Source organism: Pseudomonas sp. TWI628 (assembly GCF_039673865.1).
Taxonomy (GTDB): Bacteria; Pseudomonadota; Gammaproteobacteria; order Pseudomonadales; family Pseudomonadaceae; genus Aquipseudomonas.
The window spans coordinates 1-55,568 of record NZ_JBDJMM010000033.1 but is presented as its reverse complement, the minus strand read 5'-3'; the positions used below and the strand labels follow the sequence as shown (position 1 = coordinate 55,568).

General features: G+C 62.9%; 53 protein-coding genes, 2 pseudogenes and 1 riboswitch. Of the genes and pseudogenes, 23 read left to right on the top strand and 32 right to left on the bottom strand.

What is annotated here, in order from left to right:
- Nucleotides 1–102 precede the first annotated feature (102 nt).
- Nucleotides 103–1,098, top strand: a complete 996-nt coding sequence (cra, locus tag ABE528_RS22875; RefSeq protein ID WP_346654131.1) for a catabolite repressor/activator — start codon at nt 103–105, stop codon at nt 1,096–1,098.
- Between the two features lie 2 nt (nt 1,099–1,100).
- On the top strand, nt 1,101–1,877 hold the full coding sequence (locus tag ABE528_RS22870) for a TatD family hydrolase (RefSeq protein WP_346654130.1): 777 nt from the start codon (nt 1,101–1,103) through the stop codon (nt 1,875–1,877).
- Nucleotides 1,878–1,885: 8 nt separating this feature from the next.
- Here ABE528_RS22870 and ABE528_RS22865 read toward each other — a convergent pair whose 3' ends face one another.
- From ABE528_RS22865 to ABE528_RS22850, 4 genes are all read right to left on the bottom strand, one after another.
- Complete coding sequence (locus ABE528_RS22865) at nt 1,886–3,898, bottom strand: methyl-accepting chemotaxis protein (protein ID WP_346654129.1); 2,013 nt, start codon at nt 3,896–3,898, stop codon at nt 1,886–1,888.
- 112 nt (nt 3,899–4,010) lie between these two features.
- Nucleotides 4,011–4,841, bottom strand: coding sequence for a regulatory signaling modulator protein AmpE (ampE, locus tag ABE528_RS22860; protein WP_152956588.1), 831 nt, complete (start codon nt 4,839–4,841; stop codon nt 4,011–4,013).
- Complete coding sequence (gene ampD, locus ABE528_RS22855) at nt 4,838–5,410, bottom strand: 1,6-anhydro-N-acetylmuramyl-L-alanine amidase AmpD (protein WP_346654128.1); 573 nt, start codon at nt 5,408–5,410, stop codon at nt 4,838–4,840. Before ampD ends, ampE begins: the two co-directional genes overlap by 4 nt.
- Before the next feature lie 89 nt (nt 5,411–5,499).
- On the bottom strand, nt 5,500–7,644 hold the full coding sequence (locus ABE528_RS22850; protein ID WP_346654127.1) for a DUF1631 domain-containing protein: 2,145 nt from the start codon (nt 7,642–7,644) through the stop codon (nt 5,500–5,502).
- A gap of 244 nt (nt 7,645–7,888) precedes the next feature.
- Between ABE528_RS22850 and nadC the strand changes: the two genes are divergently transcribed.
- Nucleotides 7,889–8,737: a carboxylating nicotinate-nucleotide diphosphorylase gene (gene nadC, locus ABE528_RS22845; RefSeq protein ID WP_152956585.1), complete on the top strand. Its 849-nt coding sequence runs from the start codon at nt 7,889–7,891 to the stop codon at nt 8,735–8,737.
- A 55-nt stretch (nt 8,738–8,792) separates the two neighbouring features.
- On the opposite strand, the gene trxB is transcribed toward nadC, so the two are convergent.
- A complete protein-coding gene (gene trxB, locus ABE528_RS22840; protein ID WP_016484911.1) occupies nt 8,793–9,755 on the bottom strand; it encodes a thioredoxin-disulfide reductase in 963 nt (320 codons plus the stop codon).
- A gap of 311 nt (nt 9,756–10,066) precedes the next feature.
- Here trxB and cysZ point away from each other — a divergent pair, with 311 nt between their 5' ends.
- Nucleotides 10,067–10,795: a sulfate transporter CysZ gene (gene cysZ / locus ABE528_RS22835; protein WP_152956584.1), complete on the top strand. Its 729-nt coding sequence runs from the start codon at nt 10,067–10,069 to the stop codon at nt 10,793–10,795.
- Nucleotides 10,796–10,840: 45 nt separating this feature from the next.
- On the opposite strand, the pseudogene ABE528_RS22830 reads toward cysZ, so the two are convergent.
- Nucleotides 10,841–11,458: pseudogene (locus ABE528_RS22830) on the bottom strand (GAD-like domain-containing protein).
- Between the two features lie 19 nt (nt 11,459–11,477).
- Nucleotides 11,478–11,732 (bottom strand): annotated as a pseudogene (locus tag ABE528_RS22825) (polymorphic toxin type 15 domain-containing protein); the annotation flags it as partial.
- Between the two features lie 276 nt (nt 11,733–12,008).
- Here ABE528_RS22825 and ABE528_RS22820 point away from each other — a divergent pair.
- Both ABE528_RS22820 and ABE528_RS22815 read left to right on the top strand, forming a co-directional pair.
- A complete protein-coding gene (locus ABE528_RS22820; protein ID WP_346654126.1) occupies nt 12,009–12,512 on the top strand; it encodes a hypothetical protein in 504 nt (167 codons plus the stop codon).
- 126 nt (nt 12,513–12,638) lie between these two features.
- Nucleotides 12,639–13,028 carry a hypothetical protein gene (locus ABE528_RS22815; RefSeq protein WP_152956582.1) on the top strand — a complete coding sequence of 130 codons (390 nt, stop codon included), beginning with the start codon at nt 12,639–12,641 and terminating at the stop codon, nt 13,026–13,028.
- Nucleotides 13,029–13,087: 59 nt separating this feature from the next.
- Here the strand turns inward: ABE528_RS22815 and ABE528_RS22810 are convergent, their stop codons facing one another.
- Complete coding sequence (locus ABE528_RS22810) at nt 13,088–14,404, bottom strand: PAS domain-containing methyl-accepting chemotaxis protein (RefSeq protein WP_346654125.1); 1,317 nt, start codon at nt 14,402–14,404, stop codon at nt 13,088–13,090.
- Between the two features lie 179 nt (nt 14,405–14,583).
- On the opposite strand from ABE528_RS22810, the gene ABE528_RS22805 reads away from it, so the two are divergent.
- Nucleotides 14,584–15,798, top strand: coding sequence for a glycosyltransferase family 1 protein (locus ABE528_RS22805; RefSeq protein ID WP_346654124.1), 1,215 nt, complete (start codon nt 14,584–14,586; stop codon nt 15,796–15,798).
- Here the strand turns inward: ABE528_RS22805 and ABE528_RS22800 are convergent.
- The 3 genes from ABE528_RS22800 to ABE528_RS22790 form a co-directional block, all read right to left on the bottom strand.
- Nucleotides 15,767–16,870, bottom strand: coding sequence for an NADH:flavin oxidoreductase (locus ABE528_RS22800; RefSeq protein ID WP_152956579.1), 1,104 nt, complete (start codon nt 16,868–16,870; stop codon nt 15,767–15,769). The genes ABE528_RS22805 and ABE528_RS22800 overlap by 32 nt on opposite strands.
- Before the next feature lie 125 nt (nt 16,871–16,995).
- Nucleotides 16,996–17,478 carry a glutathione peroxidase gene (locus ABE528_RS22795; protein WP_152956578.1) on the bottom strand — a complete coding sequence of 161 codons (483 nt, stop codon included), beginning with the start codon at nt 17,476–17,478 and terminating at the stop codon, nt 16,996–16,998.
- A gap of 146 nt (nt 17,479–17,624) precedes the next feature.
- Nucleotides 17,625–18,110 carry a peptidylprolyl isomerase gene (locus ABE528_RS22790; protein WP_054887500.1) on the bottom strand — a complete coding sequence of 162 codons (486 nt, stop codon included), beginning with the start codon at nt 18,108–18,110 and terminating at the stop codon, nt 17,625–17,627.
- Here ABE528_RS22790 and ABE528_RS22785 point away from each other — a divergent pair.
- Together ABE528_RS22785 and pta are read left to right on the top strand one after the other, a co-directional pair.
- Complete coding sequence (locus ABE528_RS22785; RefSeq protein WP_346654123.1) at nt 18,109–18,411, top strand: DUF3565 domain-containing protein; 303 nt, start codon at nt 18,109–18,111, stop codon at nt 18,409–18,411. The two genes, ABE528_RS22790 and ABE528_RS22785, sit on opposite strands and share 2 nt — an antisense overlap.
- A 31-nt stretch (nt 18,412–18,442) precedes the next feature.
- Nucleotides 18,443–20,530, top strand: a complete 2,088-nt coding sequence (gene pta, locus ABE528_RS22780; protein ID WP_346654122.1) for a phosphate acetyltransferase — start codon at nt 18,443–18,445, stop codon at nt 20,528–20,530.
- A 59-nt stretch (nt 20,531–20,589) separates the two neighbouring features.
- On the opposite strand, the gene ABE528_RS22775 is transcribed toward pta, so the two are convergent.
- From ABE528_RS22775 to ABE528_RS22735, 9 genes are all read right to left on the bottom strand, one after another.
- Nucleotides 20,590–21,315, bottom strand: coding sequence for an OmpA family protein (locus ABE528_RS22775; RefSeq protein WP_085673827.1), 726 nt, complete (start codon nt 21,313–21,315; stop codon nt 20,590–20,592).
- A 109-nt stretch (nt 21,316–21,424) separates the two neighbouring features.
- Nucleotides 21,425–22,069, bottom strand: a complete 645-nt coding sequence (locus ABE528_RS22770; RefSeq protein WP_346654121.1) for an MBL fold metallo-hydrolase — start codon at nt 22,067–22,069, stop codon at nt 21,425–21,427.
- Nucleotides 22,070–22,113: 44 nt separating this feature from the next.
- Nucleotides 22,114–22,284: a hypothetical protein gene (locus tag ABE528_RS22765; RefSeq protein ID WP_178120081.1), complete on the bottom strand. Its 171-nt coding sequence runs from the start codon at nt 22,282–22,284 to the stop codon at nt 22,114–22,116.
- A 960-nt stretch (nt 22,285–23,244) separates the two neighbouring features.
- Nucleotides 23,245–23,937, bottom strand: coding sequence for a HAMP domain-containing sensor histidine kinase (locus tag ABE528_RS22760; RefSeq protein WP_346654120.1), 693 nt, complete (start codon nt 23,935–23,937; stop codon nt 23,245–23,247).
- Nucleotides 23,934–25,541 (bottom strand): tetratricopeptide repeat-containing response regulator, encoded by a 1,608-nt coding sequence (locus tag ABE528_RS22755; RefSeq protein WP_152956573.1) that lies wholly within the window; start codon nt 25,539–25,541, stop codon nt 23,934–23,936. The genes ABE528_RS22760 and ABE528_RS22755 overlap by 4 nt, the downstream gene beginning before the upstream one ends.
- Nucleotides 25,542–25,716: 175 nt before the next feature.
- On the bottom strand, nt 25,717–28,434 hold the full coding sequence (locus ABE528_RS22750) for a LuxR C-terminal-related transcriptional regulator (protein WP_346654119.1): 2,718 nt from the start codon (nt 28,432–28,434) through the stop codon (nt 25,717–25,719).
- A 252-nt stretch (nt 28,435–28,686) separates the two neighbouring features.
- Entirely contained in the window at nt 28,687–30,051 is a 1,365-nt protein-coding gene (locus tag ABE528_RS22745; protein ID WP_346654118.1) for a DUF1329 domain-containing protein, read from the bottom strand.
- A 25-nt stretch (nt 30,052–30,076) separates the two neighbouring features.
- Nucleotides 30,077–31,996 carry a DUF1302 domain-containing protein gene (locus tag ABE528_RS22740; protein WP_152956570.1) on the bottom strand — a complete coding sequence of 640 codons (1,920 nt, stop codon included), beginning with the start codon at nt 31,994–31,996 and terminating at the stop codon, nt 30,077–30,079.
- A gap of 329 nt (nt 31,997–32,325) precedes the next feature.
- The gene (locus ABE528_RS22735) at nt 32,326–34,008 is read right to left on the bottom strand and encodes a fatty acid--CoA ligase (protein WP_346654117.1); all 1,683 of its coding nucleotides are present in this window, start codon (nt 34,006–34,008) and stop codon (nt 32,326–32,328) included.
- A gap of 163 nt (nt 34,009–34,171) precedes the next feature.
- Here ABE528_RS22735 and ABE528_RS22730 point away from each other — a divergent pair, with 163 nt between their 5' ends.
- The 3 genes from ABE528_RS22730 to ABE528_RS22720 all read left to right on the top strand — a co-directional run bounded on the left by ABE528_RS22730 (nt 34,172) and on the right by ABE528_RS22720 (nt 37,032).
- Nucleotides 34,172–35,137, top strand: a complete 966-nt coding sequence (locus tag ABE528_RS22730) for a 2-hydroxyacid dehydrogenase (protein ID WP_346654116.1) — start codon at nt 34,172–34,174, stop codon at nt 35,135–35,137.
- 63 nt (nt 35,138–35,200) lie between these two features.
- Entirely contained in the window at nt 35,201–36,199 is a 999-nt protein-coding gene (locus ABE528_RS22725) for a class I SAM-dependent methyltransferase (RefSeq protein ID WP_346654115.1), read from the top strand.
- A 39-nt stretch (nt 36,200–36,238) separates the two neighbouring features.
- A riboswitch (yybP-ykoY riboswitch) is annotated at nt 36,239–36,427 on the top strand.
- A gap of 23 nt (nt 36,428–36,450) precedes the next feature.
- The gene (locus ABE528_RS22720) at nt 36,451–37,032 is read left to right on the top strand and encodes a TMEM165/GDT1 family protein (RefSeq protein WP_178120082.1); all 582 of its coding nucleotides are present in this window, start codon (nt 36,451–36,453) and stop codon (nt 37,030–37,032) included.
- A 112-nt stretch (nt 37,033–37,144) separates the two neighbouring features.
- Here ABE528_RS22720 and ABE528_RS22715 read toward each other — a convergent pair whose 3' ends face one another.
- The 4 genes from ABE528_RS22715 to ABE528_RS22700 form a co-directional block, all read right to left on the bottom strand.
- Entirely contained in the window at nt 37,145–37,960 is an 816-nt protein-coding gene (locus ABE528_RS22715; RefSeq protein ID WP_152956565.1) for a M48 family metallopeptidase, read from the bottom strand.
- Nucleotides 37,961–38,039: 79 nt separating this feature from the next.
- Nucleotides 38,040–38,660, bottom strand: coding sequence for an SOS response-associated peptidase (locus ABE528_RS22710; RefSeq protein WP_346654114.1), 621 nt, complete (start codon nt 38,658–38,660; stop codon nt 38,040–38,042).
- 15 nt (nt 38,661–38,675) lie between these two features.
- Nucleotides 38,676–38,936 carry a DUF2007 domain-containing protein gene (locus ABE528_RS22705; RefSeq protein WP_152956563.1) on the bottom strand — a complete coding sequence of 87 codons (261 nt, stop codon included), beginning with the start codon at nt 38,934–38,936 and terminating at the stop codon, nt 38,676–38,678.
- Nucleotides 38,936–39,118, bottom strand: coding sequence for a CPXCG motif-containing cysteine-rich protein (locus tag ABE528_RS22700; RefSeq protein WP_027918329.1), 183 nt, complete (start codon nt 39,116–39,118; stop codon nt 38,936–38,938). The genes ABE528_RS22705 and ABE528_RS22700 overlap by 1 nt, the downstream gene beginning before the upstream one ends.
- 123 nt (nt 39,119–39,241) lie before the next feature.
- Between ABE528_RS22700 and ABE528_RS22695 the strand changes: the two genes are divergently transcribed.
- A complete protein-coding gene (locus ABE528_RS22695) occupies nt 39,242–40,411 on the top strand; it encodes a 1-acyl-sn-glycerol-3-phosphate acyltransferase (protein ID WP_152956562.1) in 1,170 nt (389 codons plus the stop codon).
- 33 nt (nt 40,412–40,444) lie between these two features.
- On the opposite strand, the gene ABE528_RS22690 is transcribed toward ABE528_RS22695, so the two are convergent.
- Nucleotides 40,445–40,705 carry a hypothetical protein gene (locus ABE528_RS22690; RefSeq protein WP_346654113.1) on the bottom strand — a complete coding sequence of 87 codons (261 nt, stop codon included), beginning with the start codon at nt 40,703–40,705 and terminating at the stop codon, nt 40,445–40,447.
- Between the two features lie 160 nt (nt 40,706–40,865).
- On the opposite strand from ABE528_RS22690, the gene ABE528_RS22685 reads away from it, so the two are divergent.
- Nucleotides 40,866–41,072 carry a hypothetical protein gene (locus ABE528_RS22685; RefSeq protein WP_152956560.1) on the top strand — a complete coding sequence of 69 codons (207 nt, stop codon included), beginning with the start codon at nt 40,866–40,868 and terminating at the stop codon, nt 41,070–41,072.
- Nucleotides 41,073–41,142: 70 nt separating this feature from the next.
- Here the strand turns inward: ABE528_RS22685 and ABE528_RS22680 are convergent, their stop codons facing one another.
- Nucleotides 41,143–41,727 (bottom strand): YajG family lipoprotein, encoded by a 585-nt coding sequence (locus tag ABE528_RS22680; protein ID WP_054887481.1) that lies wholly within the window; start codon nt 41,725–41,727, stop codon nt 41,143–41,145.
- A gap of 145 nt (nt 41,728–41,872) precedes the next feature.
- Here ABE528_RS22680 and ABE528_RS22675 point away from each other — a divergent pair, with 145 nt between their 5' ends.
- Together ABE528_RS22675 and mqo are read left to right on the top strand one after the other, a co-directional pair.
- Nucleotides 41,873–42,106, top strand: coding sequence for a hypothetical protein (locus ABE528_RS22675; protein WP_152956559.1), 234 nt, complete (start codon nt 41,873–41,875; stop codon nt 42,104–42,106).
- Nucleotides 42,107–42,711: 605 nt separating this feature from the next.
- The gene (gene mqo / locus ABE528_RS22670) at nt 42,712–44,217 is read left to right on the top strand and encodes a malate dehydrogenase (quinone) (protein ID WP_152956558.1); all 1,506 of its coding nucleotides are present in this window, start codon (nt 42,712–42,714) and stop codon (nt 44,215–44,217) included.
- 55 nt (nt 44,218–44,272) lie between these two features.
- On the opposite strand, the gene ABE528_RS22665 is transcribed toward mqo, so the two are convergent.
- The 4 genes from ABE528_RS22665 to ABE528_RS22650 form a co-directional block, all read right to left on the bottom strand.
- The gene (locus ABE528_RS22665; protein ID WP_027918322.1) at nt 44,273–44,563 is read right to left on the bottom strand and encodes a PA4642 family protein; all 291 of its coding nucleotides are present in this window, start codon (nt 44,561–44,563) and stop codon (nt 44,273–44,275) included.
- Between the two features lie 67 nt (nt 44,564–44,630).
- Nucleotides 44,631–45,101, bottom strand: a complete 471-nt coding sequence (locus ABE528_RS22660) for a hypothetical protein (protein ID WP_346654112.1) — start codon at nt 45,099–45,101, stop codon at nt 44,631–44,633.
- A gap of 52 nt (nt 45,102–45,153) precedes the next feature.
- The gene (locus ABE528_RS22655) at nt 45,154–45,627 is read right to left on the bottom strand and encodes a WbuC family cupin fold metalloprotein (protein ID WP_152956556.1); all 474 of its coding nucleotides are present in this window, start codon (nt 45,625–45,627) and stop codon (nt 45,154–45,156) included.
- A 2-nt stretch (nt 45,628–45,629) separates the two neighbouring features.
- Nucleotides 45,630–46,187: a hypoxanthine-guanine phosphoribosyltransferase gene (locus ABE528_RS22650; protein ID WP_152956555.1), complete on the bottom strand. Its 558-nt coding sequence runs from the start codon at nt 46,185–46,187 to the stop codon at nt 45,630–45,632.
- Between the two features lie 160 nt (nt 46,188–46,347).
- Here ABE528_RS22650 and upp point away from each other — a divergent pair, with 160 nt between their 5' ends.
- The gene (gene upp / locus ABE528_RS22645) at nt 46,348–46,986 is read left to right on the top strand and encodes a uracil phosphoribosyltransferase (protein ID WP_152956554.1); all 639 of its coding nucleotides are present in this window, start codon (nt 46,348–46,350) and stop codon (nt 46,984–46,986) included.
- Between the two features lie 2 nt (nt 46,987–46,988).
- Nucleotides 46,989–48,254, top strand: a complete 1,266-nt coding sequence (locus ABE528_RS22640) for a uracil-xanthine permease family protein (protein WP_152956553.1) — start codon at nt 46,989–46,991, stop codon at nt 48,252–48,254.
- Between the two features lie 45 nt (nt 48,255–48,299).
- Here ABE528_RS22640 and hemH read toward each other — a convergent pair whose 3' ends face one another.
- Together hemH and ABE528_RS22630 are read right to left on the bottom strand one after the other, a co-directional pair.
- The gene (gene hemH, locus ABE528_RS22635) at nt 48,300–49,313 is read right to left on the bottom strand and encodes a ferrochelatase (RefSeq protein ID WP_346654111.1); all 1,014 of its coding nucleotides are present in this window, start codon (nt 49,311–49,313) and stop codon (nt 48,300–48,302) included.
- A 13-nt stretch (nt 49,314–49,326) separates the two neighbouring features.
- Nucleotides 49,327–50,232: a TIGR01777 family oxidoreductase gene (locus ABE528_RS22630; RefSeq protein ID WP_152956551.1), complete on the bottom strand. Its 906-nt coding sequence runs from the start codon at nt 50,230–50,232 to the stop codon at nt 49,327–49,329.
- Nucleotides 50,233–50,419: 187 nt separating this feature from the next.
- On the opposite strand from ABE528_RS22630, the gene ABE528_RS22625 reads away from it, so the two are divergent.
- From ABE528_RS22625 to ABE528_RS22605, 5 genes are all read left to right on the top strand, one after another.
- Nucleotides 50,420–51,406, top strand: a complete 987-nt coding sequence (locus tag ABE528_RS22625; RefSeq protein ID WP_110638420.1) for an NAD(P)/FAD-dependent oxidoreductase — start codon at nt 50,420–50,422, stop codon at nt 51,404–51,406.
- A 108-nt stretch (nt 51,407–51,514) separates the two neighbouring features.
- Complete coding sequence (locus ABE528_RS22620) at nt 51,515–52,483, top strand: DUF523 and DUF1722 domain-containing protein (protein ID WP_152956550.1); 969 nt, start codon at nt 51,515–51,517, stop codon at nt 52,481–52,483.
- On the top strand, nt 52,473–53,372 hold the full coding sequence (locus tag ABE528_RS22615; protein WP_152956549.1) for a MerR family transcriptional regulator: 900 nt from the start codon (nt 52,473–52,475) through the stop codon (nt 53,370–53,372). Before ABE528_RS22620 ends, ABE528_RS22615 begins: the two co-directional genes overlap by 11 nt.
- A complete protein-coding gene (gene phrB / locus ABE528_RS22610) occupies nt 53,363–54,805 on the top strand; it encodes a deoxyribodipyrimidine photo-lyase (protein ID WP_346654110.1) in 1,443 nt (480 codons plus the stop codon). The genes ABE528_RS22615 and phrB overlap by 10 nt, the downstream gene beginning before the upstream one ends.
- Nucleotides 54,802–55,500: an SDR family NAD(P)-dependent oxidoreductase gene (locus tag ABE528_RS22605; RefSeq protein ID WP_346654109.1), complete on the top strand. Its 699-nt coding sequence runs from the start codon at nt 54,802–54,804 to the stop codon at nt 55,498–55,500. Before phrB ends, ABE528_RS22605 begins: the two co-directional genes overlap by 4 nt.
- Nucleotides 55,501–55,568 lie beyond the last annotated feature (68 nt).

Sequence of the window (55,568 nt, the reverse complement as noted above, 5' to 3'; positions counted from 1 at the left end):
CGGACAATTGCGACAATGGTCGCCTGCGCGTGGCGGCCAACCCGGGTCAAACTACCCGGTCCTGGTTCCGTAGCCAGTCCCGGTAATAACAAGGAAAATTCGGTGAAACTCAGCGATATCGCCCGTCTGGCCGGTGTGTCAGTGACCACTGCCAGTTATGTCATCAATGGCAAGGCCGAACAGCAGCGCATCAGCAACAGCACTGTCGAGCGGGTGCGCGCGGTGGTCGAAGCCCATGGCTTCACCCCCAACCCGCAAGCAGCCGGCCTGCGCAGCCGGCACACCCGTACCTTGGGCTTCATTCTCCCGGATCTGGAGAACCCCAGCTATGCCCGCATCGCCAAGCAGCTGGAGCAAGGCGCCCGCGCCCGTGGCTACCAGTTGCTGATTGCCAGCAGCGACGACCAGCCCGACAGTGAGCGCCAGTTGCAACAGCTGTTCCGTGCCCGCCGTTGCGATGCCCTGTTCGTCGCCAGCTGCCTGCCGCCGGAGGACGACAGCTACCGTGAGCTGCAGGACAAAGGCCTGCCGGTGATCGCCATCGACCGGCGCCTGGACCCGGCACACTTCTGTTCGGTGATCAGCGACGACCGCGACGCCAGCCGCCAGCTGGCCGAGAGCCTGCTGGCCACCGCGCCGAAAAGCATCGCACTGATCGGTGCCCGCCCGGAGCTGTCGGTCAGCCAGGCCCGCGCCGGTGGTTTCGACGAAGCCATGCAAGGTTTTGCCGGTGTGGTGCGCCGCTACCAGGGCGAGGGCTTCAGCCGTGAATGCGGGCAACGCCTGATGCAGCAGCTGATCGACGAACAAGGCGGCCTGCCGGATGCCCTGGTGACCACCTCCTACGTGCTGCTGCAAGGGGTGTTCGATACCTTGCAGGCGCGCCCGGCCGATTCGCGCCAGCTGCACCTAGGTACCTTCGGTGACAACCAGCTGCTCGATTTCCTGCCACTGCCGGTCAACGCCATGGCCCAGCAGCACGGCCTGATCGCTGCCACTGCGCTGGAACTGGCCCTGGCCGCCATCGAAGAAAAGCGCTACGAGCCCGGTGTGCACGCCATTGGCCGGACCTTCAAGCAACGCATCAGCGCGGCCTGAGCATGCGCCTGATCGACACCCATACCCACCTGGACTTCCCCGACTTCGACGCCGACCGCTCGCGCCTGCTGGCCAACGCGGCGGCCCGCGGGGTGGAGCGCATGGTGGTGCTGGGGGTGTACCAGGCGAATTTCCAGCGGGTGTGGGACCTGGCCTGCGCCGAAGGCAGCGTGCATGCGGCGCTGGGGCTGCACCCGGTCTACCTGGAGCAGCACCAGCCGGAGCACCTGACGCAATTGCGCGAATGGCTTGAGCGCCTGCAGGGCGACCCTCGGCTGTGCGCGGTTGGCGAATTCGGCCTGGACTACTACCTCGAAGCGCTGGACAAGGCACGCCAACAGGCGCTGTTTGAAGCCCAGCTGCAGATGGCCTGCGACTTCGCGCTGCCTGCCCTGTTGCATGTGCGCCGCAGCCACGCCCAGGTGATTGCCACGCTCAAGCGCTACAAGCCGGCGCGGGCGGGGGTGATCCATGCCTTTGCCGGCAGTTACGAAGAGGCGCGCGAGTACATCAAGCTGGGCTTCCGGCTCGGCCTGGGCGGTGCAGCGACCTGGCCACAGGCGTTGCGCCTGCGCAAGACCGTGGCGCGCCTGCCGCTTGAAAGCATCGTGCTGGAGACCGATTCGCCAGACATGGCTCCGGCGATGTTCGCCGGCGAGCGCAACAGCCCGGAGCACCTGCCGGAGATTGCCCAAGCGCTGGCCGAACTGATGGGCATCGAGGCTGAGGTACTGGCTGAGGCCAGCAGCCGCAATGCCTGTGAGCTTTTTGGCTGGTAGTACCGGCCTTAGACCCTGAACGCCCCGATCAGTCGCTTCAACTCCACCACCTGCATCGACAACGCCCGGCTGGCATCCTCGGTCTGGCGAGCGCCTTGGGTGGTATCCTGCGCCGCCCGGTTGATCGCGACGATGTTGCGGTCGATGTCATGGGCCACTGCCGTCTGCTGCTCCACCGCCGCGGCAATCTGCTGGTTCTGCTCGACGATGCCCCCCACCGCCCCGAGGATATTGCCCAGCGCCTGCTGCACCTGGCGCGCTTCATCGACAGTGCCCGCTGCCATCTGATGGCTGCTGCCCATCGCCCGCACCGCCTGCTCCACGCCGTCGCGCAGGCGCTGGATCATCTGCGCAATCTGTGCGGTGGAATCCTGGGTACGCCGGGCCAGGGTACGCACTTCATCGGCCACCACGGCAAACCCTCGTCCCTGCTCACCGGCCCGCGCCGCTTCAATGGCCGCATTCAACGCCAGTAGATTGGTCTGCTCGGCAATGCTGCGAATCACCTCCAGCACCTGGCCGATGGCCTGGCTGTCATCGGCCAGCCGGTTGATCGCCAGTACGGTCTGGTCGATTTCCTCGGCGAGGCGACCGATGCTGTGTTGCTGGCTGGCCACCAGGGTACGGCCGTTGGCGCTTTCCAGGTTGACCTGCTGCGCGCCGTTGGCCGCCAGTGCGGCACTGCGCGCCACCTCTTGCGCGGTGGCGCTCATCTGGTTCATCGCCGTGGCCACCTGTTCGATCTGTTCACGCTGGCCACTGACCGCCTGATTGCTCCGCGCCGACACCGCCAGCACCTGCCCGGCCTGCTCTTCGACGGTTACCACAGTGTGCCCGACCTGGTCGATCAGGCTGCGAATACGCCGTACGGTTTCGCTGAAGCCCTGGCCCAGTTCCCCCAGTTCATCACGGCTATGCGCCTGGAAGCTGACCGTCATGTCACCGGCGGCCACTTTGGCCATGGCACCGCCCAGCCGGCGCAAGGTTGACCGGGTCGAGACATAGAAGCCGCCGTACAGGTAGAGGATCAGCACGAAGACACTGGCCAGCAGCGTGCCCAGGGCGAGCATGCGCAGGCGCTGCTCGGCCAGGCGCTCCTGCAACTGCCCCTGCAGGTGCGCAAGCACGGCGTCGTTGAAGCGATAGGTCTGCGCCATCAGGTCGCTGACCTGCTGATAGAACGCCGGCCAAGGGGCATCGAGCGTTTCGGCAACCACCACCTGCTCCTCGAACAACGACGCGGCCTGCCTGAGCGTCGCCTGGCTGGTCGCTGCCGCGCCCGTGAGGCTGGCCTTGGCAGCCCGGTCCGTGGCCAGGGCATCGTCCAACCGCAGGGCATAATCAGCACCCAGGCGATCGAGGCGTTGCAGCAGGTCTTCGAAACGGGCACTGCCCGAGGAGTCGATGAACCCTCGCCCCAGGGCCACGGCGCCCATGGCCCGGCCCTCACCCAGGGCCTGGGTAACCTGCGCCGTGGCAACCCCTAGCAGTTCGCTCAACTGCCGCACCGAAGCCTGGCTGTCCTGGCTCAGGCCGGACTGGCTGACCACCTGCTTGCCCAGTATCTGGGCCTGGGCCAGCAGCTTGTCGAACAATGCGGCCTTGTTCTGCAACGACGATTCCGCGCGGGCACTGGCAAATGCGCTGGCCAGTTCCTCAAGTCTGCCTTGGGGGACTGCTTCATCCCCTTGCAGCGTGCGCAACTGCGCCTGGACCTTGTCCTGCAACGCAGCGATACGCGCCTCCACGTCCCCGGCCTGGCCCGACTGGCCGAGCACGGCATTGATCTGCAACAGGTTGCCAAGCGCCTCAAGATCGGCGCGCAAGACCAGGCTGTCCGCCAGCGGAGCAATGCCCTGCAACTCGGCGCGGGTGGCATGGAACTGCTGATAGGCATCGCGCACCAGATAAAAGCTGGTGGCCAGCATGGGCAGGAAGAACAGGACGCTGATGAGGCTGAACTTCTGACCGAAGCTCAGCCGATTCATCAATGCGATGGCCGGGTAGAGCAGACGCTTCACGGGCACCTCCATGGATTCTTGTTGTTCTGCAGAGATAGCACTAGGCCACTTGTATAACGCAGATCGAATCGGAGGTTTGTAACTTAAGGTTAACCGCTGCCCGCCAAGCTACTCACACCAGGACTGTCCACAGGGCGAACCCTGCATACCACAACACCGCACAGCGCAGCAGCAGCTCCCACAGGCTGTCCAGCCGCCCGAGCCCGCGTTGTGGGTCTTCTTCTTCGGGAATGTCATCGGCAATGCGCCCGACCCTGGCCACCAGGTGCCCGGCGCTGATGTGCCAGTTGAGCAGCTCGTGCAGCATCACCCGCATCACCGCAACGAAATTGCCGACCAGCGCGAAGCTCAGGGCGAGCATGCGCACCGGCAGCCAGTCCATGATATGCCGCAGCTGTTCGGCACGGGCCTTGAGCGCAGGCTGGCGGCTATGCTCGCCCGTCAGCGCCAGCAGGCGGTAGGCCAGCGCCGCGCCTGGGCCAAGCAGGAAGTACCAGAAGATCACCGCGAAGAAGCTCTGGTAGGCTTGCCACAACAAGTAACCCTGCACACGTACCAGCAGGCTGTGTGGCTCGTCGGCCGCCAGGCCCAGGTCGCGTTCGGCCACATGCAGCGCGGCCTGGTCGTCACCGCGCCGCCAGGCATCGCGAAATGGCCCGAGGGAACCCTTGGCATCGCCGCGCCCCAAGCTGTAGATCAACACCAGCAAGTGCACCGGCAAGGCCAGCAAACCGTAGGCCACCGGGTCCAGCACGTGCAGCAACAGCACCAGTACCGCCACCGGTGCCAGCACCAGGATCGCCAGCGTCCACCAGGGGTGCACTTTACCGCTGCGTTCCAGGCGCACCAGCTCGCCCAGGAAGAAACCGTCCCGTTGTACCTGATGGCGCAGCGCAGAAAACTTCTCTACCCACAGCGCCAGTAACAGCACCAGAAAACTCATGCGTTGTCCTCGTTGTCCTGCACCGCCTTGCGGTAACGCGCCCAGTCGAACGCCGGGCCGGGGTCGGTCTTGCGCACCGGGGCAATGTCGCTGTGGCCCTGGATGCGCTCAAGGTCGATCAGCGGCCAGGCGGCCTGGATCTGCCGGGTCAGTTGCTTCAGCACGGCGTACTGGGCATCGGTATAGGGCAGATCGTCGGTACCTTCCAGTTCGATGCCGATGGAAAAGTCGTTGCAGCCTTCACGCCCGTCGAAACTCGACACGCCGGCATGCCAGGCACGGTCGAGCAGCGACACGAACTGGGTCACCGCACCGTCACGCTCGACGAACAGGTGCGCCGAGACAGTCAGGTGGCTGATGCTGGCAAAGTAAGGGTGTTCGTTCGGGTCCAGGCGGTTCTGGAAGAACTGCTGCACCTTGCCGCTGCCGAAGCAGGCCGGCGGCAGGCTGATGTTGTGGATCACCAGCAGGGAAATCGCTTCACCCTGCGGGCGGGCGTTGAAGTTCGGCGAAGGGCAGTGGGTGATTCCGTTTCCGTGGAACCAGCCAGTGGCACGGTCCAATTGCATGGGGCAGATCCTGAAAAGCACCGGTACAGAGCTGCAGTATGCCCTGCGCGCGGGCCGCAGTGCATGTGAATGATTGTAATGCCGGTGGCTCAACGCACCTGTTGCTGGCGCAGGCCTTCAAGCACGGTTTCCAGTGCCCGCTCGAACAGCAGGCCATCATCCAGCAACCGCGCCTCGCCTCGGCGCAGGGCCTGCGCCAGGCCGACCGTGTTCCATTCGCGCACCTTCATCCCGGTGCGGTTGGCGAACACCAGCCGGTCGCTGCTGTCGATACGCGCCACCAGCTTGCAGCGCAGTGGCTCGTCGTCATCGAGCATTTCCACCCAGCTACCGATCCGCAGGCGCTGCACCAGGCGCAGCTCTGCCGCTTGCTCATCGAGTTGAAGCAGCGGTACGCAGGCGGACTCGTCGGCAATGGCCAGCACGATATCGTCGGCCACCAGCACTTCAGCCAATTCACCGCTGCCAGCTGGCTGTTCGGCCCCCGCACACGCGCGCAAGTGCAGCTGCTCCAGCTGCTGGAAGAACTCGCGGGTGGCCGCCGAGTCCAGCGCCACGCTGGCCAGGCCCTCACGCAGGGCCTTGAGCAAGCCTGGCACCTGTTGCAGCAACACCTGCGGTTGTTGATGCGGGGCAATGCTGGAGAGCAAGGCATCCATGGTCGCCAGTGCCTGCTGCCAGGCTGGGGATGCCTCGCCCTGCTTGAGCCAGGCCATCAGCAGCACCTGGCTCCAGGCCTGCACGAGCAAGTGCACCACCGCCTGCGGCAAGGTGCGCCCACGTAGACGCTGATTGAGCGCCTGCTGCACCTGTTGCCGGGCCTGCAGCGCACGGGCGCGCCCTTCTTCGGCATCACGCGTGCGCTGCTCCAGCAGCTCGTTGCGCCGGCGCTCGTCCAGGCTGAAGGCGAGAAAATCCTCCAGCAGCTCGGCGAACAGCGTGGTGTCTTCGGTGAAATCATTGAGCAGGCGCTGGACGATGCGCTCCACGCGCAGGTGCAGGCTGTCGCGCAGGCCTTCGCTGCCGGTTTCCCAGCCGATCGCGGCAGCGGCGATCTCGTTGAGCAGGCGCCGGGCCGGGTGGCTGGCACGGCTGAACAGGCTTTTGTCCAGCAGCGCCACCTTGAGCAGCGGAATGTGCAGGCGAACGATCAGTGCGCGCAGGCTCAGCGGCAGGTTGTCGTCGGCGGCGATGCAGGCGAACAGCAGGCCGACCAGGTTGATCATGTCCTCATCGGCGCAGGCGATGCGCCGGCGCGTTCCACTGCGCACGCTGACCCGCAGCAGCAGCTGTTCAAGCTGCTGGTCCAGGTCGAAGTCATCATCGTCGATCGTGGCCGGCACGTAGTGCTGCAGGTGCGAAAGCAGGCGCAGCAGGTCGGCAGTGCTGATCGGCTGGGCGGCGGCAGCGGCATGCAGGCGCGGTGCGACACGGCCCCTGCATGGCGCCAGCAGGCCTTCCAGCGAGCGCATGAAGGCATGCCCGGCACTGCCTGGGCCCATGGCATCGGACTCGAGGTTGGCCGACACGCGTCGCGCACTCAGGCGGCGGTCCTCGGCACGCCGCCGCGGCGCCGGTTGAAGTTCGGGCAGCACCCCCGCAGCGGCCAGCAACTGGTTGGCATCGACATACAGCACGTCGATGTCACGCAGCACATAGCGCTCGAACAGTTTCAGCAGGATCAGCTTGACCCGCAGGCCAACGCCTAGGTTGCGCCCGGCATCGAGGAAGTAACCACACAGCGCAGCCGGCCCGAACGGGTTCTGCTGTTCGTCGAAGCTGCGCGCGAGCAGGCATTGCAAGCGCAGGCCCAATTGCTCAAGGGCGACGCCATCGCGCGACAGCACCCGGGCGACCATGCCGTCGACGGCGGCGGTACGCTCCATTTGCCCTTTGTTCTTCGCCCCCATCTGGCCCAGCGGGTCGAACTGGCCGATGCGGGCGAAGGTGTCGTAGAAGATGTCGAGAAAGCCGCGCTCGATGTGCTTGCGCTTCAGGCGCAGGTCGCGCATGGCTTCGAAGTACAGGTTCTGATCGAAGCGGTCAGCCGCCCGGTCGGCCATTTCGAACAGCGTATCGTCGGCATTGTCGAACAGCGCCTGCAGGCCCTGACGCAATTGCAGGGCGGCCTTGTCACGGACCTGCAGGAGCAACACCGGAAGGCAAGGCAAAGGCGTACGTGCGCCCCGATCGATGGCGGCCGCCAAGGGCACCACCTTGCCTTCTTTATGCATCCCGGACTCCTTGCTGGGTGACGTATTCGATACGGCGAGTAATCGTCAAAGCTATGACGCCAAATGTTGGGCGCCATTATCGGTAAAAATGCCGACAGCTGCCAGCACTCTTCACTGGCTGACGAGTGACCGTGCTTTCAGGCAAAAGCTCATCCGGCCTGACCAAAGGTCGCCTGCAAGGCCGCTGTACACGGCGCCGCCCCCCTGCCCTATAATCGCCGGCATCTAGCTTGTGGAGCCGACCATGCCGAACCTACGCCTTGCCGACCTGACCGCCGAGATCGAAGCCAATGTGCGCCGCGCACTGCTGGAGGACATCGGCAGTGGCGACATCACCGCGCAGTTGATCCCGGCCGAGCGCCTGGCCAAGGCCACCATCATCACCCGCGAAGACTGCGTGATCGCCGGCACTGCCTGGGTCGATGCCGTGTTCCGTCAGCTCGACCCGCGCGTGGCCGTGCACTGGCAGGTGGCCGATGGCGAGCGCGCCACCGCCAATCAGCCGCTGTTCCACCTCGAAGGCCCGGCGCGTTCGCTGCTCAGCGGTGAGCGCAGCGCACTGAACTTCCTGCAGATGCTGTCGGGTGTGGCCACCCGTGCGCGGTTCCTCGCCGACTTGGTCGAAGGCACCCAGGTGCAGCTGCTCGACACCCGCAAAACCCTGCCGGGGCTGCGCCTGGCGCAGAAATACGCAGTCACCTGCGGCGGTTGCCACAACCACCGCATCGGCCTGTATGACGCCTTCCTGATCAAGGAAAACCACATTGCCGCCAGCGGTGGCGTGGCCGAAGCCGTGGCGGCGGCGCACCGCATCGCCCCCGGCAAGCCGGTGGAAATCGAAGTGGAAAGCCTGGATGAACTGCGCCAGGCGCTGAATGCTGGCGCGGACATCATCATGCTCGACGAACTGACCCTGGATGAGATGCGCGAAGCAGTGCGTATCACTGCGGGCAAGGCCAAGCTGGAAGCCAGTGGCGGGGTCAACGAAACCACCCTGCGAGTGATTGCCGAGACAGGCGTCGACTACATCTCGATTGGCGCCATGACCAAGGATGTGAAAGCGGTGGACCTGTCGATGCGACTTAGCCTGTGAGCGAATCGCAGGCATGAAAAAACCGGCCAAGTGGCCGGTTTTTTTATTGCCTGAATCAGAACGAGGCGTTGGCCAGGCCGTCCAGGTAACGCTCGACGTCCAATGCCGCCATGCAGCCGGCGCCAGCCGAGGTGATGGCCTGACGGTAAACGTGGTCAGCCACGTCGCCCGCCGCGAACACACCTTCAACGTTGGTGGCGGTGGCGTTGCCTTCACGGCCGCCATTGACCACCAGGTAGCCGTCCTTGAGGGTCAGCTGGCCTTCGAACAACGAGGTGTTCGGGGTGTGGCCGATGGCGATGAACACGCCGTCGACCTTGATTTCGTCGCTGCTGCCATCGTTGTTCTTCAGGCGCGCACCGGTCACGCCCATGTTGTCACCCAGCACTTCGTCCAGGGTGGCATTGAGCTTGAGCTCGATCTTGCCTTCGGCAACTCGGGCATTGAGCTTGTCGACCAGGATCTTCTCGGCGCGGAAGGTTTCGCGGCGGTGCACCAGGGTTACCTTGCTGGCGATGTTGGCCAGGTACAGCGCTTCTTCCACGGCAGTGTTGCCACCGCCGACCACGGCGACCGGCTTGTTGCGGTAGAAGAAACCGTCGCAGGTAGCGCAGGCCGAAACGCCCTTGCCCATGAACGCTTCTTCCGACGGCAGGCCCAGGTAACGGGCGCTGGCGCCAGTGGCGATGATCAGCGCGTCGCAGGTGTACTTGCCGCTGTCACCCTGCAGGGTGAACGGCTTGTTGGCCAGGTCGACGGCATTGATGTGGTCGAAGACGATCTCGGTCTCGAAACGCTCGGCGTGTTCCTGCATGCGCTGCATCAGGGCCGGGCCGGTCAGGCCGTGGGGGTCGCCCGGCCAGTTGTCGACTTCGGTGGTGGTGGTCAGCTGGCCACCCGCCTGCATGCCGGTGATCAGCAGTGGCTTGAGGTTGGCGCGGGCGGCGTAGACCGCCGCGCTGTAACCGGCAGGGCCGGAACCGAGGATGATGACGCGCGAATGACGTACTTCAGACATGTCGAACTCCTGTCGAGCGGGCCGCAGGGGCCGCCAGCTGGAAATTAAAAAGGACCCACGCAGCACTTGGGGAAGGCTACAACGCGCAGGCCCAGAAAGCGGAAAGTTGAACGCACTGTAGCGAGGTGGCAGAGATTAAGGAAATATCCTTCGACAATCCACCTCATAGGCATCCTCTATCTGCGAATTTCACTTGGGCAAACGGCCCTGGCACATTTGTTACAGCCGGTTTCTTCATGTGTGCCTGCCTTTCGTCGGCGCGGCAAACTCGGTAAGGTCAGCGCGTTTTCCCTTCTCTGCGGAGTGTCCCGATGCAAGCCCCTGTCCTCTCCGGCCCCCAGTACCTGCGCGAAGGCCTGAAACTGGTGCTGAGCCCCAACCTGCGGATGTTCGTGCTGCTGCCGCTGGCGATCAACCTGCTGCTGTTCGGCGGCCTGATCTACTTCGCCGGCCACGAGTTCAGCCTGTGGCTCGACGCGCTGATGCCGACCCTGCCCAGCTGGCTGAGCTTCCTTTCCTACATTCTTTGGCCACTGTTCGTCGCCTTGCTGGTGCTGATGGTGTTCTTCACCTTCACCCTGGTGGCCAACGTCATCGCCGCGCCGTTCAACGGCTTTCTCGCGGAAAAGGTCGAGGTGGTGGTGCGTGGCCAGGACCCGTTCCCGGCGTTCAGCTGGGGCGAGCTGGTGGCCATGGTGCCGCGCACCTTCGGCCGCGAAATGCGCAAGCTTGGCTACTTCCTGCCACGGGCCATCGGTCTGTTCATCCTGTCGCTGATCCCGGTGGTCAACGTGATCGCCGCGCCGCTGTGGCTGATCTTCGGGGTGTGGATGATGGCCATCCAGTACATCGACTACCCGGCGGACAACAACAAGATGAGCTGGCAGGACATGCTCGCCTGGCTGCGCCAGAAGCGCTGGCAGTCGCTGGGATTTGGCGGGATTACCTACCTGGCGCTGATGGTGCCGCTGGTGAACGTGTTGATGATGCCGGCGGCGGTGGCCGGGGCAACGCTGTTTTGGGTGCGGGAGCGAAATTGAATTGGGCGAGGGGCTGCTGAGCAGCCCCTTTCGCAGCGTGATCTATCAAAAATCCGAGAAGCTGTAGGGTTTGAGAGGCGACAACTGAGAGAGCAGTATCAAATGCTCCACTGCGCTTACCTTTTGTAGATTCTCAAGTTTGCTTAACCCGCCAAACGCTAGCGCCGGAACAAACCCGTACATCTCATCACACCCAAGCACACCTAAATTTTTCTTTGCAGGCTCAAAAAAGTCCCCAAAATCATTAGACTCCCGCTCCATCAAAAGAAAGAAACCCTGCACTTCCCCATCCGTATTATCTGCATCAAACTCATGAACCGTACCGCAATAACTCGACGTAAACGCCGCGATATTTAATGAGAACCCGGAATTCTCACCATACAGATAGAGGTCACCAAAAGCGTCCCGAGCAATGATGTGATATCTATCCCGCCCTTCTAGCGGTGTGCCTTCTATGAATGAAGCGGCTACGGCCTCGTAGTCTTGAGGATTGAATGCCCAAAATATCCCATCACCATATCCGCACCAACCGTGCTCGGCCCAATACTCCAACAGTTTCTTTGGCAACTTACCTCTTTAGCGCTCGATACTAGAGAGGGGTACCTCCTGCCTGAACATGGGCTCGCCCATTTCCTCTAAGAAAAGTGAGTAAATTTCGTCCATTGTCGCGCTCCTTTGCTTGTCAGCACTTATGCAATCTAACATTCAAAAAACCTGAGGCGCCACCTTCTTTGGATTGCTTTTCGACAGATTGTATTAGCTCCCCCACCCTACTTCTCCACTGGGGACCTATAGTGGAGTTTACTTGTCTATCTCCGAAGTCAGAAATGACATCCCTGCCGCCGGCGATTAAATCTGGATTGTGCAGCGCAGCAAGAGAAGACATCGTTTCCTTTGCCTGCTTCGCTGAGAGTTTTTTTGCTTCAACTGGGCTCATCGGTGATGCGTGTCTCGATATCGCGCCAGGTGGGCACGATGTGCCAGAGCAGCATGAGGCGTCTCCCTGCCAGTTTTGTGTAGGGGAAATCACATCATGGAGTGGGCGTGGGACGTTCCTGAGACGATTGTAGGAAAAGTCTAATTCGCAGTTACAGCATTTGTGAGCAAGACCCTGTAAGCAGACAGGGGGTAGATAGTTAGAGCAAACGGGTTATCAATCCATCGTTCAATCATCCCCGCCACCTGCTGGCGCTCATTTCAAGAGGACAACCAGATGATTGACGATGAAAAGTTCGAGGAAATACTGCCGGGCGAGACTGCCGGTGAGGGCGAACCTGTAGAAACTGAGGTTAACGACCCAGAAACAGCTCCCGAGCCGGAAACTGAAGAGCCCGAAGTTCCGGTAGGCCCGATTGATCCACAGGGCCCGCTGGCGCGTCTTTTTCAAGAAGGCAAGGGAGGGCGCGATCTCAATGACGAAGAGTTCGCGGCTTTTGAACAGGTAAAGATACAAGTTCACACTACCTTCATTACCGCCCTGGCAGAACATGGCCTTGGAGACTATCAAAACATGTTCTGTTACGTCTATGACGCGAATGGTGACAAATCATCGCTCAGGACCTACCTGATCTGGGCCCTGATAGCGGGAAAACTGGAGAAGTCGGATATCGACAGGTATGAGTTCGACGGAACCCTCTTCACTGACGATGAAAGTAATCTCTGGGCTGCCGTGGAAGAAACCTTCCAGCGCATGATGAAAATGGACCCCATCGTCTGAAACCACAGCTTGCCCTGGCAGGCCTGCTCGCTAATTCAATCGATACATGCAGCTTGCGCAGGGCCTGCTCAGTTACCCATACACTTATGGCCGCAGCTTCGTGGCCTTTATCAGCGGAGATCGAAGATGGAATTCACAGACATCAAATCGAAAGATTTCATTGAACTGGCAGGCATCCCCAAGCATCTTCACAGCACGACCATCGCCGAGCAACGGGTAAAGTGGCGGCTACGCGAGGCCCTGGAAGCCATCGACATCCATGAGCAGATCGAGCGGTTGCATTACACAACCTGGAACGCGGACAACGGAACGGTCAACTACAGCCAACCCCTGGTCGAGTTGCTGGTCGATGCGGTACTGCACAGTGAGGCGCCCACCATCGGACCGGCCGGAGGCATCTTCAGTGCTCGTGGTGTGAACGGTGAAGAACATCATGTCGCGGTAGACCTGGCGGCGGTTCACGAAGCCGCCTCAATCGTCTATCGGCACATCAAGGAAACCGAACAGGCCGATTGACCAACCACGGCGGAAAGGTCCGGCCTGCGCCCCTTTCCGCCACGCCTGTCAGGTTGCCGTCAGTGGCTCAACTGGCTGGAAAACTGCCCCACTGCATCCACCACCTTCTTCGCCCCTTCCTGAATCTCGACGATCACCCCACCGGTATCCGCCGCCAGCGCCAGCCCCTGTTCGGCCTGGCGCTTGCTGGTGTCGATGATATCCACAGCCGCCTGGGCCAACTGTTCGTTCTGCTGCACCACCTTGGCAATCTCCTCGGTCGCGCTGCTGGTACGCGAGGCCAACTGCCGCACTTCGTCGGCGACCACGGCAAAACCACGGCCCTGCTCGCCGGCACGGGCGGCTTCGATGGCGGCGTTGAGCGCCAGCAGGTTGGTCTGCCCGGCAATGTCGCTGATGGTCTTGATGATTGCGCCAATCACCTTGGACTGCTTGTCCAAAGCCTGGATGCCCTCGGCAGCATCCTGCATGGAGCCTTCCAGCCCACGCATCACATCCACGGTCTGGGTCACCACGTCGGTGGCTTTGCGGGCGCTGCTGTCGGTCTCCAGGGAAGTGTTGTAGGCAATGTCGGCAGCCTGCGCCACCGCCAACTCCTGATTGACCTGGTCGGTGATCACGGTGGCGAACTTGACCACCTTGTAGAGCACGTCATGGGCATCGAAGATCGGGTTGTAGGAAGCCTCCAGCCAGATCGTGCGCCCATGGGCGTCGACCCGCTTGAAACGGTCGGCGACGTACTCGCCACGGCGCAGGTTGTCCCAAAATGCCTGGTAGCCTGCCGAGTTGGCCTCCTCCGGCACGCAGAACATGCGGTGATGTTTGCCACGCACCTGCTCCAGGCTGTAGCCCACCGTCTGCAGGAAGCGGTCGTTGGCGGTCAATACTTCGCCGTCGAGGTTGAACTCGATCACGGCGGTAGAGCGCATCAGCGCCTTGATCAGGCTTTCGTGTTCACGCGAGGCTTCGATGGTGCGGGTCAGGTCGCTGGAATGCATGGAGAAATGCCTGATCCGCCCGTCAACAGTCTTCACCGGCTGCAGGATAGAACGCAGCCAGGCTTCCTCGCCGTTGCCGCGCAGCAGGCGGAACGCGCCGTTGAGGTGCTCGCCACGGGTGATGGCGTTTTTCATGCGCTGGTAGAAGTCGAGCTTCTTCACATGCGCTGGCACGATGTCTTCGATGTTGCGGCCAATCAATTGCTCGGCACGGTAGAGCATCTCGCTCTCGAAGTTGCCGTTGACCTGCTCGATGCACCCCTGGGGGTCGAGCTGCAACACCAGCATCTCGCTGTCGAGGCTGCTCTTGACCTGCTCGACGGCCATCAGTTCTTCGCGCAGTTGCTGGATTTCTTTCTTGAGCTTGCTGTTGAACATCACCGCACTCCCGGAGCGCATCAAACCTATTCGGATGCATCTTCATCGGCTGCGCCACGTACTGCTTGAGCACCCTGCAAAGAAATATTCACACAGGAGAAACTGCCGGGAATCGGGCGTCACCTGCACGTCACAAGGCTGTCATGTGAGCGCAACGCAGCAGGTGGACACTTTTTGTCATGAATACACCTGCCCTACGCATTTGCCTTGTCAGCGAAACCTTCCCACCCGAAATAAACGGTGTGGCCAATACCCTTGGCCGCCTCAGCGAAGGTTTGCGACAGCGTGGCCACCAGGTGGAAATCGTTCGTCCACGGCAAGCTAACGAGGCACCGGCGGAGGACGACCAGGGATTGCTGCTCTGCCGTGGCTGGGCACTGCCCGGCTACCCCGGCCTGCAGTGGGGCGAGGTGTCGATGCACAAGCTGTTGCGCCGCTGGCGCCGGCAGCGCCCGGACGTGCTGTATATTGCTACCGAAGGGCCGTTAGGCCTCAGTGCCCTGCGCGCCGCGCGGCGCCTGGGGGTTGCTGTGGTCAGCGGCTTTCACACCAATTTCCCCCAGTACTCCGGGCAATACGGCCTCGGCCTGCTGGCGCGCCTGCTCACCCACTACCTGCGCTGGTTCCATCGGCGCACCGCCGCCACCCTGGTACCCAGTGTCAGCCAGCGTCTGGAGCTGGAACGCCGCGGGTTCGAGCGCCTGGCCTTGATGGCCCGAGGCGTTGATGCCGGCCTGTTCAACCCAGCCCGGCGCAGCCAGTCGTTACGTGAAAGCTGGGGGCTCGGCACAGACGACATCGGCGTGCTGCACGTCGGGCGCCTGGCCGCTGAAAAGAACCTGACGCTGTTGCAGCCCTGCCTGCAAGCTTTGCAGAGCGCTTATCCACAGCGGCGCCTGCGCCTGGTGGTGGTGGGCGATGGCCCGCAGCGGGGCGCCCTTCAGCAGCAGATGCCGGATGCGGTGTTCTGCGGCGCCCAACGCGGCGAAGCATTGGCCGAACACTACGCCAGCGGCGACCTGTTCCTGTTCCCGAGCCTGACCGAAACCTTCGGCAACGTGGTGCTCGAAGCCATGGCCTCGGGGCTGGCAGTGGTCGCCTACGACGAAGCCGCCGCCGCCCAGCACATCCGCCATGGCCACAGCGGTGCGCTGGCCATGCCCGGCGACCCGTGCGCATTCATCGATGCCGCCTGCTGGCTGCTGGAAGAAAGCGAAACCCTGCGCCGGGTCCGCCTGAACGCCCGCCAGCACGCCAGCCGCCAAGGCTGGCCGGCGATCGTCGAGCAGTTCGAATCGCACCTGTTCAACGCCTGCCACACGGCACCTGCCGGCAGCCAACCGGCAGGCTCGGCGCTGGCGATCAAGCCAGGGTCGTCAACGCCTCGCGGCTGAACGGCAGCACATCCGCTTCACGCCCTTCACGCACCTTCTGCGCCCATTCGGCATCCACCAGCAGTGCACGGCCAACCGCCACCAGGTCGAACTCTTCGTCGCCCAGACGGCGCAGCAAGCCTTCCAGGCTGGCCGGCTTGGCCACCTTGTCGGTGGCGACCATGAACTGCAGGAACTCGCCATCGAGCCCCACGCTGCCGACGGTAATGGTCGGTTTGCCGGTGAGCGTGCGGGTCCAGCCGGCCAGGTTCAGCTCGGAACCTTCGAACTCTGGCTCCCAGAAGCGCCGGGTCGAACAGTGGAAAATATCCACACCTGCCGCCGACAGCGGTTCGAGGAATGCCGCCAGCGCTTCCGGCGTTTGCACCAGGCGTGCGCTGTAGTCCTGCTGTTTCCACTGCGAGAAACGGAAGATGATCGGGAAGTCCGGCCCCACGGCAGCGCGCACGGCCTGGATCAGCTCGATGGCGAAGCGCGAACGGCCGGCCAGGTCACCGCCATATTCGTCGCTGCGACGGTTGCTGGCATCCCAGAAGAACTGGTCGATCAGGTAGCCGTGGGCGCCATGGATCTCTACGCCGTCCATGCCGATGGCCTTGGCGTCGCGGGCCGCCTGGGCGAAGGCAGCGATCACGTCGCGGATATCGTCTTGGGTCATGCCATGCACCAGCACCTGGCCGTCCTTGACCTTCTCGCTCGGCCCGTACCCCGGCACGCTGGCGTCCGGTTCGGTACCCAGCCGGCGCACCGTGCCCACATGCCACAGCTGCGGCACGATACGGCCACCTTCGGCATGCACCGCATCGACCACCTGCTTCCAACCGGCCAAGGCATCTTCACCATGGAAGCGCGGCACATTGGGGTAACCGTTGGCGGCCTTGTGCCCGACCGTGGTGCCCTCGGTGATGATCAGCCCCACGCCCGCTGCGGCACGCCGGCGGTAGTACTCGACCACGCCCGCGTGCGGCACGCCACCGGGGCAGAAGGTACGGGTCATGGGCGCCATGACGACGCGGGTCGGCAGCTCGAGCGCGCCGAGGGTGAAGGGTTGGAACAGGGGGTTGCTGGACATGGGGCGCTTCCGTCTGAGGGAGGAAATGCGCCTGAGGTTAGAGGGGGCGGAAGACTGGGCCCAGCATTATTGATCCTGGTGATTCTGGCCTATCGCTGGGGGTGCTTCGCACCCCCTACAGAAGCTCAATTCAGGGCTTTTTCAATGGCCTGCACCACCGTTGGATCATCCGGTGCGGTACGCGGGGCAAAACGCGCCAGCACCCGGCCATCCTTGCCCACCAGAAACTTCTCGAAGTTCCAGCTGATGTCACCCGGGAACTCGGCGCCCTCGCCCGCCAGCAGGCGATACAGCGAGTGACGCTGCGGCCCGTTGACCTCGAGCTTGGCACCCAGCGGGAAGCTCACGCCGTAATTCAGGCTGCAGAACTCCTGGATTTCCTTTTCACTGCCCGGCTCCTGGCCGGCAAACTGGTTGCAGGGCAGGCCCAGCACATTGAAACCCTTGCCCTTGAACTGCTGCTGGAGTTTTTCCAGCGAAGCGTATTGCGGCGTCAGGCCACACTTGGAGGCGACATTGACCACCAGCACCACCTGGCCCTTGAACGGAGCCAGGGGCAGGTCCTCGCCGTTCAGCGCCTTCAACGTCAGGTCGTGAAATGCACTCATGATGAATCCCCTCTCAGGTTCCCGGTTGCCGCTGGGGGCGAATTGCGCCCACTAAAAAGGCGCTCTTCCAAGCCGCGCACCTCCCGCTGGGGAGGCATGCCGGCTTGTCCGAGCGCCTGGCGACTTTCTGAGCTTAGCGCAGAAAATCAGTGGTGATGGCCACCTTCACCGTGGATGTGACGGTGAGCGATTTCTTCTTCGCTGGCGTCACGCACGTCAACAACCTTGACCTTGAAGTTCAGGCGCTGGCCAGCCAGTGGGTGGTTGCCGTCGACAGTGATGTCGTCGCCGTCGATGTCGCGGATGGTGACGATCTGCATCTGGCCGTCCGGCGCCGAAGCGTGGAACTGCATGCCGACTTCCAGTTGGTCGACGCCTTCGAACAGGCTGCGGTTCAGGGTGCTGACCAGCTCGGCCAGGTATTCGCCGTAGGCGTCTTCCGGCTCGATGGCAACGTCCAGCTCGTCACCGGCTTGCTTGCCTTCCAGGGCCTTTTCCAGGCCTGGGATGATGTTGGCGGCACCGTGCAGGTAAACCAGCGGCGCACCACCGGCGGAGCTGTCGATGGTCTCCCCGGCGTCGTTGGTCAGGGTATAGTCGATGGAGACAGCCTTGTTGGCGGCGATCAGCATGGGGCAAGACCTTTTGCAAAAGTATGTAGAGCGGACAAGTGTAACCAAGGCATCGCCCGATTGCGACCGCAGCGCAGACGAGGGGCGACCCATCAGTCGGATCATCGGCTTCCACCAGGACGAAGAAGGCCACTGGGTGGTCGAACTGTCCTGCGGCCATACCCAGCACCTGCGCCATCAGCCACCGTGGCAGGCCCGCCCGTGGGTGCTCGACGCCGCACTGCGCGCCGAGCGCATCGGCCAGCCATTCGCTTGCGGCTGGTGCGCACAAGTGGCCGATAGCGCTACCCTTGGCCGTTGATTCCTTGCACCGCTTATTTCGAGAAGCACGCATGCAGACATTTTTCATTGCGCCGACCGACTTTGGTGTCGGCCTGACTTCCATCAGCCTGGGCCTGGTCCGCACGCTTGAGCGCGCCGGGCTCAAGGTCGGCTTCTTCAAGCCCATCGCCCAGCCTCACCCCGGCGACACGGGCCCGGAGCGCTCAACCGAACTGGTCGCCCGCACCCACGGCATCAAGCCACCGGTGCCACTGAGCCTGGCCCATGTCGAGCGCATGCTAGGCGATGGCCAGCTGGACGAGTTGCTCGAAGAAATCATCCGCCTGTACCAGCAAGCCTGCATCGGCAATGACGTGGTGGTGGTCGAGGGCATGGTGCCGACCCGCCACGCCAGTTACGCCGCACGGGTCAATCTGCACCTGGCCAAGAGCCTGGATGCCGAAGTGATCCTGGTTTCCGCCCCGGAAAACGAAGTGCTCAGCGAGCTGTCCGGGCGGGTCGAACTGCAGGCCCAGCTGTTCGGCGGCCCGCGCGACCCGAAAGTGCTGGGGGTAATCCTCAACAAGGTGCGCACCGACGAGAGCATGGCCGACTTCGCCACCCGCCTGCGCGAGCACTCGCCACTGTTGCGTGGCAACGACTTCCGCCTGCTCGGCTGCATCCCCTACCAGCCCGAGTTGAACGCCCCACGCACCCGCGACGTGGCCGAACTGCTTGGTGCCCAGGTGCTCAACGCCGGCGACTACGAACAACGGCGGATGAACAAGATCATCATTTGCGCCCGCACCGTGGCCAATACGGTACCGCTGCTGACGCCGGGTACCCTGGTGGTGACCCCAGGTGATCGCGACGACATCATCCTGGCCGTGAGCCTTGCCGCGATCAACGGCGTGCCCCTGGCCGGCCTGCTGCTGACCAGCGACAGCAAGCCCGATGCACGCATCCTTGGCCTGTGCCGTGGCGCCCTGCAGGCCGGCCTGCCGATTCTCTCAGTGAGCACCGGCTCCTACGACACCGCCAACCTGCTCCACTCGCTGAACCGCGAAATCCCGGTGGACGACCGTGACCGGGCCGAATTCATCACCGACTTCGTCGCCAGCCACCTGGACGCCGCCTGGCTCCACCAGCGCTGCGGCACGCCACGGGAAATGCGCCTGTCGCCAGCGGTGTTCCGCTACCAGCTGATCCAGCGGGCGCAACAGGCCAACAAGCGCATCGTCCTGCCAGAAGGGGCCGAGCCGCTGCTGGTGCAGGCCGCGGCAATCTGCCAGGCGCGCGGCATCGCCCGTTGCGTGCTGCTGGCCAAGCCTGAGGAAGTCGAAGCCGTGGCGCGCGCCCAAGGCATCACCCTGCCACCGGACCTGGAGATACTCGACCCCGAGCTGATTCGCGAGCGCTATGTCGAGCCGATGGTCAACCTGCGCAAGAGCAAGAACCTCAATGCGCCCATGGCCGAGCAACAGCTGGAAGACCCGGTGGTGATCGGCACCATGATGCTGGCCCTGGATGAGGTCGACGGCCTGGTCTCGGGCCTGGTGCACTCCACCGCCAACACCATTCGCCCTGCCCTGCAGCTGATCAAGACCGCACCCGGCGCCAGCCTGGTGTCGTCGGTGTTCTTCATGCTGTTCCCGGAACAGGTGCTGGTGTACGGCGACTGTGTGATGAACCCGCATCCCAGCGCCAGCGAACTGGCCGAGATCGCCCGGCAGAGCGCCGAATCGGCACAGGCCTTCGGCATCGCACCGCGGGTGGCGATGATCAGCTATTCGAGTGATTCGGCCAGTGACGAGGAAGTGGAGAAAGTGAGCGAAGCCACGCGCCTGGCACAGGCGGCGGAGCAAGGGCTGCTGATCGATGGGCCGCTGCAGTACGACGCCGCCGCCAATCCGCAAGTCGCTCGCCAGCTGGCCCCTGAGAGCCCGGTGGCGGGACGTGCAACGGTGTTCGTGTTCCCAGACCTGAACACCGGCAACACCACCCACAAGGCCGTGCAGCGCAGCACCGACGGGGTCAGCCTGGGGCCGATGCTGCAGGGGCTGCGCAAGCCGGTGAACGACTTGCCACGCGGGGCGCAGGTGGACGATATCGTTCATACCATCGCCCTGACTGCAATTCAGGCCAGCAGCATCCGCTGAAATGAAAAAGGGCAGGCCGTCACCGGCCTGCCCTTTTTCGTTGCGCCGTACTGAACGGCTTACGGGTACTGCTGAACCTGGCCCTGCTGCTGGTCATACTGCTGACCCGGAATCGGCTTCAGGTTGACCTCTACACGGCGGTTCTGGGCACGGCCATTGGCGTCGGCGTTGCTGGCGATCGGCTGGTCCGGGCCCATGCCACGTACGGTCACACGCGAAGCATCCACGCCCTGCGAGGTCAGGTAGGTGCTGACTGCCTGAGCGCGGCGCTGCGACAGGTCCATGTTGTGCTGGCGGCTGCCGGTGCTGTCGGTGAAGCCGACCACTTCGATGGTGTTCTGGTTGAACGACTTGAACGAGTTGGCCAGGTTGTTCAGCGGGTTGTAGAAGCTCGGCGAAATGTTGGCCGAGTCGGTGGCGAAGGTGATGTTGCCCGGCATGATCAGCTTGATCTGGTCGCCCTGGCGCTGAACTTCGACGCCGGTGTTGGCCATTTTCGCGCGCAGCTCGGCTTCCTGCTTGTCGGCGTAGTAGCCGTAACCGGCAGCGGCGGCACCCACTGCGGCGGCGCCGATCAGTGCGCCTTTGCCACGGTTGTTGTGGTCGATGGCGGCACCGGCAATGGCACCGGCCAGCGCGCCCAGGCCACCGTACTTGGCGGTCTTGCTCATCCCCGAGGACTCGCCCTGAGCCTGGCCTTGGCTGTCATAAGGATTCTGCCCGGCACAGCCGGTCATCAGGGCTGCAGCGGTTGCGACGATAATCAGACGACGCATGGTGAACATGGACAAGCTCCTACAAAAATTCGTGTGTTCGGCAGATCGCAGAGGGATCTATGCCAGGCATAGATCGCCAGAATACGGAAAAATTCCATGAAAGGCTTTTCATCCAGGCTCAAGCCCGTACGAACGGGTTCTCGCGCATCTCGTCGCCCAGGCGTGTATCCGGCCCGTGGCCTGTGACCACGATGGCATCTTCGTCCAGGCGATACAGCCGCTCCTTGATCGAACGCACGATGGCGCGCTGGTCACCGCCCCACAGGTCGGTCCTGCCGATACCCCGGCGGAACAGGGTGTCACCGGCGATCAGCAGCTTGGCGTCGGCGAACCAGAAACTCATCGAACCGGGTGTGTGCCCGGGCGTGTGCAGGGCCACACCGCAACCACAGGCGAGTTCTTCGTCATCGCCGAGCCAATGGTCTGGCGACGGGATCGGGGTGTAGGGCACGCCGAACATCTGGCACTGCATTTCCAGGTTGTCCCACAGCGGCTGGTCCTGCTTGTGCAGGTGCAAGGTGGCGCCAGTGAGCGCCTTGAGCGTGCCCGAAGCGAGGAAATGGTCGAAGTGCGCGTGGGTGTGGATGATGCTCACCAGAGTCAGGCCATGGGCTTGCAGGCGGGCGAGGATCTTGTCCGGGTCACCACCCGGGTCGACGACGATGGCCTTCTTGCTGACCGGGTCGCCGATCAGGGTGCAGTTGCATTGCAATGGGCCTACGGGGAAGGTTTCGCGGATGAGAGTGGTGGGGGCAGCGCTCATGGGCTTCTCGATCTGATGACTGCGCCGCCGCAGCTTGAGGCATGTCAGGCCTGCGGGCCGGCCAGCGGGCCCGCCGGCTCCAGTGCCTCACCTCTGCTTTTGGCGACTTGAAGAAAACGCAGCTGATTCACTGAGATCTGGCTTGCCAGTCGTCGTGCCTCAGCCTCGAATTTGGCTACGGCTATCGGCTTTTCACGGCTCTTTTCGGATCGCATGATTTCCTCCATAGCTTCGCTAACACTGTCTGGATGTTATTAAGGTTCAACCCGGATCACAAGCCGACCATCCGCAGTACTGCTGAAGCCCAACGCCTCGTAAAGGGGCCTGGCAGCGGTGACAGGATCCTGTATTTCAATCTCGCGGCAACCTAGCATACGTGCGTAAAAATCTATGGCTGTGAGTGCGAGGGAGGCAACTTCGCCCTTCAACGGGTGACTCTTGTCAGGATTGCTCTCCAACAGAATAACTTTGATACGTAAGCGACTTTTTCGCGGGCTCGCGTAGCAAAGACCACAAAGGTCTGCCCCATACCAGATGGAAAGGTCAAAACCCCTGAGGTCGCTTGCCTTCCAGGTGCAAACCTCTTCCCACGGAAAAGCACTTGCCTCTTCGCCCCAGCCTAAGCAAGTGGCGATCGCCTCAGAGGTAATAGGCTCCATGCGCACCCGATCCGCCTCGAGCCCCTCTCTCAAAAAACCGTTCTGACCAACGCACTCGCAAGTGAGTGTCCTCGCTTGAGAGCGAAATACCTGGTAACGAAGATCATTGTGTCGTCTTCTCATACCTGTCCCCTGGCGAACCGACTCAGATCTCACGGCCGATGGAAGGCATTCGCTCCCAACTCTCATCCTCCTTTGATTGAGGAGCATCAAACTGGCATTGGGCTAAAAGGGAGGCGAGTTCGTAGCGACGGACTTTACGCTTGCCGGAATGGGACTTAACCGGATGAAAGGGAGATAGCCGAAGAGGTGTGAGGCGGATGAGTTTGTTCACAAGGCGCTCGCAAAGTGAGTAATGGGGCGTGATTACTATCAGTGCGAAAACCAAGAAAAAAGGGGCCATTGGCCCCGTTTTCGTGTTTCAGACCTATCCCACAAAACACCAGGAATGCTTACCTACTTATCTTCAGCATGGGTTTCAATTCATGACAAAGATCAACGCAGGAATTAAACCGCTCATGGCAAATACAATCTGAACAACCCACCCCCAAGCGCCCCGCCATTGGCAATCTCGATTCGCCCGCGCACGCCGTTACGCTCATGCAACGCCGCAATCCGCGCCGCAAAATACAGCCCCAGCCCGGTACTGCCGCTCTGCGAGTCGATGCCCTGCACGTAATCCTGCTGGCGCTCGAGCATCCGCGCCGGATAACCCGGGCCGTCGTCGTTGACGCTGATGATCAATTGCTCGTGTTCCTCGCCAATGCTGATCAACAGCGCATGCCCAGCATAGCGGGTGGCGTTGGTGATCACGTTGGCGATCACCGAAGCCACCAGTTCACGGTCGAAAAAGCCCAGCGGGTTGTCGGAGTCGACACGCCAGGTCGCAAGGATGTCGTTGTGCTGCAGCACTTCCTGGTGGGCCGCCAGCTGGGCCTCGATGAAGTCTTCCAGCTCGTGGTAGTCCGGGCATACCGGCAGCTGGTTCACCCCCAGCTTGTACAGCCCCAGCAACTGCACCAACATGCCGTTGAGGTGACGGAACTCATGCTCGATCACGCCCTGCTCGGTACCGCTGCGCCATTCTTCAGGCAGCCGCGCCATCCACTGGTCATGGGACTGGATCAGCGCGGACAGCGAGTTCTTCAGGTCATGCACGGTGGAGGCGATCACCGTGGAAAAATCCAGCCCCTGATTATCCTGGCTCATGCGCCGAAGACCTTGATGTGCAGTTTGCGGTAGCGGTCAAAGCGGCTGTCGCTGGTCGGGATGCCGGCCACGCGGCTCAGGCAGTCGCGGCATTCCTGCTGGATCGCCGGCGGTGTCACCTCGCCACCTATGCGCAGCAGCGCTTGCGCCGTGTTGAGCGCGATACTGATGTTCTTCGGCTGCAGCGACAGGGCTTTGCGGAACATCTGCAGGGCTTCGTTGAGTTGCCCGGCCTGATAGCTGCGCACGCCCTGGCGATTGAGGTCGACCGCTTCGGTGACCGCACCCAGTACGGCCGGGTCGTCGGTCAGCTTGGCCACGCTCTGCATGACCTTGGGGTCGTCGCCGTAGGTTTCCACGCACCCCTTGAGGATGCTGCCGCCAGCGGCTTCCTGCCCGAGCGCCTGCAATTGCCTGGCCACGGTCAAGGCCGCCTCGACCGAGAAGAACTGGTCCATCTTCTCCAGCCGCTGCATGGCCTGCTCGGTGAGCTTGGCAGCGGTCTCGGGGTCGCCCGCCTGCTGCAGGCTGGCGGCCTTCATCAGCCGGGCACGCACTTGCAGGCCCTGGTCTTCGAGGTTGTCCTTGGCCACTTCGCTGAGCACGGTGTTGATTTCGACCCGCGCGCGGGCATCCAGGCCAAAGCCGGCGTTCTTGCTCATCAACGCCTGGACCAGCCCAAGGTTGCTTTCAGCATCCTTGTAGCGCGAGCTCTGGCCCTGATTCACCGCATGGCGGAAGGCCTTGGAGGCGCTTTCGAAATCTTCGTTGCCCAACGCCAGCTTGCCCAGTGCGGCCTGCCGGCGCACCGCCAGGGGCGACAAGCGTACCGCTTCCTCAAGCATGCCTTGAGCACGCTTGGTTTCACCCTGGGCGACCAGCACTTCGGCCATGCCATCGTACAGCCCGGGCATGATCGGGAATGCCTTGAGCGCCTGCTCGTAGACACCCTGGGCCTGAGCATTCTGCCCGCGCTTGTGCAGCAGGCTGCCGAGTGCCGCATACACCCAGGGTTGCGGGCGGCTGGCGAGGATGCTCTTGAGAAACTTCTCCAGCTCATCGAAGCGGTTGAGGTCACGCAGCGCGTCGGCGCGATAGCGCAGGCACAACGGCGCAAAACGCGGGTCTTTCTTGCACAGCTCGGCGCACGCCGCCAGCACTTCGGCCGGGCGACCACGGTCGAGGGCTTGCAGAATCGGCTTGAGCAACGTCTTGCGCTGGGTCAGCTTGTCAAGGCGCTGGGCCAGGCCCACGCGGTTGAACGGTTTGGTCAGGTAGGCATCGGGCTCGTGCTCGAGGGCACTGAGCACGATGGCCTGGCTGCTCTCGGCAGTGACCATGATGAATACGCACTCATGGCTGATCAGCTTGTCGAGGATCAGGTCCTCGAGGACCTGCTGGCCATTCTTCTTGCCGTCACCGAGGTGGAAGTCCTGGAGGATAAAGTCGTAGCGCTTCTGCCCGCACATGCGCAGGGCCTGCTCACCGCTGTCCGCGGTATCCACATCGCGCACGCCCAGTTCGCGCAGCATGGAACGGGTCGACGTGCGAAAGTCAGTGAAGTCGTCGACGATCAGAAAGCTCTTTTGCCCGTACTGCAGCATCAACACGACCTGTATTGGAAAGATGGGTGGATGGCGCGCGGCGATGCATGGCGCCGAAACTTGTATCGGCAGCCGGTCAGGAAAGATGAGGGTGGAGAATGCAACGCACTCACCACACGATGACGTCATGGCCTGGCGCCATTATCTTGAAACGCCATGCCCTTTGCAGCTAGCTTCAGCCCAGCAAACCCAGCGACTTGGCACGGGCCACTGCCTGGGTGCGACGCTCCACCCCGAGCTTGCTGTTGATATGGCTGGCATGGGTCTTGACGGTGTGCAGGGAGATGAACAGCCGCTCGCTGATCTGCTGGTTGGAGCAGCCTTGGGCGATCAGTTCGAGCACCGCCAGCTCGCGACCGCTCAATGCCTCGGCGGCGATGCCTGTGGGGGCCGCGGGCTCGGGCAGGCGCGTCAGCAGCTCGGCCTGGGCCTGGCAGGCTGGTTGCGCAAGCAATTGCTCACGCAGCCAAGCCGGATGCAATTCGATCAGGCGCTGGAAGGGCTGCACCACCCCGCCCCGGGCTGCGCTCAACGCTATGGGTAGCAGCTGCGCTGCCTGTGCTTCACGCCCCTCGCTCAATAACAGGTCGACCCACTGCGACAGTGCGTGCAGGGTGAGCATCATGCCGCCACTGGCCTGCCCGCGCTCGGCCAGGGCGCACAGGCGCGCCACGGCGTCTTCGCTGCGCTGCTGCACACGCTCGAGCAGAGCCTGCTGCAGTTCGATATGCAGTGGCAACAAAGGGTGAAACTCTGGCGCCGCCGCCGGGTGCTGGCCGCCGTAGGTCTGGCCCAGGCGCAGCAACCAGGATTCGGCCAGATCGATACGGCCCTGGGCGAGCCACAGTTCGCACTTCACCAGGGTGATCATCGCCAGGTAGAAGATTGGCGGCACATCCCAGATGTGCATCAACCGCTCCGCCTCGGCCAGCTCGGCGAAGGCCTCGGCAAATTGGCCCTCACGGCCATCGAGCGAGGCAATCACGCAATGGCCGATCAGCACGCTGATGTCACGGCAGGCGCGCGCCTCGCCAAGCCCTGCGCGCAAGCGCGCACGCCCTTGCGCAGGCTGCAGGCGCGCCACCAGCAGGTAGCCCTCGTACAAGGTCAACCGCGCCCGCACCGCGTACAGCCGCTGTGCCGACAGCCCCTGCAGGCGCTGCAAACCTTGGCGCACTTCATCCAGCGCCCGCAACACCTCGCCGCGGGCATGCAGCACCCGCGCACGATCATAATGCGCCAGCGCCTCGAACAACGGGTTGCCGACTCGCTGCGCCAGCTCCAGCGCTTCGCGGTTCCAGCCGCGCGCGCGCCAGAAGTCGCCATCGGCAATGGCCAGGTTGGACAGCGTCGACAGGCACACCAGGCGTTGCCCATAGCGCTTGCTCGGCAGGCTCTGCAGCGCTTCGCCGCAATAGGCCAAGGTCCGTTCGCGGTCACCCCGGCCACGGGCGATGACCCCGCTCAGGGCCAGCCACTGCGCCAGCATCGACCTCTGTGCGGTGGCCGAAGGCGCGGGCAGGAAGCGGCTGAGGTAACTTGCCAGCTCTTCTGCCGCATCCAGCTGGCAGGCCAGGCCCAGTGCCCAGCTGTACAGCACGATCAACCGCGGCGTGCTGATCAGCAGGCTGTCGGGCAGGTCCATCTTCCAGCGCAACAGCATGCCGACGTTCTGCTCGGCCAGCAGTTGTTCTTCGGACAGGCTCTGCACCAGGTCGGCGGCAACGTCGAGGTGGCCAGCGCGTAAGGCCTGTTCCACCGCCTCGTCGAGCAACCCCTGGGCCTGGAACCAGCGGCAGGCGCGCAGGTGCAGGCGCGCCAGCGGCTCGCTGGACTGGCGGCTGCGCAGCAGGTCAGAGAACAGGTGATGGTAGCGATACCAGTGGCCATGTTCGTCCAGCGGCACCAGAAACACCTGGTGCGCCTGCAGATAACGCAGGATCGCGTCACTGTCGTGACGTTCACGCAGCGCATCACACAGCGCAGCGCAAAAGCGCTCCTGGCAGGCCGTGTCGTCCAGAAACGCCTGCACGTCCGCTGGCAGCATCTCGATGACTTCTTCCAGCAGGTAGTCGCGGATCAGCCCTTCGCCACCGTGCAGGGCCTGGGGCAAGGCATGCTCGTCACCGGCCTCGCTGGCGGCCAACTGCCAAAAGCGCAGTCCGGCCACCCAGCCATCGCTGCGTTGAATCAGGTTGTCCAGTGCCTGACCGCGCAGCCCTGTGGGCTGGCGGCCAATCACTGCCAGCGATTCGTCCGGTGTCAGGCGCAGATCCTGCTCGCCAAGCTCGACCAGCTGGCGTGACAGACGCAGCCGCGCCAGGTGCCAGTCCGGGCGCTGGCGGCTGGTTACCAGCAGTACCAGGCCAGCCGGCAAGTGATTGAGGAAGAACTGCAGGCAGCGATCGAGTACCGGCCCCTGGGCCAGGTGGTAGTCGTCCAGCACCAGCAGCAAAGGCGTATCGGCCTGGAGGTAGAGCGCCAACTCGTCGAGCAAGCTGTCGATCCACTCTTCGAACGCAAAGGGTTGGTGGCGCTGACGCATCTTCAACAGGCCCATGGCCTGCCCGCCCAGTGCCGGGCAGTATTGCTGCAGGCCTTCGAGCAGGCGCTCAAGGAAACGGCCGGGGTCGGCATCCCGCTGGCTCAGGCCGAGCCACAGGCTGCGCCAATGGCTGGGCAGCGACTCGCAGAATTCGATGGCCAGGGAGCTTTTGCCAAAGCCTGCGGGGGCGTTGACCAGTAACAGGCGCCCGCCAAGGCCGCCCTGCAAGCGACGACACAGACGTGCACGCGGCACGTGGCCGTCCGGCTGTGGTGGCCGGAAGAAACGCCCGTCCAGCAGGCCCAGGGCCTGGCTGGCGAATCCATGCGTACGGGACAGATCTGTCATGGCCGGCTCGTTCTGTTGGGAAAACTACGGCGGTACGGATGCTTGCGAGACTAGCGGGTAATGCAACGCATTTGAAGATGATGGGCGCCATTTGCCTGGAAAAGACTGCGACAAAAAGCAACATGGCTGACAGACAGTGGCTGGGGCGGGGGTTTGGCGAGGTATTCATCGGTCTTATCGGCACGCCCAAACAGAAACGCCCCGGCAAGCCGGGGCGGTCTGGGAGATCACACGGAGTTGCAGGTTTTCAGCTCAACGGATACCCGACTGGCGCAGGGCCGCTGGCTGGAAATCAGCTTTGCTGGCAGTGAAGCCAAAGTCGTACGCTTTTTTCTCTTCGTTCTTCATGCCCAGCGCCAGGTAGCGCCCCGACTGCAGATCGTAGATGGCTTCCAGGGTGTACCACGGTACCTGGTTGTTGTAGTACGGCTGGGCATGGGCCTCGGAGATGCGCCACAACTGACCACGACCGTCGTACTGGTCGATCACTGCAGCTTGCCAGGTGTCCTCGTCGATGTAGAAGTCACGCTTGGCGTAGATATGGCGCTGGCCAGGCTTGAGTGTCGCGACCACATGCCAGACCCGGCGCAGCTCGTAGCGGGCCAGGTCCTGGTTGATGTGCCCGGCCTTGAGGATGTCGGCGTACTTGAGCTTGGGGTCATCCAGCTTGAAGGCGTTGGAGGCGATGTACAGCTCCTTCTTGCCCTCGAGCTTCCAGTCGTAGCGGTCCGGCGCGCCGTTGTACATGTCCAGGTTGTCCGAGGTGCGCAGGCCGTCGGCCGCGGTACCCGGGCCGTCGTACGACACCTGCGGTGCCTGGCGCACACGGCGCTGGCCGGCGTTGTAGATCCACGCCTTGCGCGGCTCCTTGACCTGGTCGAGGGTCTCGTGCACCAGCAGCACGGTGCCGGCCAGGCGTGCCGGAGCGGTTACCTCCTGCTTGAAGTAGAACAGGATGTTGCCTGGGTTGTTCGGGTCGTAGTCCTTCATCTTGTCGCGGAAGACGAACTGGTCGGCGAAATACACCAGGCTGTAGGAGCCGTTCTGCTGCGGGGTTGCCTGGGTCACCAGGCGGCTGACGCTGCCGCCGCGGTAGCGCGTGATGTGGTTCCAGATCACTTCCAGGCCGCTTTTCGGAATCGGGAAGGGCACGGCGGTCTGGAAATTGCTCAGGCCGTTGCCGCCTTCGACCAGGGTGGTCGCGGTGGCGTTCTTCTTGATGGCGGCGAACACATCGTCAGGCGCGGTGGCACCGCGGTGGGTCTTGAACACCGGGATCTTGAAGGTGTCCGGGTAGCGCTTGAGCATCGCCAGCTGGCCCGGCGAGAGCTTGTCCTTGTACTGCTCGGCATTCTGCGCGGTGATGGTGAACAGCGGCTTGTCGCTGCCATACGGGTCAGACAGGAAACCCTTGGCATCGACGCTGCCTGCGGTCTTCGACAGTGGCTCCCAAGGGCCGATCGAACCGTCGGCGTTACCGGCCTTTTCCGCACCCATCGGGGTCAGGGTGCTGCCAAGCTTTGCCGCTTCGTCGGCGGAAACCGCAGCCATGACGCTGGTCGCCAGCAGGGACAGGCCCAGTACACCGGCTTGCAACAGACTTCTGGTCTTGTTCATCTCGTGTCGTCCTGGATCAGTGTTCTTAGAAGTTCACGCCGAAGCTGAGGGCGACGAAGTCGCGATCATCCACGGTGCTGTACTTGCCGTCGAAGAAGTTGGTGTACGACAGGCTGGCGGTATAGGTTTGCTGATACTCCGCGTCCAGGCCCAGGCTGATCGCCTTGCGCCCTTCCTCGAAGTTGCCGCCCGGCCCCGGCGAATAGCCATCGACGTCATGCGACCAGGCCACGCTCGGGCGCAGGTTCACCCCGGCAAAGACGTTGTTGTAGTCCCAGATCGCGCGTACGCGGTAACCCCAGGAGTCGGCTGTGGTGTAACCGTCGTTTTCGCAGTAGCGCGACACGTTGTTGGCATTCGAGGTGCCCAGGGTGCTGGTGTTGAGCGCCTCGCACTGGCCATTGGGCAGCGGGCCCGGGCCGAACACCGGGTCACGCCCGTAACGCGCCTTGGAGGTGCTTTCCAGGCCACCGACGTGGGTCCAGCCGACTTCGCCGACCATGGTCAGCCGCTCCGCGCCCATCACCTGGTCGAAGAAGTGGGTGAACGTGGTCTGCAGCTGGGTGATTTCCTTGCGGCGGTAGCCTGGCTGATCGGCACCTGGGGTGCCTTTCAGCACGGATACGTTGGGGTTGAGCGGGGTCAGGCCCGAGTAGAGGATATCGGTGGTATTGAGCTGCACCGGGGCATTCGGGCGATAGCTGATTTCACCGCTCCAGGCCGTACCGGTGGGCAGCGTGGTCGAGAAACTCAGGCCATACAGGCGAATGTCTTCCGGGTACTCCACGTAGTAGCTGGAGTTGCCTGCAACCTGCAACGGCATCAGGCTGGGCAGCAGGTTGGCCAACGCACCGGCCGGTACGCCCGCTCTGACCAGCGCGCCGGCCAGGCCAGAGGTGCTGTAGAACTGAGCGTCTGCGCCGCGGCCACTGAAGATGGGTGCACGGCTGTGATAGTTCATGAAGTAGCCACCGAACTCGGTGTTGAGCGGCTCGAACATGTAGCGCATGGCTACACCGAACTGCCCGCTGTCGCGCGCATCGCGATCCGCGCCACGGCGCACGATCACCCCTTCGTCAGGGTTGCCGTAGGTCACGCCCCGGGCGGCCAGGGTGTTGTTAACTGGCGTCGCCAGCGGCCCAAGGCGGCTGGTCAGCGAATTTTTTGTGGCGAGTACGGCCAGGTTGTTGTTGCAACCATCGGCGATCACGTCGGGCTGGGAGAAGAACGTCCCGCAGTTGTCGACAACCGTCTGGTCCCACTCGATCTGGTAGAAGCCTTCGGCCGACAGGTTATCGGTGAGGCTCTGCGACACGTAGAACATGTTGACCGGAATCAGGCCTTCCTTGATCTCGGCACCTGGACGACGAAACGCCGAAACGTCGATCGGGTTGATCGCGTTGATGCCGCCGCCGATGAAGGTACTTTCGCCCCAGCTCACCACCTGCTTGCCCAGGCGCACCGAGCCCGGCTGATCGCCGACCGCGTAGTTGTGGTAGACGAAGGCATCGAGCAGTTCCGAACCTGCCGACTTGGCGCCTTCCTTGCGATTGGAGTCGCTGATGTCCTTGAATTCGCGGTGTTCGTCTTTCAGCTCGAAGTCGTACCAGTATTTGCCACGTACGAACACACCGGTGTCGCCGTACTTGAGCTCCAGGTCATGGATGCCTTTGAAGATCTTCGAGAAGGTTTCGCCCTTCTTGAAGTTCAGGTGGCCGTCGTCGGAAGTCTGCGACAGCCCCTTGCCGCCGTTGTTGGCACCGATCAGGTTCTGGTTGGGGTTGGCAGTGGACCAGCTGGCGCCGACGGAGAGCGACGAGTCGAACTGGCCTTCGATTTCACCAATGTTGAAACTGACAGCGAAAGCAGGACTTGCGAGCGTGGAAGCAAGGCTGACGGCCAATGGCAACTTGGCCCGGCGCCAGAACGGATTTGCAGATTTCATCGACGCTACTCCATGTACTTTATTGTTATGGCAGTGAGTCCTTTCAGAAACGGCCCGAGCGACCGGTGTGCAGGTTTCCCCTGCAGCGGCACGTCTTGCGCGTGCCGCCCTCCCCCATTCCTGAAAATCCCCTGGGCCCGACTATAGCCAGCAGGCTCAGGTGCTTGATCCCTCTAAAGTGTGATTTGCGCACCCGCTGCCAAATCGCCCCGGCGTTTCCCGGGCAGCGCAGTGGCCGTGCTGAAGCATGGCCGATATTTTTCGTTTGGCAAGGCCTTAGACCGTCTAGCATGCGGGTCGCGCAGCATCGCGCACGCCCCGCAGCAGGATTACAAGGTAGACAGGAAGGCGCTGTTACTGGCCTGCCACTGGACGATGTCCTGGCGGATACGCTTCTTGTCGAGCTTGCCGACACTGGTCTTGGGAATTTCAGTAACAACGGCGATCTGGCTCGGAATGGCCCACTTGTTGATGTGCCCTTCCTCGACAAACGGCTTCAGATGCTCCTTCAACGCCTTGGCATCGATCGCCTTGTCGTCACGCACCACCAGCAGGGCAAACGGGCGCTCGCCCCATTGCGGGTCGGCCACCCCGACCACCGCCACTTCGCGCACGGCCGGATGACGGCTGATCAGGTCCTCGAGGTCGAGCGAAGAGATCCACTCGCCGCCGGTCTTGATCACATCCTTGATGCGGTCGCGGATGTCGATGTAGCCCATGCCGTCGAGGGTGGCGACGTCACCGGTGTGCAGCCAGCCGCCGTGCCACAGCTCCTCGCTCTTTTCCGGCTCCTTGAAGTACCCCATGGTCAGCCACGGCGCACGCAGCACCAGTTCGCCCTGGGTCTCGCCATCGGCTGGCAGGAAGTTGCCCTCGCCATCGACGATCGCGGCTTCCACCAACGGCACCGGCACGCCGGCCTTGATGCGGTAGGTGACACGTTCGTCCTCGCTGCCGGCCTGCAGCTCGTCGTTCAGGTGCGCAGCGGAAATCAGCGGGCAGGTTTCGGACATGCCGTAGGCAGCAGTCAGCTGGATACCGCGGGCCAGCGCGGCCTTGTACAGCGAGCTGTTCAGGGCGCTGCCGCCGATGATGATCTTCCAGCCGCCAAAGTCCTGGCCCTGGGCGTTCGGGCAGTTGAGCAGCATCTGCAGGATGGTCGGCACGCAGTGCGAGAAGGTGACCTTCTCTTCGCGCCACAGTTTGACCAGCATGTCCGGCTCGTAGCGCCCCGGGTAGACCTGCTTCATGCCGAGCATGGTGGCCGCGTAGGGGATGCCCCAGGCATGCACGTGGAACATCGGCGTGATCGGCATGTACACGTCATTGCTGCCGAGCAGGCGCACGCTGTCGATGCTGCCGGTCACCGCAGCTTCGGCCAGGGTATGCAGCACCAGCTGGCGGTGGGTGAAGTAGACGCCCTTGGGGTTGCCCGTGGTGCCGGTGGTGTAGAAGGTGGTGGCCACCGAGTTCTCGTCGAAATCCGGGAAGTCGTAGCGCGGGCTGGCGGCGACGAGCAGTTGCTCGTATTCGCCGATCAGGTTCGGCAGGTCGGCGCTCTTGTCGGGGCCGTCGGTGATCAGCACGGTCTTGTCGACCGTGGTCAATTGCCCGGCGATGGCCTGATAGAGGCCGACGAAATCGCTGTTGACCAGCACGAAGCGATCTTCGGCGTGGTTCATGGTGTAGAGGATCTGCTCAGGCGACAGGCGCACGTTGATGGTGTGCACCACTGCACCGATCATCGGGATGGCGAACATGCATTCCAGGTAACGGTGGCTGTCCCAATCCATCACCGCCACGGTGTCACCGGCCTTGACCCCGGCTTCGGTCAGCACGTTGGCGAGGCGGGCGATACGCTCGTTGAGCTGTGGATAAGTCAGGCGCAACTGGTCGCGATAGACGATCTCGCGGGTCTTCTCGTAGCGGCTGCCAGACATCAGCAGGCGCTTGATCAACAGAGGGAAGGTATAGGCGCCCTCGGCGGGCTTGATGATGCGGGTCTGCAACATGGTGATCCCTTTTCTGAAAAGCATGCCGGACAAGTCTGGAACTACTGTAGTAGCTCAATGTGACGGTCAAATCAGCCGAAGGAATGATTTGGCGGCGCAAGGTATGAGTGGCATTGTGCGGGGTGATGGATCAACCCCCGCCCTGCCACCGGAGCTTCCCCTGATGCCCAGCTTGCGCCGCGCCGTGTTTCTCGATCACCAATCCCTGGACCTTGGCGACCTCGACCTGTCGCCGTTGCAGCAACAGTTCGACGAATTCGAGCTGTTTGCCGCCACCCGCCCGGAGCAAGTCGCCGAACGCCTGCAAGGCGCCGTCGCGGTGATCAGCAACAAGGTCATGCTCGATGCCGCCACGCTGGCCGCCAACCCGCAGCTGAAGCTGATCCTGGTGGCCGCGACCGGCACCAACAATGTCGACCTGGCAGCCGCACGCGCGCAGGGCATCACGGTCTGCAACTGCCAGGGCTATGGCACGCCGTCAGTGGCCCAGCACACCATCGCCCTGCTGCTGGCCCTGGCCACGCGCCTGTGCGACTACAACCAGGCAGTGGCCGACGGCGAGTGGGCCAAGGCCAGCCAGTTCTGCCTGCTGGATTTCCCGATCGTCGAACTGGAGGGCAAGACCCTCGGCCTGCTCGGCCATGGCGAACTGGGTGGCGCGGTGGCACGGCTGGCCGAAGCCTTCGGCATGCGCGTGCTGAGCGGGCAGATCCCTGGCCGCCCGGCACGTGACGATCGCCTGGCGCTGGACGAACTGCTGCCGCAGGTCGACGCGCTGACCCTGCACTGCCCGCTCAACGAGCACACCCGGCACATGATCGGTGCCCGCGAACTGGCGCTGCTGAAAAAGGGCGCACTGGTGGTCAACACCGCCCGCGGCGGCCTGATCGACGAACAGGCCCTGGCCGACGCCTTGCGCAACGGCCATCTGGGCGGCGCGGCCACCGATGTGCTGAGCGTCGAGCCGCCGGTCAATGGCAACCCGCTGCTGGAAAAGGGCATCCCACGCCTGCTGATCACTCCGCACAGCGCCTGGGGCGCGGTAGAGTCGCGCCAGCGCATCGTCGGCCAGCTCAGCGAAAACGCCAAGGCCTTCTTCGAAGGCCAGCCACGCCGCGTGGTCAGCTGAGCACGCGCTCAGCCCCGCGCCCGGCTCTGCTACACTGCGCCACTTTTTCAGGAGGCGTCGTCCATGGACCCGCGCAGTGAAGTATTACTCCGCCAGGCAGAGCTGTTCCAGGGCCCGCTGCTGCTCGCCGGCGCCCCCGCTGACGGCCTGCTCGGGCAGTTGCCCCAGGCCCATGGCTGGACTTGGCATGCCGGCGACCAGGCCATGCTCGACAGCCGCTTCCCCGGGCGCAGCCACTACGGCGTCGACGTGCCGCCGGTCGCCTTCGAGACGGCCGTGCTGTTCCTGCCCAAGTCCCGCGAACTGGCGGCCTACCTGCTCAATGCCCTGGCTTCGCGCCTGGCGGGCCGCGAGCTGTACCTGGTGGGTGAGAAACGTGGCGGCATCGAAGGCGCGGCCAAACAGCTGCAGGCGTTCGGCAAGCCGCGCAAGCTGGACAGCGCACGGCATTGCCAGCTATGGCAGGTGACCGTGGACAACGCCCCGCAAGCCAAACCGCTGGAGAGCCTGGCTGAGCGCTTCACCCTCGACCTTGAGGATGGCCCACTGCAGGTGGTGAGCCTGCCGGGGGTGTTCAGCCACGGCCGCCTCGACCGCGGCACCGCGCTGTTGCTCAAGCACCTGGACAACCTGGCGGTCGGCCACGTGCTCGACTTTGGCTGCGGCGCTGGCGTGCTCGGCGCCACGGTCAAACGTCGTTATCCACAGAGCCGGGTGACCCTGCTGGATGTCGATGCCTTCGCCGTGGCAGCCAGCCGCCTTACCCTGGCGGCCAACAGCCTTGAAGGTGAAGTCATCAGCGGCGATGGCATCGATGCCGCGCCTGCCGACCTGAGTCTGATCCTGAGCAACCCACCGTTCCACACCGGGGTCCACACCAACTACCAGGCCTCGGAAAACCTGCTGAAAAAATCCGGCCAGCATCTGCGAAAAGGTGGCGAAATGCGCCTTGTGGCGAACAGCTTCCTGCGCTATCAGCCGCTGATCGAGGGTGCATTGGGCAACTGCCAGACCTGCGCCGAGGCCGATGGCTTCCGCATCTATCGCGCCACACGCGGATAAAAACAGGGCTTGCCGAAATGGTTTCGGCTAGGCAGAATCCGCACCGTCCTAGGGGAGTAGTCTCCCGCGAGCGCCCTGCTCGCCCGGCACACGTCAACATACTTGGCCCACAGGCCATGGCGCGTGCGACCCAGCGACCTGCTCAGACAGGTCCTCGGTTTGACAAGACCTATGACACGCACACCTTACCCGGGGCGGGGAGGCTGTACGTGTCATAGCCGTGTCGACCCGCCCCCGTAGGAATCCTGATGCTGGAATCTCTGTTGGTCCCCACCGCAATCGTTGCCTTGGCCGAAATCGGCGACAAGACGCAATTACTCGCGCTCATCCTCGCCGCACGTTTCCGCAAGCCTTGGCCGATCATCGCCGGCATCATCGCCGCCACCTTGGCCAACCATGCCGCTGCCGGTGCCGTGGGTGCCTGGGTCGGTGGCTTCTTCAGCGAGTCGGTACTGCACTGGATACTCGCCGCGAGCTTCACCGCCACCGCATTGTGGACCCTGGTGCCGGACAAGATGGACGATGACGAGAACCCGGCCCGCCGCTTCGGCCCGTTCCTGACCACGCTGATCGCGTTCTTCCTGGCCGAGATCGGTGACAAGACCCAGGTCGCCACGGTGATGCTGGCTGCCCAGTATCCGCACCTGATCCTGGTCATCCTCGGGACTACCCTGGGCATGCTGATTGCCAACGTGCCGGTGGTGCTGGCGGGTAACTTCGCCGCGGAGAAACTGCCACTGACACTGATTCGCCGCCTGGCGGCTACGGCGTTCTTCGTGCTGGCGATCGTGGCCGTTTACTCGGCGATGAAGACCAGCGGTTGGGTGGGCTGATAGCTGCAAGCTGCAAGCTGCAAGCTGCAAGCTGCAAGCTGCAAGCTGCAAGCTGCAAGCAAACAAGGACTGCTTTGACATGTGGCTTGCAGCTTGAAACTTGTAACTGCTTTTATTTCTTGGCCGCTTCGTACAGCGGCATCACCTTGGGAATCGCCGCTTGCAACGAGGCAATCCGGCTGCTGGATGCCGGGTGAGTACTCATGAACTCAGGTGGCGCCCCTTCCGAAGCCTTGCTCATCTTGTTCCACAAGGTGATCGCGGCATTCGGGTCGTAACCGGCACGCGCCGACAATTCCAGGCCGATCAGGTCGGCCTCGTTCTCGTTGGCGCGACTGTTGGGCAGGGTCATGGAGTAGTTCACCACGGCATCGGCCAACGCCATGCTGTCCTGGCCCAGGCCAAGCAATGCACCCGCGCCCTGGCGTGCCATCTCCACGCCGTAGGCCTTGGACATCGCTTCACGGCTGTGCTCGCGCAAGGCGTGGGCGATTTCGTGACCGACCACTGCGGCGATTTCCGCATCGGTGAGCTTGAGCTGGTCGATCAGCCCGGTGTACACGATGATCTTGCCGCCCGGCCCGCAGTTGGCATTGAGCTCGTCACTCTTGATGACGTTGACTTCCCATTTCCATTGCGCGGCATCAGGGCGGAACTTGGGCGCCTGGGCGATCAGCCGGTTGGCGATGGTCTGCACGCGCTTGGCATCGGCACTGGACTTGTCCAGCACGCCTTTGCTCGACGCCTCGCCGAGGGTCTGCTGGTACGACTGGGCGTACATCTGGTTGACCTCATCGGTCGAGAGCATGCTGAACATGTACTGCTGGCGCTCGACGCCGACAGCACCGCCGCTGGTGGTATTCACCGCCTGGCAGCCGGCCAGCAGGATGCCAGCACTCAACAGACTGACGACAAAAGACTTACGCATGAAAACACTCCCTTTTTACATGCGCCGTATCCTAGGCTGAGTCACCCATACCCCGCCATAGCCGCAGGGAAGATTTTACCTAAGCGGGCGTCAGGCACTCCGGTGCGTCCAGTTTCGGGTCATTGACGAAGTTTGCCAGGGCCCGCTCGCGCAGTGTCGCCGGCGGGCTGGCAAGCAACTCGTGCAAGCGTGGCATTGGTGTGTCCGGGTCCAGCCAGGCGGCCTGGCCGGCAGCATCGAGAATCAGCGGCCGACGCTGATTCATCGCGGCTTGAGTCACCACCGCGCAGCTCAACCACACCTGGTCCTGCACCGGGTAGGCCTCCCACACGGCAGCAAAATATAGCGATGCGCCCTCCCCGGGCGTCAGCCAGTAAGGCCGTTTGCGCACCGTGCCGCGCCACTCGTAAAAACCGTTGGCCGGCATCAGGCAACGGCGCTGGCGAAACGCTTCGCGGAACATCGGCTGCTCGGCCAAGGTCTCGGCCCGGGCATGGGCGGGAGTGCGGGAAAGGTCGGTGAGCCAGGCAGGCGTCAGCCCCCAGCGCGCCTTGGCCAGCTGCTGCTGGCCGTCGACCTGGCGCTGGATCAGCACCGAAGCGCCAGGCGAGATATTCCATTGGGCCGGCTGGCCGGCAGGGAAACCCGGCAGGCTGGCCAGCGCCTGGGGCCAGCGAAACAGGGCGTAACGTCCACACATGGGCGATTTCAGAACCTAGCAGATCAAGGTACCGGGATGACTCTCCGGCTCGTCGCCGGCAAGCGGCTCGGCCCCATTGTACGCGTCGATCAGTTGCCGTGCGTATTCGGCCTGTTCGTCGGGCACCGCAAGCCCAAGCAGCCCCTGCAAGGGCAATTCACCCGCGCCGCCCATCAGGTCGCGACCGGCCAGGTGCACTTCGATGCCCTCACTGGCAAGCATGCCCACCAGCATTTCGGCCTCCAGCAGGTTTTCCGGTTCATAGATCCGCCGCATCAGTCGTTCTCACCGTAGACATCCAGCATCCATTCATCGCCATGAACCTGCAGCACGAAGCGGATAGGCTTGCAGCACACCTGGCAGTCCTCGATGTACTCCTGGTCGCCCCCGGACAGGTCCACTGTCGTTTCGACTTCTTCACCACAATAAGGGCAATCGTAGAACGCTTGTTCGAGCATCGCGGCCTCCGGGGTGACTTGTGCGTATAATTGCCGGTCTGTTTACAGGGCTTGCGTGTGCCCGAGCCGTTTTTCGGGCCCGACCCCTTACCTTATTACCCTAGCCGTTTCCAACAAGAGAGCATGATGGGCGAATTCGATGCCATCCGACCGTACGACGATGCTGAGGTCCCTGCCGTTCTGGCGCGCCTGCTCAGCGACCCGGCATTCCTCGATATCCTCACCCACTTCAAATTCCCGCGCGCCGCTGGCGCCCTCGGCTGGCTGCTCAAGCCGCTGATTGCCCGCCGCCTGCGCAAGGAATTCGCCGGCGTCACCTGCGTATCGACCTTGCAGGACAAAGTCGAGTACTACGTCGACCAGACCATCGAACGTGCCACCGACGGCGTCACCTACTCCGGCGTCGAACAGCTCAAGTCGGGCACGGCCTATCTGTTCCTGGCCAACCACCGCGACATCGTCATGGACCCCGCCTTCGTCAACTACGCGGTGTACCACGCCGGCCTGCCAACGCCGCGTATCGCCATCGGCGACAACCTGCTGCAGAAGCCGTTCGTCAGCGACATGATGCGCCTGAACAAGAGCTTCATCGTGCACCGCTCGATCAGTGGCCGCCGCGAAAAGCTTGCGGCCTACCAGTTGCTCTCGGCCTACATCAACCATTCGATCCGCAATGACGGCACGTCGATCTGGATCGCCCAGGCCGAAGGCCGCGCCAAGGACGGTGACGACCGCACCGATTCGGCGATCCTCAAGATGTTCCACATGAGCCGCAAGGACGAGCCGTTCGGCGCGGTAATCCAGAGCCTGAACCTGATCCCGGTGTCGATCAGCTACGAGTACGACCCCTGCGACCAGGCCAAGGCCCGCGAGCTGTACATCCGCGCCACCACCGGCACCTACAAGAAGGCACCGGGCGAGGACGACAACAGCATCGCCAAGGGCATCACTGGCTACAAGGGCCGGGTGCACATCCACTTCGCCGCGCCGGTGACCGAGTACTACGAGGACACCAAGCAGCTGGCACAGGAAACCGACCGGCAGATCCTCGGCGGCTACCGCCTGTTCCCGGTGCATTACCTGGCCTATGCGATGTGGAGCGAGAAGGACGAGGCACTGCAGGTGCCGAGCGCCGAGAAGGTGTTCCCGGCCGAAGAACTGGCCAAGGCCAGGGAAGAATGGCAGCGCCGGCTGGATGCCTGCCCCGAGGAGCAGCGGCCTTACCTGGTGTTGCAGTATGCAACACCGGTGCGCAACCAGTATCAGGTCAAGCAGCAGGCGCCTGTCGCCTGACCGGCTTGGGGCCGCCATGCGGCCCCAAGTATTTCAAATCCAGGTGCTGAACCAGGACAGCAGCAAGGCCATCGCCAGGCAGGAAAACCCGAGGATGTAGTAGTAGCGCGGCACGCGCTGGACGAAGGCATCCGCTGGCCCCTCTTCCACCGCCAGACTCTCGCGGGTGATCGCCTCACGCCGCCGAGCACTCTGCAGCAGCATCCCGCCTGGGCAGGTCAGCAAAAGCGCCAGCAGATTGATCAGCTTGGTAGGGTGGGCAGTAAGAAAGCCCCAGAGCACTTGCAACGACATCACGCAACCTCGGTCATAGCCACAGCGAAGCCCGGCATTCTACCGGAGTCCGCCCCGCCCGCCCGGCCTTGGCGACAAAGTGTCACTTGATTTCATCTGTCACATGCTCGTCATCAGGGCAGGCCACTCTATCGGCCTTTTCCCGTACCGGAGCTTGTTGATGCTGCACGCTGAAAACCAGGACCGTCTCTATCTCGTGGCTCAGAGCGATGAGCAGCAGGCGTTGATCGATGGTTTCGCCATCAATGTCCAGGACCGCCAGTGGCTGGTCTACTGCGCGCTCGGTGGGCACATGCACGAAGACCTGCCCGAGGTGGATGCAAGTACCGGCGTCAGCTTGCTGGATTTCCACATCGCAGCCGCCTAGGGCTGTCCAGGCAATAAAAAACCCGCTACCTGGCACGCAGGTAGCGGGTTTTTCGTTTGCAGCCTGAGGCTTATTCGCCCAGCACCTGACCGATGGTCGGGTCCTTGAACAGGCGGGTCAGCGCATCGCTCAGCACATCGCCCACCAGCTGGGTGTTGGTGTCCTGGTTCGGCGCCATGCCGAAACGCTGGTCCAGCGAAGCGCCGTAGCGGCCGCTGTAACGGCGGCTGGCATTCTGCACATCGGCACGGAAGGTGGCACCGATGGTGGCTTCGGTCACGTACAGGTTGTCCTTCGGCGACTGGTACTTCAGCTCAGCCAGGGTCACGGTCAGCTGCGGTGCGTTGTAGGCGTTCGGCGTCGGGGTGAAGCCGAGCAGGCGCACAGCGGCTTCGGCCTGGGCCTGCAGCTTGGGCACGACATCATTGCCACTGACGCTGATGGTGCTGGTCTCGGGGTACATGCCACCACGGGTACCCAGGGATTGCGAAGCACGCCCATCGACCACCTTGACCACCACTGGCTGGCCGTGACCGACCGGTGCGAGCTGAGCCTTGAGCGTGGGTTGCGGGCTGAGTTGTTGCGGGCTGTGGGCACAACCGACCAGGCTGAGGCTGGCCACGGCAATCAAACCGAACAACAGACGTTGCAACATGCGCGTTTCTCCAGAAAATACGGCAAAGGCCCACAGTATACCCAGCCAGGCACAGACCAGTCATCGGTCCGGCCCGCTTGTCACAATCGTTTCATGGCTGCGCCCTTATCCTTGCGCCAAGCCCAAACGCACAGGACGCATCGTCATGGCCTCGCTCTGGACACTGCTCTGCCAACGCCCGCGCCACAATGCCTATGCCCGCCTCGACGGCGAAGGCAAATGCCTGGCCTTCAAGCAATGCCGCCAGGCGCCAAGCGGCAGTGGATGGGTGCAGATAAGCGAAATCAAGCTCGCCTGGCTGGGCCGCGAACTGCCCGCCGAAGCCCGAGTTTGCGCACGCGCAAGCCGCCGCTGGCACCAGCGCATCCTCGCGGCCTGACAAACGCTGCAATAAAAACCACGAATTACGACCTTTCTGCCCGCGACATCGTTATAATCTCCCCCCGATTATAAGGACGTCTCCTGATCGGGCCCCGCATTTGCCGATTGACCCCGGCACCTTCACCCGCTTCGCCCACAGAGAGCCTTCCACTCAGGTCTTGCATCGGCTGTCGTGCCTGCTTTTCCGGCCCTTCGCACTGCATGAACCTGTGGGTTGCCATCGCGCAGTCCCCTTTTGAGGTTCACGTCTCCAAAAGAGCGTGAAAAAACGGTTTTTCACAACTTCACGAGAGTGTGGCGAGCAAATGAACAGTCTGGCATGTGCAAAAGCGGCAGATGTGTCCCGAACAGCCCTGAACAGACGGCAAAAGCGCTCATCCCGGATGAGTGTCTGAAGTCGTTCCATAGCGCACGCACGACACCTTGACCATTAGTCGAATTGCCGCACCTGTGGCAAACGGCGTTCAATACCTGAACCCGAAGACTGATTGGCGGTGTCCGCGGAAGTTGCAAGAACTGCGAAGAGTCGGACATGGCGATCCTGGCAACCCCAGTGGTCCTATGCTGTCAATTAGGTAGCTGTAGATTGTGGAGACGCGTTAAATGGCGCAGAACGAATCGGTTGATGTGGTACTGGTAGGCGCGGGCATCATGAGTGCCACCCTGGCCGTACTGCTCAAGGAGCTTGACCCGACCCTGAAGCTTGAGGTCGTCGAGGCAATGGACTCCGGAGCCGCGGAAAGCTCCAACCCCTGGAACAACGCAGGCACCGGCCACGCTGGCCTGTGCGAGCTGAACTACACGCCCCAGGCCGCCGATGGCAGCATCGACATCAAGAAGGCCGTGCACATCAACACCCAGTTCGAGGTCTCGCGCCAGTTCTGGGCTTACCTGAGCAAGAAGAGCACCTTCGGCTCGGCACGTGCATTCATCAACCCGGTCCCGCACCTGAGCTACGTCGAAGGTGACAAGGGTGTGTCCTTCCTCAAGAAGCGCTTCGAGCTGCTCAAGCAGCACCACGCCTTCGCCGAGATGGAATACACCGAAGACAAGGGCGTGATGAAGGAGTGGATGCCGCTGATGATGCCAGGCCGCCCGGCCGACCAGCACATCGCCGCAACCCGCGTGGCCAAAGGCACCGACGTCAACTTCGGGGCACTGACCAACAAGCTGCTCAAGGTACTGGGCGACAGCGCGGACGCGCAGGTCAAGTACAGCAAGAAAGTCGTCGGCCTGCGCCGTAACGGCAGCGGCTGGACCGTGAGCATCAAGGACGTCAACAGCGGCGGCACCCGCGAAGTCGACGCCCGTTTCGTGTTCCTCGGCGCTGGCGGCGCGGCCCTGCCGCTGCTGCAACTGTCCGGCATCCCGGAAAGCAAAGGCTTCGGCGGCTTCCCGGTGAGCGGCCAGTGGCTGCGTTGCGACAACCCGGAAATCGTCAAGCAGCACCAGGCCAAGGTGTACAGCCAGGCTGCGGTCGGCGCACCGCCGATGTCGGTGCCACACCTGGACACCCGCGTGGTGGACGGCAAGACTTCGCTGCTGTTCGGCCCTTATGCCGGCTTTACCACCAAGTTCCTCAAGCACGGCTCGCTCATGGACCTGCCGCTGTCGGTGCGCATGGGCAACATCGGCCCGATGCTGGCTGTCGCCCGCGACAACATGGACCTGACCAAGTACCTGGTCAGCGAAGTGATGCAGTCGATGGAGCAGCGCCTGGAATCCCTGCGCCGCTTCTACCCACAGGCCAAAGCAGAAGACTGGCGCCTGGAAGTGGCCGGCCAGCGCGTGCAGATCATCAAGAAAGACCCGAAGAAAGGCGGCATCCTGCAGTTCGGTACCGAGCTGGTGTCGGCACAGGACGGCAGCCTGGCAGCACTGCTCGGCGCCTCGCCAGGTGCTTCGGTAACCGTCTCGATCATGCTCGAGCTGATCGAGCGCTGCTTCCCCGAGCAGGCCAAAGGAGCCTGGGCTGCCAAGCTCAAGGAAATCTTCCCGGCTCGCGAGAAGGCCCTGGCCACCGACGCCGCGCTGTACCGCAAGATCAGTGCCGACAACGATGTGGCGCTGGAACTGGTGGAAGACAGCCCGGCCAAGCATTACGCCTAAGCCGGCCTGAAACGAAAAAACGCCCCTCGGGGCGTTTTTTTGTGCCTGGGCTTTATCAGCCGCGGGCCTTGGCGATGATCTCGACGTACTCCGGCGCGTTGCGCTGGTCGGCGATCACTTCGACGAAGGTCTTGCCGTGCTCGTCCTTGCCATCCAGGTCCAGGCCAGCCTCGACGAAGAAGCCCACGAAGCGCTCGAAGTCATCGACACGCAGGCCGCGGTAGCCCTTGATCAGTTTGTGGTGCGAAGGCGAGGTCACGCCATCGGCCGGCTCAAACTGGAGGAACGACTTGATGTAGTCGTCGCTGATTTCGTCACCAATCACCTGCTTCTTGTCTTTGCGCATTGCCGGCTCCAACTGACCATCATGGAATTTCGAAGGCCGGCAGTTTACCCCCCACAGGCCGCGCGCCTCAACGCGAACGTACGGTACCGGTGTGCAGGTCGGCCCAGATGTGGCCGTTGGCGTAGGTCAGGAACTGCACATAGACGGTCTCGTTGCGCAGCAAGTCCATGACTACCCGATAATCGCTGACCGGGTAATTGAGGCTCAGGGTACGGGTCTTGTCGTCGTACACCGGCTTCTTCAGGCTTTTGCCTGCCTCCGCGTCGAAATTGAGCAGCACCTGGCTGATGGTCGCGCCTTTGCTCAGTGGCTTGCCCTTCAGGCGCATCTGCAGCGAAGCGGTGATCGGGATCGGCTGTTGGTCGGACTGGCGCTGGGCACCCACCACTACCGAGTAGTCGGTCACTTGCAGCAATTGCTGGCCGGTCGGCGCTTCCTGGCGCAGGGCCTGGTCATCGGGCGGGAGGAACTGGCTGTGCAGCGGTGCGGCGGCGAGAGGCAGGCTCACCGCCAGCAGCAGGGGAAGAATCGCACGCATGTGAGGCTCCTTGGCATGAAGGAGCACTCTAGCATGCAGGCAACGGCAGATCTCAATCGAACTGCGCGAGCATCCAGGCCTGGTATTCAGCCACGCCAGGCTCACCTTCACGTGGCGCCCAGGGCGCGTGTTCCCCCTCGACCAACTGGCGATAAGGGCCGGCCTTGCATTCGAACATGATGGTGTTGGCTTCAAGCGCCACCAGGCCATGGTAGACGCCAGGCGGCAGGTCTACGCCCATGCACTCGCCGCCTGCTTCGAGGATGCGCGTGCTGGCCAGCGCGCCCTGCTCATCGAACAGCAACAGACCGATGCGGCCTTTAAGCGCCAGCAAGGTTTCCGCCTTGTCGTCGCTCAGGTGCCGGTGCGGGGCGATGTAGGTCGAGGGCTGCAGGCCGATCGCCAGGCGGTGGCAAGGGTCATCCATCTCATGAAAGTTGTGATGGTGCCGCAGACGTGGCGCCTCGGCGGCTTTTTGCGCCAGCCCGGTAAACAACGTTTGGTCGATGAATGCAGGCTGACTCATGATTACAGTCCCTTGACCGCGAAAATGCCGTTTGCGTTACGCCAGTAGCCTTTATAGTCCATTCCGTAACCAAAGATATAGCGATCGATGCACGGCAGGCCGGCATAGCTGGCCTTCAGGCCTGGGCTGGCCTTGCGGTCGTGGTCCTTGTCGATCAGCACGGCGGTGTGCACTGCGCGTGCCCCGGCATGCTTGCAGAACTCGATGATGGCGCTGAGGGTGTGGCCTTCGTCGAGAATGTCATCGACGATCAGCACGTCACGGTCGATGAACGACACTTCCGGCTTGGCCTTCCAGAACAACTCGCCGCCACTGGTCTGGTTGCGGTAACGGGTAGCATGGATGTACGAAACCTCCAGCGGGAACTGCAGGTGGGTCAGCAGTTTGCCGGCAAAGATCAGGCCGCCGTTCATCACGCAGAACACCACGGGGTTGGTGTCGTGCAGGTCCTTGCTGATCTGCTCGCCGACCTTGGCGATGGCCGCTTCGACTTCGGCTTCGTGGTACAGGCAGTCTGCCTCGCGCATGACTTGACGGATGTGCTCGAGATCAGCGGACATGGCGCTCTCCAGGGGTGCATTTTGGAAAAGCGGGCAAAGGTACGCATCCGCTCGTCACAGATCAAGCATTTATGGACTAACGTGCAAAAGGACTACACGACAGCAAAGGCTGAATAGATTAATCTATCGCGGTTTTTTTGCCCGCCTTTCGGAGCCCCCCATGCCTACTCGTGAGATCCGCCATCCGCTGATCCGCCACAAGCTCGGCCTCATGCGCCGTGCCGATATCAGCACCAAGAATTTTCGCGAACTCGCCCAGGAAGTCGGCGCGCTCCTGACCTACGAAGCCACCCAGGACCTGCCCCTCGAAACCTACGAGATCGACGGCTGGTGCGGCAAGGTACAAGTTGAAAAAATCGCCGGCAAGAAGATTACCGTGGTCCCGATCCTGCGCGCTGGCATCGGCATGCTCGACGGCGTGCTCAGCCTGATCCCGGGCGCCAAGGTCAGCGCCGTCGGCGTTGCTCGCAACGAGGAAACCCTCGAAGCGCACACCTACCTGGAAAAGCTCGCGCCGGACATCAACCAGCGCCTGGCCCTGATCATCGACCCGATGCTCGCCACCGGCGGTTCGATGGTCGCCACCATCGACCTGCTGAAAAAAGCCGGTTGCAAGGAGATCCGTGCCATGGTGCTGGTCGCCGCGCCAGAAGGCATCGCCGTGGTGGAAAAAGCCCACCCGGACGTACAGATCTTCACCGCCTCGATCGACCAGCACCTGAACGAGCATGGTTACATCGTCCCAGGCCTGGGCGATGCCGGTGACAAGATCTTCGGCACCAAGCAGAAGGACGCCTGACCATGCAGGACGGCTTCAACGACCCGCTATGGCGCCAGGTCGTCTCGGGCGCGCAGATGCTCTTCGTGGCATTCGGCGCGCTGGTGCTGATGCCGCTGATCACCGGCCTCGACCCGAACGTGGCGTTGTTCACCGCCGGCATCGGCACCCTGCTGTTCCAGCTGGTCACCGGCCGTCAGGTACCGGTGTTCCTGGCGTCGAGCTTTGCCTTCATCACCCCGATCATCCTCGCCAAGGGCCAGTTCGGCCTGGCCGAAACCATGGGCGGCGTGATGGCCGCAGGTTTCGTGTACACCTTCATGGGCCTGATGGTGAAGATCAAGGGCACCGGTTTCATTGACCGCATGCTGCCGCCAGTGGTGATCGGCCCGGTGATCATTTCCATCGGCCTGGCCATGGCCCCGATCGCCGCCAACATGGCGATGGGCAAGGGCGGTGATGGTGCGGCACTCATGCCGTACAAGACCGCCATGCTGATCTCCATGCCTGCGCTGGTGACGACCTTGGTCGTCGCCGTGTTCGGCAAAGGTATTTTCCGTCTGGTGCCGATCATCTCCGGCGTGCTGGTGGGTTTCGCCTTGTCGTTCGCCTTTGGCGTGGTCGACACTGCCAAGATCGCCGCCGCACCGTGGCTGGAAATTCCCAACTTCACCGCGCCAGCTTTCAACTGGCAGGCCATCCTGTTCATCGTCCCGGTTGCCCTCGCGCCGGCGATCGAGCACATCGGTGGGGTGATTGCAGTCGGTAGCGTGACCGGCCGCGACTACCTGAAGAAGCCCGGCCTGCACCGCACCCTGCTGGGTGACGGCCTGGCCACCACCGCAGCCGGCCTGTTTGGCGGCCCGCCCAACACCACCTACGCCGAAGTGACCGGCGCGGTGATGCTGACCAAGAACTACAACCCGAAGATCATGACCTGGGCGGCTGTGTTTGCCATCACCCTGGCCTTCATCGGCAAGTTCGGCGCGCTGCTGCAGAGCATTCCGGTACCGGTGATGGGCGGCATTCTGTGCCTGCTGTTCGGCTCGATCGCGGCGGTGGGCATGAACACCATGATCCGCCACAAGATCGACCTGGCCGAAGCGCGCAACCTGGTGATCGTTTCGGTGACCCTGGTGTTCGGTATCGGCGGCGTGCTGATCGGCAGCGGCGACGGCCCGGATGACTGGGGCCTGAAAGGTATTGCCCTGTGCGCCATCGTGGCCATCGCCCTGAACCTGATCCTGCCGGGCAATGACGGCTGGAAACACAAGAAGCTGGATGTGTAGGCGCGTTCTTGTGCTGCGAAGGGGCCGCATGGCGGCCCCCTCAATTCAGACCTTTTCGCACATCCCCGCCAACACCCTCACCCAATCCGGGTGATCATTCAGGCACGGCACCAGCACCAACTCCTTGCCGCCCGCCTCGACAAACTGCTCGGCGCCGCGCATGCCGATCTCTTCCAGCGTCTCGATGCAATCGGCAACGAACGCCGGGCACATCACCAGCAGCTTCTTCACCCCGGCCTTGGCCAGCTCGTCCAGGCGCGTCTCGGTGTAGGGTTCGATCCACTTGTCACGCCCCAACCGCGACTGGAACGACACCGACCACTTGCCATCCGGGATGCCCATCTTCGCCGCAAAGGCCTTGGCCGTGGCCAGGCACTGTCCGCGGTAACAAACGGCACGCACCTCGGCACTGGCATCGCGGCAGCAGTCGGCTGCGCGCAGATCATGCTTGCCGGCCGGGTACAGCTTCTTCAGGTGCCGCTCCGGCAAGCCATGGAAACTCAGCAACAGATGGTCGAAATCCTGCTCAAGGTAAGGGCGGGCACTGGCGACCAGCGCATCAATGTAATCAGGATGTTCATAGAACGGCTGCAGCACGCGCAGCTGCAACGGCAACTGGCGTTCGGCCAGCGTCTGCTTTGCCTGTTCCACCACCGTGGTCACCGTGCTATCGGCGAACTGTGGATAAAGCGGCGCCAGGGTCACCTTGCGCACACCCTGCGCAGCCAGACGCGCCAGTACCTCAGGCAATGCCGGCTCACCGTAGCGCATGGCGACTTCCACCGGCCCATGTGGCCAGTGCTCGACCATCGCCGCCTGCAGGCGCCGCGTCAGTACCACCAGCGGCGAGCCTTCATCCCACCAGATCGAGGCATAGGCGTGCGCCGACTGCTCAGGGCGCTTGACCAGGATCAACGACACCAGCAGGCGTCGCACCGGCCAGGGCAGGTCGATCACATAGGGGTCCATGAGGAACTGGTTGAGGTAGCGGCGCACATCGGCCACCGAGGTGGAGGCCGGCGAACCCAGGTTGACCAGCAGCAGAGCGTGATCGGTCATGCAGCGTCCTATGTCAGAGGCGGCTGGACAAGTTGCCCAGCGCCGATTGCAGATCGTTGAAACGGAAGGTGAAGCCTGCCGCCAGCAAGCGCACCGGGCGCGCTCGCTGGCCGCCCAGCAGCAAGGTCGAGAGCTCGCCGAGGCCGGCCTTGAGCAGCAAGCCGGGCATCGGTATGAACGCAGGCCGATGCAGCGCACGCCCCAGCGCCTTGGCGAAATCGCGGTTGCGTACCGGCTCTGGCGCGCAGGCATTATAAGGACCGCTGGCATCCTTGTGCTGCAAGAGAAAATCAATCAGGGCGATCTGGTCGTCGATGTGCACCCACGGCATCCACTGCCGGCCATCACCCAACGGCCCGCCCAGGCCCAGCTTGAACGGCAGGCGCAGGCGCGACAAGAAGCCGCCGTCACTGGCCAGTACCAGCCCGGTGCGCACCAGTACCACGCGCATGCCAAGCTGCTGCGCGCGCTGGGCGGTTTCTTCCCAGGCAATGCACAGCTGGCTGGCGAAGTCTTCGCGAACTGGCGGCGAGGCTTCGGTCAGTTCGCGCTCGCCGCCATCGCCGTACCAGCCCACGGCGGAACCTGAGATCAACACCTCCGGGCGCTGTTCACGGCTGCCCAGCCAGGCCAGCAATTGCTCGGTGAGGGTGATGCGGCTGGCCCACAGCAGGTTGCGGCGTGCCGCCGACCAAGGCCGATCGGCGATCGGCGCACCGGCCAGGTTGACTACCGCGTCCACCTGTTCATCGGCGCCCAGATCGTCCAGCCGGCCAATGCCGCGCACCCCGCTGCCACACAATCGCGGCACTTGTTCAGGGCGTCGGCTCCACACGGTCAGACGATACCCCTTGCCGAGCCAGTACTGGCAAAGGTGCTGGCCGATCAACCCGGTACCACCTGTCAGCAATATATGCATGGCTGTGTCCTCGCAGCGTGCGCCCATGGTCTATTTTTAAAAACAAGGCACTTTTCCAGACCCATCGCTCTCGGATAACCATAGGCCAACATGCCTATGAAGCGGAATAACCTTATACAAAGATTTTGTATTGTACAGGTTTACCTGACAGCGTAGTCTGCCTACAGCAAGGTTCGAAGAGGCCATCATGACAGTACCTATTGCCATCATCGGTGCCGGTATCGCCGGCCTGTCCGCCGCCCAGGCGCTGCAAAAGGCCGGGCAGTCCGTCCACTTGTTCGATAAAGGCCACGGCAGCGGTGGGCGCATGGCCAGCAAGCGCAGCGAAGCTGGCGCGCTTGACCTGGGCGCGCAGTATTTCACCGCCCGCGACCGGCGCTTCGTCGAGCAGGTGCAACAGTGGGTCGCCGCCGGCTGGGCCGAGCAGTGGAAGCCGCAGCTGTACAACTACCGTGATGGCGAACTCACCCCCTCCCCCGACGAACAGACCCGCTGGGTCGGCGTGCCACGCATGAGCGCCATCACCCGCGGCCTGCTCAAGGACGTCACGGTGAACTTCGGTTGCCGTATCGCCGAAGTATTCCGCGGCAAGCAATTCTGGCACCTGCAGGACACTGAAGGCTGCAGCCATGGCCCGTTCAGCCGCGTGGTGATCGCCGTGCCCGCGCCGCAGGCCACCCAATTGCTGGCCGCTACGCCCAAGCTCGCCGCCGTGGCGGCCGGTGTGCAGATGGAGCCGACCTGGGCCGTCGCCCTGGCCTTCCAGACACCGCTGGATACACCAATGCAAGGCTGCTTCGTGCAGGACAGCGCGCTCGACTGGCTGGCCCGCAACCGCAGCAAACCCGGCCGCGAAGAACACCTCGATACCTGGGTGCTGCACGCCACCTCCGACTGGAGCAAGCAGCACATCGACCTGGCCAAGGAAGAAGTGATCGAACATTTGTGGGGGGAATTCGCCGAACTGGTCGGCTGCGTGGTACCGGCTCCGAGCTTCGCCCTGGCCCATCGCTGGCTCTATGCGCGGCCGACCAGCAATCACGAATGGGGCGCACTGGCCGATGCCGACCAAGGTTTGTATGCCTGCGGCGACTGGTGCCTGTCAGGCCGCGTCGAAGGTGCCTGGCTCAGTGGCCAGGAAGCCGCGCGACGGCTGCTGGAGCACCTCGAATAACATCATTCGGCAAAACTATACAAAAATACTAGTTTGCATAAGTTTCTGGTTGTGCTGGAATGAACTTGTACGAGCTCACTTCCTTGTACAAGTTTTCTGGAGACCGCCATGCACGAACCTGCCCCCGCACATAAGCCCCGCATCGCCATCAGCGCCTGCCTGACCGGCCATAGCGTGCGTTACAACGGCGGGCACAAGGCTTCCGATCTATGCCGTGAACAACTGCAAGCGCATTTCGATTGGTTACCGGTATGCCCTGAGGTCGCCATTGGCCTGGGCGTACCACGCGACCCGATTCGCCTGGTCGGTAACCCCGCGCAGCCTAGCGTGGTCGGCACACGCAACCCAGGCACAGACTTGACCGGCCCATTGCGCAACTATGGCGAGCAGATGGCCAATGAGCTCGATGACATCTGTGGCTACATCTTCATGCAGAAGTCCCCTTCCTGCGGCCTGGAGCGGGTCAAGGTCTATCAGGACAACGGTCATGCTGCGCCGCAAGGTGGCACAGGCGCCTACGCCGCCGCCTTCTGTGCCCGTCGCCCGGACCTGCCGGTGGAGGAAGAAGGACGCCTGCACGATCCCGTGCTGCGCGAAAACTTCATCAGCCGCGTCTATGCCTACGCCGACTGGCAACAGTTGCTGGCGCAAGGGTTGAGCCGAGGCGCCCTGGTGCGCTTCCATTCACGCTACAAGTACCTGCTGATGGCGAACAACCCCCAGGCCTATCGCCAGCTCGGCCGCCTGCTGGGCAGCATGAGCCGTGAGGATGACCCCGAACAGATCGGGCCTCGCTATTTCAGCCAGCTGATGCAGGCCCTGCGGCGTTGCGCCAGCCGGGGCACCCATTGCAATGTCTTGCAGCACCTGAGCGGCTACTTCAAGGACTCGCTGACCCAACAGGACAAAGCCGAACTGCAGCACATCATCGGCCAGTACCAGCAAGGCGAGGTACCGCTGGTGGTGCCACTGACGCTGCTCAAGCATCACTTGCGCAAGCATCCTGATCCTTATCTGCAGCAGCAGACCTACCTGCAGCCGCACCCTGCCAGCCTGGGACTGCGCAATGCTGTCTGAAACGCTCGTGCCGATTGGCGAACTGGCCCGGCGCACCGGCGTCAACCCAGTCACCTTGCGCGCCTGGGAGCGCCGCTATGGCCTGCTCAAGCCGCAACGCACCGCCAAAGGGCATCGTTTGTATGGGCAAGACCAACTCGAGCGGGTGCAAGCGATTCTCAGCTGGCTTGAACGCGGTGCTTCGGTCGGTCAGGTTCGTGAGCTGCTCGACCAGCCGGTAGAGCGTGCACCGATGGGCGACTGGCAACCGCGCCAGCTGCAGTTGATCGAAGCCATTGCCCACCTCTCCCAACGCAGCCTCGACCAGCAACTGAACCAGGTGATGGCCTTGTACCCCGCCGTGACGCTGTGTGAACAGTTGCTGCTGCCGCTACTGGAATCCCTCGCCATGCGCTGGCGCAGCCACTTCAACGCGCGCCTTGAACAGGTGTTTTTCCATACCTGGCTGCGCAGCAAGCTAGGGGCACGGGTGTACCACGACAATCAATCGTTGCAGGGGCCCGCCGTGCTGCTCTGCGAAGACAGCGAGCGCCCGTTCGACGCCAGCCTGTGGCTATGCGCCTGGCTGCTGAGCAGCAACGGCATCCCCGTAGAAGTCTTTGAGCAACCCGTGGGTGGCGCGCAACTGCAACGCGCCGTGGTCACCCTGCAACCACGGGCAGTTCTGATGCACCTTGGCCCCCGTATCGATGCCAACACCTTGCTGCGCACCTTGCAGGGCATCGCCGGGACCAAGCTGCTGGGCGGCGCCACCCTCGCCTTGCACCAGGCCCAGCTGCACGCTTTCGATCTGCCCGACCTTTTCCTGTTCGATACCCCGCAGGCGGCATTGCGTGTGCTGCAAGGCAATGCCCGCCGGCCTGTAGAGACGAGTGCCCCATGCAACTGATCTGGCTGCGCAGTGACCTGCGCATCGATGACAACTCTGCCCTCAGCGTCGCCTGCGAACGCGGGCCGACCGTGGCCTTGTGGCTGGCCAGCCCCGGCCAATGGCAGGCCCACGACGACGCTGCCTGCAAGGTCGACTTCTGGCTGCGCAACCTGCGCCAGCTGCGCCAGGGGCTGGACCAACTGAACATCCCCCTGCTGGTGCGCAACATCGACACCTGGGACCAGGCACCGGCCGCACTGCTCGAAGTCTGCCGCCAGCACAACATCAAGGCAGTGCACTGGAACGATGAATACGGCATCAACGAAACGCGTCGCGATGCGGCCACGCGCAAGCTGCTGGAGGATTCCGGTGTCCGCGCCCACAGCTACCTCGACCAACTGTTCTTCCGCCCGGGCACTATCCTGACCCGCAGCGGCGACTACTTCCAGGTGTTCTCCCAGTTCAAGAAGGTCTGCCTGGAACACCTGCACCGCAGCCTGCCATCACTGGCCCGGCGGGTGAAACGCCAGCAGCCTCTGGATATCAGCAGCGACCCGATCCCGCAGCATATCGAGGGCTTCGACAAACCTGCCCGCGCACTGAGCGAACACTGGCCCGCTGGCGAAGACGAAGCGCAGGCGCGGCTTGCCCGCTTTATCGATGAAACGGTCGAGGACTATGGGCATCTGCGCGACCTCCCGGCCAAGCCTGGCACCAGCCAGCTTTCAGCCTACCTGGCCGCAGGCGTGATTTCGCCCCGCCAATGCCTGCATGCCGCCCTCGCCCACAACCGCGGCGAGTTCGACAGTGGCAGCAGCGGCGTCCAGACGTGGATCAACGAGCTGCTCTGGCGCGAGTTCTACAAACACATCCTGACGGGATATCCACAGGTCTCCAGGCATCGTGCCTTCCGCGCCCAGACCGAAGCCCTGCCTTGGCGTAATGCGCCTGACGACTTCAAGGCCTGGCAGGAGGGACGTACCGGGTTCCCCATCATCGACGCAGCCATGCGCCAACTGCTGCACACCGGTTGGATGCACAACCGCCTGCGCATGATCGTCGCCATGTTCCTCAGCAAGAACCTGCTGATCGACTGGCGCCTGGGCGAACGCCATTTCATGCGCCATCTGATAGACGGTGATCTGGCCGCCAACAATGGTGGCTGGCAGTGGAGTGCCTCCACCGGCACCGACGCAGTACCCTATTTCCGTATCTTCAACCCGGTTTCCCAGTCGCAGCGGTTCGACCCCGAGGGTCGCTTCATCCGCCACTGGCTACCCGAATTGCGGGGGCTGGATGAAACGTCCATCCACCAACCCGTGAAGTCTGCGGATCTTTTTGCTAATAATTCCTACCACAGTCCGATTGTCGATCTCGGCAGCAGTCGCCAGCGTGCATTGGAAGCCTTCAAGGGGCTACCACGCCGGCAGGATCAGAGGGCAGTATCTTGAACAACTCGCGTAGTTTCTGGGTTACGGGGGCCAGCAACGGACTGGGTCTGGCCCTGGTGGAGCGATTGCTCGAGCAAGGGCATCGGGTTGCCGCAAGTGGCAAGGGCAGCGAGGCGCTGCAGGCCTTGGCCGTGCGCCATGGTAGCCGGCTGTTGAGCCTGCCTTGGCAATTGCATGAAGAAGGCAAGGCCGCCAACGCGGCAGAGCAGATATGCCATGCCTGGTGCTCGCTGGACGTGTTGATCATCAACGCCGGGACCAGTGACTACCTGGCCGATGGCGTGGCCGACAGCGATGTGTTCGAGGCCATCGTCAATGACAACCAACTGGCTGGCGAGCATTGCCTGGCCAGCGCGCAACCGTTGTTGGCACAGGGGCATCAGCCGCAGGTCATGGCGATTTTCAACCGTTATTCGGCCTTGCAGCTCTACTCGCCGACGCAAGTGTCGGCGGGCTGGAACAATGTGCCGCAGTGGGCGCGTGAGCAGCGCCAGGCGTTGAAGGACCAGGGGATTGACCTGACCGTGGTGGCACCGCAGTCACTGAAGACGCCGGTGACTTCCGTGCAGGCTGTTCCGGATGCCTGGACGCCGCAGAGTGCTGCGGATGAGCTGCTGTCTCGCTTGGCGTTGCGCGAACCGGAGTTGGTGCTGGAAGTACTGGATATCCCCAGCTTATGGCCATTGCCTCGTTGAGACAGGCGATTTCAGGCCCGGGGAGGTGTGGGGGAAAACCTCCCCCCATCCCACAACAAAGAAAAAAA

Bases quoted from the DNA above. Each gene is read 5' to 3' on its own strand.
- ABE528_RS22870 (WP_346654130.1), top strand. From the start codon at position 1,101: ATGCGCCTGATCGACACCCATACCCACCTGGACTTCCCCGACTTCGAC.
- ampE (WP_152956588.1), bottom strand. From the start codon at position 4,841: ATGAGTTTTCTGGTGCTGTTACTGGCGCTGTGGGTAGAGAAGTTTTCT.
- ampD (WP_346654128.1), bottom strand. From the start codon at position 5,410: ATGCAATTGGACCGTGCCACTGGCTGGTTCCACGGAAACGGAATCACC.
- ABE528_RS22850 (WP_346654127.1), bottom strand. From the start codon at position 7,644: ATGCATAAAGAAGGCAAGGTGGTGCCCTTGGCGGCCGCCATCGATCGG.
- nadC (WP_152956585.1), top strand. From the start codon at position 7,889: ATGCCGAACCTACGCCTTGCCGACCTGACCGCCGAGATCGAAGCCAAT.
- trxB (WP_016484911.1), bottom strand. From the start codon at position 9,755: ATGTCTGAAGTACGTCATTCGCGCGTCATCATCCTCGGTTCCGGCCCT.
- cysZ (WP_152956584.1), top strand. From the start codon at position 10,067: ATGCAAGCCCCTGTCCTCTCCGGCCCCCAGTACCTGCGCGAAGGCCTG.
- ABE528_RS22820 (WP_346654126.1), top strand. From the start codon at position 12,009: ATGATTGACGATGAAAAGTTCGAGGAAATACTGCCGGGCGAGACTGCC.
- ABE528_RS22815 (WP_152956582.1), top strand. From the start codon at position 12,639: ATGGAATTCACAGACATCAAATCGAAAGATTTCATTGAACTGGCAGGC.
- ABE528_RS22810 (WP_346654125.1), bottom strand. From the start codon at position 14,404: ATGTTCAACAGCAAGCTCAAGAAAGAAATCCAGCAACTGCGCGAAGAA.
- ABE528_RS22805 (WP_346654124.1), top strand. From the start codon at position 14,584: ATGAATACACCTGCCCTACGCATTTGCCTTGTCAGCGAAACCTTCCCA.
- ABE528_RS22800 (WP_152956579.1), bottom strand. From the start codon at position 16,870: ATGTCCAGCAACCCCCTGTTCCAACCCTTCACCCTCGGCGCGCTCGAG.
- ABE528_RS22795 (WP_152956578.1), bottom strand. From the start codon at position 17,478: ATGAGTGCATTTCACGACCTGACGTTGAAGGCGCTGAACGGCGAGGAC.
- ABE528_RS22785 (WP_346654123.1), top strand. From the start codon at position 18,109: ATGGGGCAAGACCTTTTGCAAAAGTATGTAGAGCGGACAAGTGTAACC.
- ABE528_RS22790 (WP_054887500.1), bottom strand. From the start codon at position 18,110: ATGCTGATCGCCGCCAACAAGGCTGTCTCCATCGACTATACCCTGACC.
- pta (WP_346654122.1), top strand. From the start codon at position 18,443: ATGCAGACATTTTTCATTGCGCCGACCGACTTTGGTGTCGGCCTGACT.
- ABE528_RS22775 (WP_085673827.1), bottom strand. From the start codon at position 21,315: ATGTTCACCATGCGTCGTCTGATTATCGTCGCAACCGCTGCAGCCCTG.
- ABE528_RS22770 (WP_346654121.1), bottom strand. From the start codon at position 22,069: ATGAGCGCTGCCCCCACCACTCTCATCCGCGAAACCTTCCCCGTAGGC.
- ABE528_RS22765 (WP_178120081.1), bottom strand. From the start codon at position 22,284: ATGCGATCCGAAAAGAGCCGTGAAAAGCCGATAGCCGTAGCCAAATTC.
- ABE528_RS22760 (WP_346654120.1), bottom strand. From the start codon at position 23,937: ATGAGCCAGGATAATCAGGGGCTGGATTTTTCCACGGTGATCGCCTCC.
- ABE528_RS22755 (WP_152956573.1), bottom strand. From the start codon at position 25,541: ATGCTGCAGTACGGGCAAAAGAGCTTTCTGATCGTCGACGACTTCACT.
- ABE528_RS22750 (WP_346654119.1), bottom strand. From the start codon at position 28,434: ATGACAGATCTGTCCCGTACGCATGGATTCGCCAGCCAGGCCCTGGGC.
- ABE528_RS22745 (WP_346654118.1), bottom strand. From the start codon at position 30,051: ATGAACAAGACCAGAAGTCTGTTGCAAGCCGGTGTACTGGGCCTGTCC.
- ABE528_RS22740 (WP_152956570.1), bottom strand. From the start codon at position 31,996: ATGAAATCTGCAAATCCGTTCTGGCGCCGGGCCAAGTTGCCATTGGCC.
- ABE528_RS22735 (WP_346654117.1), bottom strand. From the start codon at position 34,008: ATGTTGCAGACCCGCATCATCAAGCCCGCCGAGGGCGCCTATACCTTC.
- ABE528_RS22730 (WP_346654116.1), top strand. From the start codon at position 34,172: ATGCCCAGCTTGCGCCGCGCCGTGTTTCTCGATCACCAATCCCTGGAC.
- ABE528_RS22725 (WP_346654115.1), top strand. From the start codon at position 35,201: ATGGACCCGCGCAGTGAAGTATTACTCCGCCAGGCAGAGCTGTTCCAG.
- ABE528_RS22715 (WP_152956565.1), bottom strand. From the start codon at position 37,960: ATGCGTAAGTCTTTTGTCGTCAGTCTGTTGAGTGCTGGCATCCTGCTG.
- ABE528_RS22710 (WP_346654114.1), bottom strand. From the start codon at position 38,660: ATGTGTGGACGTTACGCCCTGTTTCGCTGGCCCCAGGCGCTGGCCAGC.
- ABE528_RS22705 (WP_152956563.1), bottom strand. From the start codon at position 38,936: ATGCGGCGGATCTATGAACCGGAAAACCTGCTGGAGGCCGAAATGCTG.
- ABE528_RS22700 (WP_027918329.1), bottom strand. From the start codon at position 39,118: ATGCTCGAACAAGCGTTCTACGATTGCCCTTATTGTGGTGAAGAAGTC.
- ABE528_RS22695 (WP_152956562.1), top strand. From the start codon at position 39,242: ATGATGGGCGAATTCGATGCCATCCGACCGTACGACGATGCTGAGGTC.
- ABE528_RS22690 (WP_346654113.1), bottom strand. From the start codon at position 40,705: ATGTCGTTGCAAGTGCTCTGGGGCTTTCTTACTGCCCACCCTACCAAG.
- ABE528_RS22685 (WP_152956560.1), top strand. From the start codon at position 40,866: ATGCTGCACGCTGAAAACCAGGACCGTCTCTATCTCGTGGCTCAGAGC.
- ABE528_RS22680 (WP_054887481.1), bottom strand. From the start codon at position 41,727: ATGTTGCAACGTCTGTTGTTCGGTTTGATTGCCGTGGCCAGCCTCAGC.
- ABE528_RS22675 (WP_152956559.1), top strand. From the start codon at position 41,873: ATGGCCTCGCTCTGGACACTGCTCTGCCAACGCCCGCGCCACAATGCC.
- mqo (WP_152956558.1), top strand. From the start codon at position 42,712: ATGGCGCAGAACGAATCGGTTGATGTGGTACTGGTAGGCGCGGGCATC.
- ABE528_RS22665 (WP_027918322.1), bottom strand. From the start codon at position 44,563: ATGCGCAAAGACAAGAAGCAGGTGATTGGTGACGAAATCAGCGACGAC.
- ABE528_RS22660 (WP_346654112.1), bottom strand. From the start codon at position 45,101: ATGCGTGCGATTCTTCCCCTGCTGCTGGCGGTGAGCCTGCCTCTCGCC.
- ABE528_RS22655 (WP_152956556.1), bottom strand. From the start codon at position 45,627: ATGAGTCAGCCTGCATTCATCGACCAAACGTTGTTTACCGGGCTGGCG.
- ABE528_RS22650 (WP_152956555.1), bottom strand. From the start codon at position 46,187: ATGTCCGCTGATCTCGAGCACATCCGTCAAGTCATGCGCGAGGCAGAC.
- upp (WP_152956554.1), top strand. From the start codon at position 46,348: ATGCCTACTCGTGAGATCCGCCATCCGCTGATCCGCCACAAGCTCGGC.
- ABE528_RS22640 (WP_152956553.1), top strand. From the start codon at position 46,989: ATGCAGGACGGCTTCAACGACCCGCTATGGCGCCAGGTCGTCTCGGGC.
- hemH (WP_346654111.1), bottom strand. From the start codon at position 49,313: ATGACCGATCACGCTCTGCTGCTGGTCAACCTGGGTTCGCCGGCCTCC.
- ABE528_RS22630 (WP_152956551.1), bottom strand. From the start codon at position 50,232: ATGCATATATTGCTGACAGGTGGTACCGGGTTGATCGGCCAGCACCTT.
- ABE528_RS22625 (WP_110638420.1), top strand. From the start codon at position 50,420: ATGACAGTACCTATTGCCATCATCGGTGCCGGTATCGCCGGCCTGTCC.
- ABE528_RS22620 (WP_152956550.1), top strand. From the start codon at position 51,515: ATGCACGAACCTGCCCCCGCACATAAGCCCCGCATCGCCATCAGCGCC.
- ABE528_RS22615 (WP_152956549.1), top strand. From the start codon at position 52,473: ATGCTGTCTGAAACGCTCGTGCCGATTGGCGAACTGGCCCGGCGCACC.
- phrB (WP_346654110.1), top strand. From the start codon at position 53,363: ATGCAACTGATCTGGCTGCGCAGTGACCTGCGCATCGATGACAACTCT.